Annotated in this window: 37 protein-coding genes (1 of these 37 cut by a window edge); 4 read left to right on the forward strand and 33 right to left on the reverse strand. The window is 53.9% G+C overall.

The window, feature by feature from the left end; all coding sequences use genetic code 11:
• The 32 genes from VFA76_06820 to VFA76_06975 all read right to left on the reverse strand — a co-directional run.
• Nucleotides 1-2,256 carry the 5' portion of a polysaccharide biosynthesis tyrosine autokinase gene (locus tag VFA76_06820; GenBank protein ID HZR31549.1) on the reverse strand. The gene continues 9 nt to the left of window position 1, outside the view, so the window shows 2,256 of its 2,265 coding nt (coding positions 1-2,256); the start codon lies at nucleotides 2,254-2,256; its stop codon lies beyond the left edge, outside the window.
• 24 nt (nucleotides 2,257-2,280) lie between these two features.
• Nucleotides 2,281-3,387: a UDP-N-acetylglucosamine 2-epimerase (non-hydrolyzing) gene (gene wecB / locus VFA76_06825; GenBank protein ID HZR31550.1), complete on the reverse strand. Its 1,107-nt coding sequence runs from the start codon at nucleotides 3,385-3,387 to the stop codon at nucleotides 2,281-2,283.
• An 11-nt stretch (nucleotides 3,388-3,398) separates the two neighbouring features.
• Nucleotides 3,399-4,583: a DUF354 domain-containing protein gene (locus VFA76_06830; protein HZR31551.1), complete on the reverse strand. Its 1,185-nt coding sequence runs from the start codon at nucleotides 4,581-4,583 to the stop codon at nucleotides 3,399-3,401.
• Between the two features lie 7 nt (nucleotides 4,584-4,590).
• Complete coding sequence (locus VFA76_06835) at nucleotides 4,591-6,093, reverse strand: hypothetical protein (protein HZR31552.1); 1,503 nt, start codon at nucleotides 6,091-6,093, stop codon at nucleotides 4,591-4,593.
• A gap of 18 nt (nucleotides 6,094-6,111) precedes the next feature.
• The gene (locus tag VFA76_06840; protein HZR31553.1) at nucleotides 6,112-7,491 is read right to left on the reverse strand and encodes a hypothetical protein; all 1,380 of its coding nucleotides are present in this window, start codon (nucleotides 7,489-7,491) and stop codon (nucleotides 6,112-6,114) included.
• Between the two features lie 95 nt (nucleotides 7,492-7,586).
• The gene (locus VFA76_06845; protein HZR31554.1) at nucleotides 7,587-8,957 is read right to left on the reverse strand and encodes an FAD-dependent oxidoreductase; all 1,371 of its coding nucleotides are present in this window, start codon (nucleotides 8,955-8,957) and stop codon (nucleotides 7,587-7,589) included.
• 41 nt (nucleotides 8,958-8,998) lie between these two features.
• Nucleotides 8,999-10,027, reverse strand: a complete 1,029-nt coding sequence (locus VFA76_06850; protein HZR31555.1) for a polysaccharide deacetylase family protein — start codon at nucleotides 10,025-10,027, stop codon at nucleotides 8,999-9,001.
• A complete protein-coding gene (locus tag VFA76_06855) occupies nucleotides 9,978-11,372 on the reverse strand; it encodes an NAD(P)/FAD-dependent oxidoreductase (GenBank protein HZR31556.1) in 1,395 nt (464 codons plus the stop codon). Before VFA76_06855 ends, VFA76_06850 begins: the two co-directional genes overlap by 50 nt.
• A gap of 5 nt (nucleotides 11,373-11,377) precedes the next feature.
• A complete protein-coding gene (locus VFA76_06860; GenBank protein HZR31557.1) occupies nucleotides 11,378-12,046 on the reverse strand; it encodes an acyltransferase in 669 nt (222 codons plus the stop codon).
• A complete protein-coding gene (locus tag VFA76_06865; protein ID HZR31558.1) occupies nucleotides 12,043-13,107 on the reverse strand; it encodes a Gfo/Idh/MocA family oxidoreductase in 1,065 nt (354 codons plus the stop codon). The genes VFA76_06860 and VFA76_06865 overlap by 4 nt, the downstream gene beginning before the upstream one ends.
• Entirely contained in the window at nucleotides 13,076-14,305 is a 1,230-nt protein-coding gene (locus tag VFA76_06870) for a DegT/DnrJ/EryC1/StrS family aminotransferase (GenBank protein HZR31559.1), read from the reverse strand. The genes VFA76_06865 and VFA76_06870 overlap by 32 nt, the downstream gene beginning before the upstream one ends.
• Nucleotides 14,306-14,324: 19 nt before the next feature.
• Complete coding sequence (locus tag VFA76_06875; GenBank protein HZR31560.1) at nucleotides 14,325-16,067, reverse strand: glycosyltransferase; 1,743 nt, start codon at nucleotides 16,065-16,067, stop codon at nucleotides 14,325-14,327.
• Nucleotides 16,064-17,218, reverse strand: a complete 1,155-nt coding sequence (gene wecB, locus VFA76_06880) for a UDP-N-acetylglucosamine 2-epimerase (non-hydrolyzing) (GenBank protein HZR31561.1) — start codon at nucleotides 17,216-17,218, stop codon at nucleotides 16,064-16,066. Before wecB (VFA76_06880) ends, VFA76_06875 begins: the two co-directional genes overlap by 4 nt.
• Before the next feature lie 102 nt (nucleotides 17,219-17,320).
• Complete coding sequence (locus VFA76_06885; protein HZR31562.1) at nucleotides 17,321-19,534, reverse strand: bi-domain-containing oxidoreductase; 2,214 nt, start codon at nucleotides 19,532-19,534, stop codon at nucleotides 17,321-17,323.
• Between the two features lie 57 nt (nucleotides 19,535-19,591).
• Nucleotides 19,592-21,115, reverse strand: coding sequence for an MBL fold metallo-hydrolase (locus VFA76_06890; protein HZR31563.1), 1,524 nt, complete (start codon nucleotides 21,113-21,115; stop codon nucleotides 19,592-19,594).
• Nucleotides 21,105-23,066 carry an alginate lyase family protein gene (locus tag VFA76_06895; GenBank protein ID HZR31564.1) on the reverse strand — a complete coding sequence of 654 codons (1,962 nt, stop codon included), beginning with the start codon at nucleotides 23,064-23,066 and terminating at the stop codon, nucleotides 21,105-21,107. The genes VFA76_06890 and VFA76_06895 overlap by 11 nt, the downstream gene beginning before the upstream one ends.
• 48 nt (nucleotides 23,067-23,114) lie before the next feature.
• On the reverse strand, nucleotides 23,115-24,098 hold the full coding sequence (locus VFA76_06900; GenBank protein ID HZR31565.1) for a right-handed parallel beta-helix repeat-containing protein: 984 nt from the start codon (nucleotides 24,096-24,098) through the stop codon (nucleotides 23,115-23,117).
• A gap of 213 nt (nucleotides 24,099-24,311) precedes the next feature.
• Nucleotides 24,312-25,892, reverse strand: coding sequence for a hypothetical protein (locus VFA76_06905; GenBank protein ID HZR31566.1), 1,581 nt, complete (start codon nucleotides 25,890-25,892; stop codon nucleotides 24,312-24,314).
• A 169-nt stretch (nucleotides 25,893-26,061) separates the two neighbouring features.
• A complete protein-coding gene (locus tag VFA76_06910) occupies nucleotides 26,062-28,320 on the reverse strand; it encodes a hypothetical protein (protein HZR31567.1) in 2,259 nt (752 codons plus the stop codon).
• A gap of 60 nt (nucleotides 28,321-28,380) precedes the next feature.
• Nucleotides 28,381-29,808 (reverse strand): oligosaccharide flippase family protein, encoded by a 1,428-nt coding sequence (locus VFA76_06915; protein ID HZR31568.1) that lies wholly within the window; start codon nucleotides 29,806-29,808, stop codon nucleotides 28,381-28,383.
• A gap of 18 nt (nucleotides 29,809-29,826) precedes the next feature.
• Nucleotides 29,827-31,488, reverse strand: coding sequence for a glycosyltransferase family 4 protein (locus tag VFA76_06920; protein ID HZR31569.1), 1,662 nt, complete (start codon nucleotides 31,486-31,488; stop codon nucleotides 29,827-29,829).
• Nucleotides 31,489-31,536: 48 nt separating this feature from the next.
• Nucleotides 31,537-32,754: a hypothetical protein gene (locus tag VFA76_06925; protein HZR31570.1), complete on the reverse strand. Its 1,218-nt coding sequence runs from the start codon at nucleotides 32,752-32,754 to the stop codon at nucleotides 31,537-31,539.
• An 18-nt stretch (nucleotides 32,755-32,772) separates the two neighbouring features.
• Complete coding sequence (gene asnB / locus VFA76_06930) at nucleotides 32,773-34,740, reverse strand: asparagine synthase (glutamine-hydrolyzing) (protein HZR31571.1); 1,968 nt, start codon at nucleotides 34,738-34,740, stop codon at nucleotides 32,773-32,775.
• Nucleotides 34,741-34,762: 22 nt separating this feature from the next.
• The gene (locus tag VFA76_06935) at nucleotides 34,763-36,031 is read right to left on the reverse strand and encodes a glycosyltransferase (protein HZR31572.1); all 1,269 of its coding nucleotides are present in this window, start codon (nucleotides 36,029-36,031) and stop codon (nucleotides 34,763-34,765) included.
• 1 nt (nucleotide 36,032) lies between these two features.
• Nucleotides 36,033-37,562 (reverse strand): O-antigen ligase family protein, encoded by a 1,530-nt coding sequence (locus tag VFA76_06940; GenBank protein ID HZR31573.1) that lies wholly within the window; start codon nucleotides 37,560-37,562, stop codon nucleotides 36,033-36,035.
• 10 nt (nucleotides 37,563-37,572) lie between these two features.
• The gene (gene asnB, locus VFA76_06945) at nucleotides 37,573-39,528 is read right to left on the reverse strand and encodes an asparagine synthase (glutamine-hydrolyzing) (protein ID HZR31574.1); all 1,956 of its coding nucleotides are present in this window, start codon (nucleotides 39,526-39,528) and stop codon (nucleotides 37,573-37,575) included.
• On the reverse strand, nucleotides 39,529-40,152 hold the full coding sequence (locus VFA76_06950; protein HZR31575.1) for an acyltransferase: 624 nt from the start codon (nucleotides 40,150-40,152) through the stop codon (nucleotides 39,529-39,531). It abuts the gene before it with no gap.
• A 23-nt stretch (nucleotides 40,153-40,175) separates the two neighbouring features.
• Entirely contained in the window at nucleotides 40,176-41,582 is a 1,407-nt protein-coding gene (locus VFA76_06955) for a sugar transferase (GenBank protein HZR31576.1), read from the reverse strand.
• Nucleotides 41,579-42,736 carry a DegT/DnrJ/EryC1/StrS family aminotransferase gene (locus VFA76_06960; protein ID HZR31577.1) on the reverse strand — a complete coding sequence of 386 codons (1,158 nt, stop codon included), beginning with the start codon at nucleotides 42,734-42,736 and terminating at the stop codon, nucleotides 41,579-41,581. The genes VFA76_06955 and VFA76_06960 overlap by 4 nt, the downstream gene beginning before the upstream one ends.
• A gap of 61 nt (nucleotides 42,737-42,797) precedes the next feature.
• On the reverse strand, nucleotides 42,798-43,835 hold the full coding sequence (locus VFA76_06965) for a Gfo/Idh/MocA family oxidoreductase (GenBank protein ID HZR31578.1): 1,038 nt from the start codon (nucleotides 43,833-43,835) through the stop codon (nucleotides 42,798-42,800).
• 105 nt (nucleotides 43,836-43,940) lie between these two features.
• Nucleotides 43,941-45,305: a nucleotide sugar dehydrogenase gene (locus VFA76_06970; protein HZR31579.1), complete on the reverse strand. Its 1,365-nt coding sequence runs from the start codon at nucleotides 45,303-45,305 to the stop codon at nucleotides 43,941-43,943.
• A 101-nt stretch (nucleotides 45,306-45,406) separates the two neighbouring features.
• A complete protein-coding gene (locus VFA76_06975) occupies nucleotides 45,407-45,979 on the reverse strand; it encodes a UpxY family transcription antiterminator (protein HZR31580.1) in 573 nt (190 codons plus the stop codon).
• 670 nt (nucleotides 45,980-46,649) lie between these two features.
• On the opposite strand from VFA76_06975, the gene VFA76_06980 reads away from it, so the two are divergent.
• Both VFA76_06980 and rfbB read left to right on the forward strand, forming a co-directional pair.
• Nucleotides 46,650-47,441 carry a sugar phosphate nucleotidyltransferase gene (locus VFA76_06980; GenBank protein ID HZR31581.1) on the forward strand — a complete coding sequence of 264 codons (792 nt, stop codon included), beginning with the start codon at nucleotides 46,650-46,652 and terminating at the stop codon, nucleotides 47,439-47,441.
• A 19-nt stretch (nucleotides 47,442-47,460) separates the two neighbouring features.
• Nucleotides 47,461-48,459 (forward strand): dTDP-glucose 4,6-dehydratase, encoded by a 999-nt coding sequence (gene rfbB, locus VFA76_06985; GenBank protein HZR31582.1) that lies wholly within the window; start codon nucleotides 47,461-47,463, stop codon nucleotides 48,457-48,459.
• Nucleotides 48,460-48,468: 9 nt separating this feature from the next.
• Here the strand turns inward: rfbB and VFA76_06990 are convergent, their stop codons facing one another.
• Entirely contained in the window at nucleotides 48,469-48,828 is a 360-nt protein-coding gene (locus VFA76_06990) for a PilZ domain-containing protein (protein HZR31583.1), read from the reverse strand.
• Nucleotides 48,829-49,086: 258 nt separating this feature from the next.
• Here VFA76_06990 and VFA76_06995 point away from each other — a divergent pair, with 258 nt between their 5' ends.
• Together VFA76_06995 and VFA76_07000 are read left to right on the forward strand one after the other, a co-directional pair.
• Nucleotides 49,087-49,983 (forward strand): HAMP domain-containing sensor histidine kinase, encoded by an 897-nt coding sequence (locus VFA76_06995; GenBank protein ID HZR31584.1) that lies wholly within the window; start codon nucleotides 49,087-49,089, stop codon nucleotides 49,981-49,983.
• A gap of 1,029 nt (nucleotides 49,984-51,012) precedes the next feature.
• Nucleotides 51,013-51,210: glutamine--fructose-6-phosphate aminotransferase (locus tag VFA76_07000; protein ID HZR31585.1), on the forward strand; the 198-nt coding region annotated here is incomplete at its 3' end.

A 51,210-nucleotide genomic window follows, 5' to 3' on the forward strand; every position in this document is an offset into this window, starting at 1 on the left:
GGTCGCCCTGGCATCGCCATAGGCGTAGTAACCGTAATAAGTGAAGTCCGGTGAGTTCAGATCCACTCCGTTCACCACGATACCTGCCAGTTTGGCGTTGGCGCTGAGCAGAAGATCGCGCGCTCGGAGCAGCGCCGCCTTAGGCGTTTGGTCCGCCATCATGGTGAGCAGGACCGAATCGGCGTCGGCAGATAACACCAGGCAATCACTCGAAGAAAGCACAGGAGGAGTATCAATGACTATATGGGTGAAGAGCTGGCGCCATTCCGCAATCTTGCGGCGGATGACCATCGAGTCGAGCAATTGTGAAGGCTGAGCAGACAGGGGCCCTGCGGGCAACACAAACAGATTGGGAACGCGAGAAAACTGCACAATTGCGTCGCGATCACTAATCTGATTAGCTTCATTGAGCAGAGTGCTCAGACCATATTCCGAGGACAATCCGAGCACTTTGTGAATACGGGGGGCGCGCAAATCTGCGTCTATCAGCAATACGCGGCCGCCTTTTTGGGCGAGCACGACAGCTGAATTGATGCTTGTGGTTGTCTTTCCTTCGAAGGGGAGGGCGGACGTGACCATGATGACCTTCGGCGGCCCCTGGGGGGACATTAATAAGGATGTCCGCAGGGCGCGATAACTCTCCATCAGTTCGACGTTGGGCTGAGCGTGAGTGATCACAGCCGAGGCGTCCCGGCTCTCGCCCAGCCTGCGTTTCCCGTTACCATTCCCGGCATCCTTGCCGTTGGTGGCTGCCGGAATCTGCGGGACAATTCCGATCAATGGCAACTCGGCGATGGTCTCCACTTGGCGTGGGGAGCGAAGGCGGCTATCCAGCCGCTCCTGGACAAAAACCAGCGTGCCGCCGCCCACAAATCCCAATATAAGGCCAAGCGCCAAGTTGAGGGGAATGTTGGGTACCGAGGGAGAGAACGGCGCCCGCGCATAATCAACTATGCGAATGTTGCCAGACCTGAGCCCTGCCGAAACTCCTGCCTCTTTCAACTTCTGCGAGAGTCCGTCGTACAGCTGTTGAGTGGATTCAACCTCGTGCTTCAAAATCTGATATTGGATGGAACGCTCATTAAGCTGGTTAGCAGCCTGCTTCTGTTGGTTCAATGCCCCAAGCAGCATCTGCTCGCGATGGAGTGCCATCAAGTAATCGTTGTGATGACGCCCCGCGATCTTCTTAAACTCAGCTCCCAAGGCCGAGTCAATCTGATCAAGCTGACTCTTGAGCTCGATTACCTGCGGATGAGCTGGACCCATCTGAGCGGTGGCACGTGCATAACTGCTGGCGATCAGGGCCTGCTGGTCTTTGAGTTGTTTGATCACCGGATTGTCCGCAACTCCGGGTATTAGCTCAGGATCACCAGCAAGTGTCGCCTGGTACATTGCTTCTTTTTGTATCCGGTCTGACTCAGCGCTGGTCAGGTTGCGGTTCAGATCGTCAAGCTTTTGAGTAATGATGTTTTGCTTATCGTCCACTCCCAGGATGCCGTATTGCTTTTGAAAGCTGGCAAGTGCGGCCTGGGAAGTTTCAATCTTGGACTGCAAGCCTTCCAGTTGCTTCGACAACCAGCCGGAAACCAGCTGTGTGGACTCGTACCGGGTCTTGAAGTTTTGCTCGATATAGGTACGCACCAACTCGTTCACAAATTGTTCCGCAAGCTTCGGATCCGGACCAGTGAACTTGATCTCAATAATCGGTGTGTGGGGAACACGCGAAACCTCAAGCCGGTCCTCATAATCTGAAAGCAAGGTCATATCCTCCTTGCTAGGAGGAATGATGGGGGATGACACCAATTCGCCAGTCTCCCGCGGGGCAGGAGCGTTGCCGGGCCCGATTAGGTGTAGCTGTCGCAGGGTCTGAAGGACGATTGTGTCGCTGGTGAGGATTTTCACCTGGGCGTCCAACTGCATGTTGTACTCGACTTCATCAATCGGAGCGGAGCCTTCATCCTTGAACCCGAGCATGCTTTGGTTCTCTTTACCGACTGAAATGCGACTTTCGACCTTGTAACGAGGGGTCATGGTAAATGAAACAAGGGCAGCCAAACCGATCAGACCCAGGGTGCAGGCCATGATGGTGCGGCGACGCCGGTACAGCATCTGCCAATATTCGACAATCGTAGGTTCCGATTGCCGGCCAGAAAAGTCCTCTCGTTCCATCCTGGCGGAAATTTCTACATCCGACGGCGACGGCCGCAGCAACTCGTCGTTCTTACCTTCAATTAACTTGCTAAATGGTTGATACATATACTTTCCTTGGGTGCTTGTCCCTTATTGCATAACACGAATTGACTTCTCTAATTCTACTGCAGGTCGTTGATTTTTAAGAAGGATATCCGCAATCCGTTCGCTGGCCCGGCCATCCCATAGCGGCGGTACGGACCCTTGCTTTGCTCTGCCATCAACAATCTTTGAAAGTTCGGCGCGAAGCTTCGACATATCGTGACCTATAAGCACGTTTGTTCCTAATGTCACCGTAACCGGCCGCTCAGTGTTATTTCGGAGAGTCAGGCAGGGCACCTGCAAATAAGTGGTCTCCTCCTGTATGCCTCCCGAGTCCGTGATCACGACCGACGCATGCTGTTGCAAGGCCAGAAACTGAATATAGGGCAAAGGATCGAGGAGCCGCAGCTGGTCAACATTCAGCCCGAACTCACTTATGCGCTGTCGGGTGCGCGGGTGAACAGGGAAAACAATTGCGAACTCGTCGTTAACCGCCAGCAGCGACTGCAGTATCTGTTTGAGAACATGGGAATCGTCTACATTCGAAGGCCGGTGCAGGGTAACCAATGCATAACGGTCAGGATACCCATTCTTCCCATGCCGAGCTGCTGCCGGCAGGAGATGGATGAGGGAATCGATCATAACGTTTCCCACACGGTAAATTTTGTCCGGAGAGATACCTTCATGGAGCAGATTAGTGTCGGCGTCTTCCGAGGGAGTAAATAAGAGGTCGGCAAGCTGGTCGGTGACCAGACGATTGATTTCCTCCGGCATGGTGCGATCGAAAGAACGCAGGCCAGCCTCTACGTGGCCTAACGGGATGAGCAACTTGGAGCAGACTAACGTGGCTGCCACAGTGGAATTGACGTCCCCATAGACCAACACAATGTCCGGTTTACGTTCCAGAACCACGTCTTCAAAGCGGCTCATGATCTCAGCCGTCTGCCGAGCATGACTGCCCGATCCAACTGCCAGATTCACATCTGGGGCAGGGATATTTAGTTGCTGAAAGAAGACATCCGACATATTGGCATCATAGTGCTGGCCGGTATGCACCAGGGTCTGCTTAACTCCGCTCCGCGCTGCCAATGCGCGAAGAACCGGCGCCGCTTTCATAAAGTTCGGTCTAGCCCCAACAACATGAAGAATATGCATGCGAACCTGTCTTATTCCTCGATCGATAAAGTAGAAGAAACTGTAGGTTGTTCTAGATTCACCCGAGCAGGAATTTCGAGCCCCGAGTATTCACGGATGAAGCGTTCGATCTCAAGCGATACACATTCTCTGGTCAGAGAGGTAGCAGTCGAGGGAGTTTTCCGCTCCGGAGCTTTGCGGAACTGCAACTTCTCAATTTCTTCCTGCTGGTGAATCATTTTTAGCAGGCCCATCCGGGTCAAAGCCTCGTCAGCCGCTCCCAGTTTTCCGGCAAAGATGCTATAGGCGTTAAGTCCTAGCAGAGCGGCTTCACGTACCATGGTGCCGCCGCCACTGAAGATCGCGTCCGAATGCCACATTAAACTCAACCCATCGACCGCTTCGCTCGAAATGCGGAAGCGATCCGAAAGCGGGCCGTATTGTTTGCGCAACGCTATCGCTTGTTCCTCAGTGCGGGTAAGCGTGACAACCTGGATGTCGTTCTGCTGTTGCAATCGCTGCATCAGAGTATGAAGTAACTTCTCCGACTTCGGATCCTGATAATGCGCCCACGTAGAAGGAGGACGGAGGGTCACAATAATTCGTTTTGGATCGAGCTGTAACTGGGTAAGGATGTTAGGGTCTGGCTTGAAGTCGTAAATGTACACTTCCTCTTTAAACCCAGGATAGGTCACCAATTTGTTCAGCTTCAGACCCTGCTTTTGGAGACGCTGCACCGGAATCTGCTGTGGTACCAGGACGCGGGTAGAGACCATGTTAAAGAAGCGGCATGAGACAAACTCATAGTCATAGAGCGTCATGGTGGGAATGCGAAGAAGATATGCAGCCAGCGCCATTGCCCGTGAACCGTGACTAATTGCAACCGTGGGCTTCTGCTTTTGTACATACCTGGCCAACTGCCCCGCCCTTTCCGCGGTTGCGCCCACTCGAGTCACAAAATGACGTGGCGTACGATGCTTGCCGATGGTTACAAAATCGAGCCCATACCAACGGGCCAGCTCTTCTGTCTGTGAGAATGAGCGGACGGTAATAAAGTGCGGTATGCCTTCGCGCTCCAGCTTACGAATGATGGGAGCGAAGAATTGCACGTGCGGCGAATTGTCTAAATCTATCCAAACGTTCATGGTTGTTCCAGGAAATCCCTCGGCGTGAGCGAGTTTGTGAGTGTTGGAATTGGGATACTGGTATGGAACCATTTACTGTTCATTGGTTTCTGTGGTCCGGTGACTGCACTGGTGTTTCTTGTTCTCCGTTCATAGAGCGTTGGCAAACTTCATCAGAGTTGGTGCGGCAGCGAGAGACTTCATAAAGAGGCCTTCCCTGCACTGCCCGAAAATACTGCGACGGCAACGGCTCCTTCTGCTCCCAGGCAACCATGCTGTTCTGCGGTAACGCACGCACTCGAAACTGCTTGGTTGACGGCTCATAGTTGCCAAAACTGAAACAATGTCCGATGCAAGCACGATCCAAGATCATGCTGATATCGGTCCCTTCCACCGCGGGATAGTAGAACTTCCCAATCACTCTTTCTCCCGCCGGCAGTTGGCGGACGGTTGCCTCAACATTGGATTCCAACCGGTTCATTGCGCCCGTGTCTCTATATGCCAGGCCAAAGAAAACCGCGGCGACCGCGATAAGTCCCCCCGCGTGCCAGCGCGCCGGCTTCACTTGAGCTAGCAACGCACAGCCCATAATCGCCGCTATCAGCGAAAACCTTTCAGTGACGTCCCCGTAGTCGGCATTGTATGAAGGGAGCCAGATCTCTCTCGGCAATAGAAAAGCGCCGACTGCGCAGAGAACGTACATTTGAAATGGCAAACCAAGTAAAGATTCGCGATATCCTTGGGCGCGGACAAGCCGAACGAACAATACTCCGGCTATCAGGAGGAAGGCGACAAATACAACGCGATAAGGCTTCCCGAAAAGACGCACCTGATCAATACCGGTTGCAAGCAGAATCTGGCGGACGGTCCAGTGCGACTGGAAGAGACGTACGACGGCCTCTCGTAAGCCTAGAAGAACTGCGATTCCCGCCAAGAACGGGATGGCTCGATGTTTGAGCGCTATGCCCCTATAGATAAGCGTATATAGCCAGGCAGAAAGCGTCCAAATCACAGGCAATGGCTGTGCCAGCCATGCCAAGGCGAGCAATGTTCCGGCCGCGGCGTAGTCCCAAGTCGTAGCCCGCCACAAAATCGCGAGTGCAAAGAATGATAAGCCAAGCGCAAGGTAGTAATTGAACAGCCCTTGGTGGAACACCGCCCCATACGCAAATACTGCAATGGCGGGAGTAATGAACCACGGTACGCGTCGAGTGATGGCGCAAACAGTTGCGAAGGCGCCCCAAAAGAAAATAAGAACGGAAGCTCCCACCGCGATCCGCTGAGCAGCCGAAAAGCCCACCACCGCAGAAAGCCAGGTCAAAACACTGTCGAAAAGTACGTTGGTCCACTGTTGGGTCAGCAAAAGACCAGGCGCGTTGCCTGACTTGATGAGAAGTGCCAGCCAAGCGTTGTAAGCATGGCTGCCCAGATCTCCAGCTTCAATTCTGGGATGCCAAAAGCACGGCACCAGCACGCCGAAGCTGATTGCGGCGATCGCCACGCCATGAGCGCGCACGAATTCCCCTGCGCGGGCGAGGCACGACACTGCGGTGCCTTCTCTGGCCTTTATCTCTCGATCAACGGTGATAATCGCAGTAGACATTAATAGTTGAGGGACTGCTCACCTCATCGTGACTAACGATTCGTGTTTTTGCTGAACCTCTGCCCTAGCATCAGCGTGCTCCGACGCCGAACGCGTGGGCTCGTGGTCTCTTAAACTACGGGGACGAAGACGGGCGAGTGCGCGGACGCTAAAAGCCTGGTCTATGCTAAACACGCCATATAAAGTCGCCATCGACGCCAATCCCAATAGGTATTGCCGTGCGGGTTGCACAACAATCAGTGGTACGGCGGCCACGGACAGCGCACTCCAGAATGCGATCTCGACTGCTCTCCCTTTTGGATAAAGGACAGCAGTCAGCAGTCCGAAATTCGCAAAGCCAAAAATCACCAGGACGACTACCCCGGTCTTCGCCATCAAACTGGCAAGTACCCATCCCGGGTGTTGACGCACAATACGAAATACTTCGGACCGCAGCGCCTGATCGTAGCCGGCACTCAAGTAGGCCGCCTGGGGCGCGATGGACCGTACTTTTGCTTTGCCGACCTCATCGCAAGTACCAGCTGGAAGATATGGACTGCTTACATAGCCGAGACCGATGTAAGCCAGGTGCCAAAACGTGTGCCGGTCAAAGTCGCTTGTCCGCTCTGCTTGAGCAGTCATCAAAAAGGAATCGCGGGATGACTTTAAGGTAAGAAATAGTTCTCGCGGAATTGTCACGGCAACAAGAAAGATTGCCAACACAACTAACCGTCTTGAGATGCGACCCTGAGGCCAAAAAAGAAGTATGCATGAAAGGAACATGACAGTTGGCAACGCCGCATTGCTTCTAATCAGCGAGGCCGTGCCGCAGAGCAGGCCGGCCAAGACAAACCATGTCACGAACCAGGTAACAGAAGACTGCTTTCTGATGAGCAGCAAGGCCCAAGGCACCAACAATAACGGTACAGCACATTCAAAGATGTAGACGTCGCCAACGTGATAAGCGAAAGAAAGTAGGAGCAATAAGGCAAACATCGCAACAAGTTTGCCGCCCCAACTCTGAAGACTTATCAGCAGTCCAACTCCCCCAACCGCTCCGGCAATAATTAAGGTGAACAGAAAAAAAGTTCGAATCGCTTGAGCCAGAGTTATGTGCAGAGAACGCGAGAGCGCAGGAATGAAATAATAAATTCCCAGATCATCGGTAAATCCTGCGGGGGTATACTGCCGTCCGTCGAAAGCAACCAGCGGTGTACCAGTTTTTTTAAACCCTTCGTTGGCCTGCGACAAATCCTCATACCTGCTTGGCATGATACCAACGCCAGCCGGAACAGAGGACGTGCCCAACGATGCACTTCGTTCAAGAATAACCGAGCAAGGCTGATCTACATGAGACACCGGAATCGTAGTTCCAGCTTCAGCTTGCAACGCTGGGGCTGCTAACAACGCGATCAGCAATGTGCAGACTCGCGGCAGAGTGATGTGACATGAGACGCTCTCTGCTGCGTACTGTTTTAGACTACGCGTCGAGTTGGACACAGGAAACATGGCTCTTAGCTTGCTGCTACCGACGACTGGTCCACCCTTGCGTCTACTGGTCTATTTCGTAAGTCAGTCATAATCTGGGGTAACTTACGCAGGGTGCGCCAGTAGACATCTTCGGTCAACAGGTGTTCGAACTCACCATTGCGACCGATGCTGTATAGAAATTCGATTCCCGTACATTGCTGAAACTGTTTGCGAGCTTCTTCGTACTCGCTCAAGAAAACAGGGTATGCAATCGGTGTTCTCAGGGTCCGACAACCCAAGTAACGTTGGCGCGCGTCCTTGATTATGGGTGTAAGGGACTCCAGGCAGAATTCGCCGGCCTGGTCCTCGGTCATTGACCAGATCTGATCGCCAACTTCGCAACCAAGATCTACAGTGACCAGAGTCTTTCCCGCGGGCGCTAGCCAGGGCATGGAGATAGGGGTCTCCGTAAGCCGAAAGAACGGGAATTGCTGCTCGGGAGTCCACAGCACAGCATCCTTCAGAAGATTTCGTCCGAGAAATCTCATCATCACAAAGACCATGGGACGAAACTTAAATTGAGATAGATAGTCGAGTGCGCGAGTGCCCTGCAAAAGTTTGGGGAGCGCACTGCACGGGATAGTACTAATGACCGCTGAAACTTCCTGTTCCCGCCCTTTAACGCGAACGGCAACGGTTCGATTCTCCTTCACCACAATGGCTTCTACTGGGGTGTTCAGATGAATGTGAGATGACAGCTCCGATGCCATCCGCTCAGAGATCATCTTGAGGCCAAGTTCGGGATACACATGCCATACACGGATGCTTTCCGGTAGCTCTCGCCCGTATCCGATGGCCACGGCTTTATTCATGATCCTGCTCGCCGCCCTTAGCAAAAGAACGCGTAGGATCCCGACCGGAATCTTGTCTCCGACGGACGCGGCCAAATCCGAGGCTGGAGCACCTGACCATTCTTCCAGTAAAGGGATAGCGATTTCATCCGCCAATGCCTTGCCGTACATTCTCCGAAACCAATCAGCGGCGGTGTTCGACTTTCGTGGACCTGGGGAAATATGACTGATAAGAGCGCTAGTCAGGTAGCGCGGCGCCGTCATCAACCCCAACGGATAAGTGTAAGTACGACCCTTTATCAATACGCTCTCACCGTAGTAGCGCACATCACGGCAGTGCTCAGCGATGCCGACTTCCTTAGCCAGACGGTTAGTTATAAAATGCGCGCCCAAATCGTAAGTAAATCCTTCATCATCAGTGAAGCTGGTCGCCAATCCGCCTACATGGGGCCCGGCTTCATACAACTCAACCGGAATGCCTGACCGGCGCAGCTCGCGGGCGGCCGTCAGCCCTCCGATGCCCGTGCCGAGAATTGCTACCGGTGGTTGCTGTCTGAAATTCATTGGCAGTGTGACTGACCCATATCTATTGTCGTAAACGGCGATTACCGGTCCGCTTCTTGTGCCGCCATGGCAACCGATGTTGAATGAGGCGGTTCCTGAATCTTTTCTGGCGCTGGGCTGACCAAAAACGCCCCCGTCTGTCTGGCAACCAGATATGCGTGCTCCTGAAGACTGACTACCGAAAACATTTGGCAGTACAGGTCGAGAATTTTCTCGAGCATCTCCATCTTTCGGCCGCTCTCAATCTGCATACCGGGAAAATAGGACAATCCGATTGCATCATCGCTGCCCAGGAAGTCCAGCGGATGCAGTAGCAGCGAAGGCGACGTGCCCGTCAATCTGCACAGTTCCAAGGCAGCACGGAAGTAGCCGAAAGCCAGCGTCTTTGATAACTGACTCAAATACAAAATATAGCTGGCATGAATTGGCGTCCTCAGCAGCGGCATTGTGGTGACCGGAATCTCCACAATGTTCTTTTCCTTGCCCCAGCAATGCGCTTTTATAGGCCGGAAAACATCGCTAAAGGACCCAAACAGTTCCTTTCGTTCCTGTGCCGCTTTCTTATTAAGCGTGGTCGTCTTGAAGTAATAGGCACGCGCCAGAGGTCCTAAGAACGTGGGTAGAGTAGAGGCATCGTAGAGATACCCTCGACTCGCGAGTACCTGCATCATGGCGGGCGAATTACTGAAACCCGGGCCGCGAAACCCAATTGGTCTTTTTCCAGTTATCCACTCCACGCTGTCTGCGGTCCGGGAAATTTCCTCGTCAATCGAGGCTTCGGGGAAGTGATGCATCCACGGTTCGTGCGAAAAAGAATGATTCCCGATCTCGTGGCCGGCGGCAGCAATGGATTTCAGCGCCTCATGATTACGCTCTAAGGCCGCATCTTGGCCCACAACGAAGACGGTGATCTTCAACTGCCGGCTCGCGAGGAAATTCAGCACCCGCGGGCTCAATTTATCCAGATACGAGGGAAAGCCCTCCCAGCCAGGGTCTCCATGGGTCTTCATGTAAGACCACTTATTGTCTAGATCCAGCGAGAGGCTGGCTAAGGGCTTGTACTGCTTCATAATTGACACCATTCTTTGTGTGAGTTCGGCTTGAAGAAAGCGAGAGCAAGCATTCAGAGGCTTTCTCCGCCAACTGCAAGGTTTCGTTTACGTTCAAGGTACCGTTCAAAATGTGAGACGAATTAATCGCATGCAGGCCTGGAACCGATGTAGCAGTGGGAGGTAGACGCTCCGAATAGTTAATGGTCGGAATAGCGAGCACGTGGCGCACTCGCGAGACCCGGAAGCAAAGCAGATCACGCCGGTCGAAGTCAGGATACATGCGTTCCAGGGCCTGCAGAAATCTGGTTTGCAAAGCGTCATCCGTAAGGTCGAAATCCGGACTGTCAGAAGGTACGTATTTGGGAAGATATACAAGCGCATTGCCGGCGAAATGTTTGCGATCAACCAGCGCTGACATCTCAATGACGGCGGTAAAGGGGACCCAAGGTTCGACGATATTGGTCACATAGAAGTTAGCGAGTGGCTTCTTCAAGAGAAGTGAAGCGCAGATTACGCCCTGATATTTGATCCCGCGAAGAAGGTCCTTCTCGTGTTGAGTAAGATCGGGACAAAGCCTCGCGATGATGGGACCTGGGGTCGTAATGACAACCTGGTCAAAGAACTCCTCTTCCCCGCCCGATCGCTCGACTCTTAGCTGGCCTCCGGGGATCGCCTCAATTTGCCGAACCGACTGGCTCAACTGGATATGTACTCCGGCGTGCAACAGGGCTTCGGCAAAGCGATCCAGGATCCGCGCATATCCTCCCGGCACATAGCCGAACATTTCCTTCTTCATGCCCGATTGCCGAGCGGCATACATGCGAGCGATTGTGGCCCAGATAAATGCCGCAGACGCTTCCTTGTAGTTCTCCCCCAATTTCGCGCGAAGCAAGGGGGCCCAGATGGCCTCGACGGTCTTACGGCCGGACCAACGCTGCAGCCACTCAATAGCAGAAATCTTCTCCAACTTTTTCCAATTCTTTACTTTGGAAGCATAGAGAATGTTCGCGCCAAGCCGGAGCTTGTCAATGAACCTGAGCGGAGGGAACTGCAAAAACTCCAGCGTGTTCGACATGGAATACAGGTTGGAATCGACATAGAAGCCGGTGCGAGTCTGCTTCCATTGCATTTCATGTTCGAGTCCGAGCTCGCGGAGTAAGGACCGGGTGTAGCTGTCCGAGCCGAGCGTAACGTGGTAGTGCCGATCCCAAGTTACATCTCCTAAGTTCCACGCACTGGCTAATCCACCCAGGCTGGGGGCGGATTCCATCAACGTCACCGATTTGCCCTGCTGCGCGAGGCGAAGGGCCAGAGTCATGCCCAGGATCCCGCCGCCCACTACGCACCAGCGATGTGTCTTCATGGCTTTTAGAGTCGAGCGTAATCAGTCGGTGGAGTCCGCTCAATCACCACACCATCCACCAAGGCATATTCCAAACTGCATTCGGAACAGCGCATCTCTGCAATATCGGTAGGCAAGGTATTTCCAAACCGAACCAGAGGATTGCCGCACCTGCAGACCAACCCAACCGGTCTTGCCGGGTGTCCCACCACTAAATAGAAATCGCGGACTGACTTAGTGACCAGCGAGCCCATTCCTACCATGGCAAAACGGCCAATTGAGAGATCATTCCCAATAACGCAGCCTGCACCGATGGTTGCACCTTCCCGGACCAGAGTCGGCCGGGTGTGCTCATCAGGTTCGGAAGGTCGCAGCCTGGATAAGTCAGATGTAGTCGCACGAGGGAAACGATCATTGGTGAATACGGTCCGGGCGCTGATCATGACGCCGTCTTCTATCGTCACCCCGGCACACACGTACACAAAAGCATTAATTTTGACGCGATTACCAATGCGTGTGTACCCGGCAATGTAGGTTTTTTCACCGACAATGCACTGCTCGCCAATATGAGCCGGGGGGCGAATGTGGACGTTATCCCACACTCGAGTTCCCGCACCAATCTCCACGCCTTCTTCAACGATTGCGGTGGGATGGAGAAATACCTTCTCACCAGCGGCTACTACAGAAGGATTCACAGCGCAGCTCCCTTAACTCCCACCAACTCCTCAGCGAAATCATCCGTCAAGACCGGGGTCCACTGGCGACGATGCAGAGCGGTGTAGGCAGCGGCAATAACCTGCACTGACGCCAAGCTATCCTGGACGGTGATGGCGGAAGGGACCTCGCCTCGAAGGGTCAGGACAAAGTTATCCACCTGATTGCGGAACGCCTGTGATTTGCTGTAACCAGAACCGAACTTAAGCCAATTGGGAGAGGCAAAGTGACGGTATTTTGACTCTCGCCATCCCACCGAGACCATGCCCTGGGAGCCGTAAATGTCGATGTAGCTCTCCCGCTCCTTATTAATGGTCCAAGAGAGGTCACTAGTAGCGACTACTCCGCTTACACTCCGTGCCAGGATGTGGACCGTGTCCTCAACCGGAAGACCCTGAGTCCTCTTCCCTTCCAAGGCATGCACCTCGGCGAGAGGTCCTAAAAAGTACCGCATCATGTCCACGGAGTGCGTGCCGTTATCAATCAGCACTCCCCCGCCGCTGATCTGCGGCATGGAATTCCAGCGAGATGACATGTCCACTTGCGAGGTAAAGCTATTTTCGAATAACACCACATCGCCGATAATTCCGGAGGTGACCAAACTTTTCGCGCGGACTACGTCATCCACATGACGAAATTTGGAGGCCATAATCAGTTGTGTGCCCGCCGACCGCGCGGTTTCCATCATGCTTCTGGCGCTTTCGACGTCAATGCTCAGGGGCTTTTCACAAAGAACATGAACGCCGCGCGTAAGGAAGTAGGTGGATATCTCGGGATGGGTGACCGGTGGAGTGCAGACGATCACGGCGTCCAGGTCAACCGCTTCCGCCATGCTTTCGTAGGAGTCGAAGCTGGCGCATTTCAGTCCTTCCGCCATGTCGCGCGCGGCCTCGGGCCGCAGGTCGGCAACGGCGACGAGGGACGCTCTGCTGTAACCGGCAAAAGCTTGAGCGTAGGCTTGCCCAACGTAGCCCGAGCCCACCAGCCCGATCTTTAGTTTTTCCGAGCCGTTACCGGCCGCGTAATTCTGCAACTGAGTCATGAATGCTCCCTGCAATGTAGTCAACGTGTTCGTCTGTGTAGTTTTCGTTCCAGGGTAAAACCAACAGGCTGCGCAAAGCTTCAAAGGTTTGAGGAAAGTGCGCAGGGTCGTAATCCACGGCCTCGGGGCGGGCGAGCGAAAACGGGAACTGGCTGACCCCAAAGGTTCGCCGTTGTTGAAATACCTCGCACATGAATGCCGGCTTTTGAATGTAACGCGGGCTGGAAGAAATTCCTTTTGCCTTGAGACTCTTTCCTAACCCTACCGCACCGTCAGGTATTACACGGTCGTCCACTCGCAAGCAGTACTTCCAATAGGTGTGAACACTCGCCGGGTGGACCCAAGGTACCTCGATTCCAGACAGGCCCCGCAGTTTGTCGCTTAGTTTGGAAGCAGCTGCCATCCGCTTATTGGCCACTCCCACAAGTTTGGGCAACTGCGCCACAGCGACCGCGCCTTGCAGTTCGCTCATGCGATAGTTCAATGCCAGGAAGTAGTGGTCGGGCTGAGGATCACCGTAGCCCCACGCCTTATTAATAAAAAGGAACATGCGCCGAGCCAAAGCGTCATTATTGGTACATACCAGGCCGCCCTCGCCGGTCGTGATGTGCTTGCCTTGCTGCAGGCTAAAACAACCAACAGCACCGAACGAGCCCACAGCACGACCGTTGTGCTGCGCCTGGAAAGCTTGCGCGCAGTCCTCGATCACTGGCAGCTTGTGGCGCTCCGCCAACTCCATGATCTCGCCCATTTCACAAGGGTTCCCAAACAGGTGGGTGACCACAATCGCGCGTGTGCGATTACTTATGCAGCGGCTAATACTCGCAGCCGTAACGTTGCAAGTACGAGGATCAACTTCCGCAAAGACCGGGATGCCTCCCTGGTAAAGAATGGGGGAGAGCGCACCCATGTCGGTGATCGGACTGGTAATGACCTCGTCGCCGGGGTTGGGGTCTAGCGCCGCAATCGCGGTATGGACCGCGGCGGTGCCGGAGGCGCATGCGTAGACGTGCTTAACTCCCAGAAGTGCGGCAAAGCGCTCCTCCAAAGTTCTGACCCAAGTGCCCTTGGTGCTGGTCAAGGTCCCACTACGGATCACCTCGACTAGGGCTTCGATTTCTTCCTGACCTAGCGTTCGGCCTGAGGCATCCTGGTCAGACGGCAGGACGACGCGTTCCAATGCATGTGCTAATCCCATCCTGGTTGTTCCTTCCTACCTAGAGATTTGGATCGGGAGCTTTTGAAGTGCTGGTTACTATGGCTTTTTCCCAGTTGGAGGGCCTGGAGCGAGGGGAGGACAATCTGGCCCACATGAGACGTCCAAGTACCCTAAGATGTCCCATAACCGTGATTGCCACTTTCATCTTGGAATGACCGAGCAATCGCACCTCCAAAGTAGTCGGACATTCCACGATTTTGGAGCCTCGAAGATCAAGCACTCCAAGCATTTCCGCCACCCCAAGGAAACCGGTTTCCCTCAGTTTCAGGTTGGCAACTGCACTTTTTCGGTACACCCGGAAAGAACTGGTGTAGGTGGCAATATTCTGGCGCAGCACCAGCCGGTAAAGATGAGACGCGGTTTTGGAGAGCAGTAGACGCCATCCTGGCACATTTAAGACGTGGCCGCGGCTGTGATATGGAGACCCGGTAACCAGGTCCACTTCGTCCGTTAGTAAAGGGATGAGGTGGCGTAAATCGTGAGGATCGTAGGTGCAATCACAGTCAATTGAGCACACGATTTCAGTTTTGGCGTGACGAATACCATTGAGAATTGCACCGGCCACGCCAAGATTGCGCTCTTGTCGAACGAGTGTGCAGTCAGTCCAGCCACCAAAGATCCGCTGCATCACGGTCCAGGTCTCGTCGGTGCTTCCATCGTCAACCAGAATAAAGTTCAGCTGGTATTCCTGCCCGAGACTCTTACGTACACTGCCAAGGGTGTTAGCAAGATAAGGAAGCGTGGGCTTTTCGTTGAAACAGGGCACCACGATCGTGACTGGCTTCTTCGGCGCCGCTGTTGATTGCAGATCTGGCACATGGACTTGACGATCGCTTGATGACCCGGGTACTGAGTTTTCTACACACGCGATTCCCTGGCCATCCTGCGGATTAATTCCCAAATGCTCAGCGATACTTCCAAATCTGTAGGTGGAGAGATATTCTTCCAGGATGCTGCGCATCTTGCCGAGATTTCGGTACGCGCGAATTTTTGCCAGAGTGGGCGCCGAATGTATTTTAGGCTGATCAGGATCGAGGTCCCACACATGAAAATAGAGCACGAAAGGTGAGCTGTAACTGCGATCCCAATACTCTACCTTGCTTTTAACCCAGCTATGCGGCAGTTGCCGAAAGTAGTTTCCACCAGCAATCGGCACCATGTAACCCATGTAGTTCCAGGTGGAGAACGGAAACTCCCATATCTGGTTTGTACCCGCCTGATGGCGATGCGCGAAGCGACGCCATGGCTGGTCTTTGAAAGACCGAAACATGGGCATGATGCTCGAGTCATAGACATAACCACGCTGAGCGAGCACATCCAGTACCCACAGGTCGCTTGGTTTGAACAGAGGGCGTGCCAGGCGATATCCGAGGACTGAGCTGCCAGTGGCACGAATTAAAGCTTCTTCTGAGCGCGACAGATCATCCTCAAACTCCTGCCGTGTCATCTCATGGATGGTTCGATGGTAGTAGCCAAGATTGGCAACCTCGTGCCCACGGTTCACCACTTCCTTAACCAGGTCTGGTTGGGTATCGGCGATCCATCCCATCACAAAGAAGGTAGCTTTGGCCCCCACCTGGTCGAGCAAGGAGAGGGTGTTCAGTGTATTTTGCTCGATGCGGGTCTCGAAACGATACCAGCGCTCTTGCTGCACCACGCCCTTTAATGCCCCGGAATGAAAGTAGTCATCCAGGCCAATTGTGAGGAGATGCCGTCTCTGCTGAGAACTGCTATTGGTCATTCAGATTTACCTGCAGCAACCGTATTTTTAAGGGCGACACCAAGTGACTTCGCGATCGCCCTGACGATCCTCACCCCACTGTCTCCATTTCCGAATGGATTCTCTACCTGACGGCCTCGGTTTCCGTTGGCTCCGTTTCGGTAGGTCTCTTCCAGGGCCGCGCTCAGCCTCTCAGCCCCACCTGGTACCAGGCGAGCCAGGCCAGTGCGCAATACTTCAGTGCGTTCTGTGTTGTCACGCACGATCAACAAAGGTATGCCCAAGCTGGGTGCTTCTTCTTGAATTCCCCCGGAGTCAGAAACGATGAGCCAGCTATTCGACATCACGGAGATAAAGTCCTGGTAGTTGAGCGGTGCTACCAGGAAAACTCGGTTGCAGTCCCGTAATACCTCATCCGCTACAGTGCGCACTTCGGGGTTGGGATGGACGGGGAAGATTACGGCAATATCCTCATGAGCTTCGGCAAATCGGCGAAGAGACCGCAGGTTGTCGGCAATGCGCTCGCCAAAAGACTCACGGCGGTGGAGCGTGACTACCAGCCGTTTCTTGCCGGCGGTTGTATTCAGCAACTGCTCGGCATGTGCACTCAGCCCCCGTTTGAGAATTGTGTGGAGCGCATCCACCACCGGATTGCCGGTTACAACAATTGAATCCGCGGGCACTCCTTCGCCCAGAAGAGTCGCTTGATTTCCCTGCGTCGCTGCAAAATGCAACGTTGCGACCTGGCTGACCAATCGGCGATTCATTTCTTCCGGATAAGGGTTGTTAATGTCTCCCGAGCGCAGGCCTGCCTCCACATGACCCACGGGAATCCCCCGGTAAAAGCCGGCTAGCGCGCCACCCAGCGTAGTGCTGGTGTCACCTTGCACCAGGATCATGTCCGGTTGGTGTTGCTCCAGGAGCGCATCCACCAGCATCAGGACGCGCGCGCAAACCTGAGAAGGGGTCTGCGCCGACTGCATGATTCGCAGATCATCATCCACTCGGATGCCAAACATCTCGACGAACGGATACAACAAGTCCGAATGCTGCCCTGATGCAACATTTATCACCTGGAACGAGTCGGGCCATTTCTGCAATTCATGAATGACCGGGGCCAGCTTGATGACCTCCGGCCGCGTACCAAAAAGCACCAGAATTTTCTTCTTCACTGCGCGGTTTGGTGTTGCGGCGCCCGGAAATATGCGGCGCCCAGCTTGTGTAAGGTTTTGAACAGCTGTCATGGCGAATGAAAGGACTACGTTATGGACTTCTCAGACCGAGGCGGCACACTCGGGAACCAGCGGAGTTGAGCTCTCAGATTGCAGGGACCGAGTTCGTCTGGTTTCAACCTGTTGCCCTGTACTAATGGCTTCGACAATCGCAAACGTGGCGTCGGTGACTTCGAGCAATTCTGTAAACCCAATCGGCGACTCCGTTCCGTCACGCATGGCCGCGATCGTGAGGTCGAGCTCCTGATCATGACCTTTGTCGCGCTTTGCTTTCCGAACGGATGTCTTGCCATTGCGGGCCAATTCCAAGGTTTCAAAATCGTTCAGCCGAGCGATGCGGCCTTCGCAGAACACTTCGAAGTGCTCCTTGGCAACCGAACTGTCGCCGTTGGCCAGATAAAGAAGATTAGCGATCGACCCATCCGCAAAGGTGAGCGTGGCTGCAACATTATCGCGGTTATAGCGGTGGCTGTCCGGTATTGCCTGGGCGCTGACCTTTTCGATAGGAGAACCGATTACGGAACGGGCCCAGTCCACGAAGTGGCACATCTCTCCGATGATGCGGCCACCTTGATCTGCATGCTGGATCCAGCTTTGAGGAGCAATATACCCAGCGTTGATTCTGGCATGGACGACCATGGGCTCGCGTCGTCCTGCGAAGAAGTCACGCAATTGCTTCGTCAAAGGCGCGAAGCGCCGATTAAAGCCAACCATAACAAACGGAGAACGGCCTTGTTGCCGTTGAGCTTCGTACGTGTTCTGGATGGCGTCGAGCTCCTCGCGATTAATTGCCAACGGCTTTTCCACGAACACCTGTTTGTTATTGGCGAGTGAGTCCACAACATAGCCGGCATGGCTCGAGTGATGGGACGCAATGAACACCGCATCGAGATCCGGGGCCTGCAACAGCTGTGCGGGTGTCTGGGCATTCGCAAATCCGAATGATTTGCGTGCCGATTCCGCAGCCACACCGGAAGCGGTCGCAACCGAGCCCAGCGTCACACCTTGATTCTTTTGCAGTCGTGGAAAAATGATGTTCCGGGCAAAACTGCCCGCACCAATACATCCCACTCTGAGCTGGCCCTCGATCCTGGATCTGGTCTGGTGGACTGGAATTTCGGTCCGCGCAACGCTCTCACTCGAGGCGGGGTATTGAATCAGGACTGTGTAGGCACCGCCGCGCCGCAACTCGGCATAAGCATCGCCACCCTGCTCCACTGGAAATCGCCGCGCGACCAAGGCATCAAGTTTGAGTTTGCCGGCGGCGAGCAACTGTAAGAATGCTTCCATGTTGCGCCGCTCCGTCCAACGTACATAGCCGATAGGATAATCAATGCCATCCTCTTCGTAAGAAGGGTCATAGCGGCCCGGACCATAGGAGCGCGACAGGGTAATGGAGAGTTCCTTGTTGTAAACGTTCTCGCGAGACACGCCCAGACCGACCGCGCCAACCACTACAATCCGTCCGCGGTCGCGGCACACACGTGCGGCCAATTCGGTGGGGTCTGCGGAAGGCGCGGCAGCGGTGATAATCGCGGCATCAGCGCCATATTTGGTAAATTGTTTTACCAGTTCGCCCGCATCTTTATCGGCGGCTGACAGGGCCAGATCCGCGCCCATCTCGCGAGCGTGCTGTATCCGCTTTTCGTCCAGATCGAACGCAATCACCCGGCATCCCGCGGCCTTAACCAGCTGCATGGTAAGGACACCTACCAGCCCGGCTCCTATGACGGCGACGGTCTCGCCAAATGTCAGCTGGCTCTGGCGCACTCCCTGCATCGCGATCGCGCCAATCGTAGTAAGGGACGCAGCATCCAGCGAGACTGTGTCCGGGATGCGCACCGCAAGGTTGCGAGGAACAAAGTTAATTTCGCTATGGTTGGCATAGCCGCCGCCCCCGCAAGCGACACGATCACCGACACGGAACTCTTTTTCGTCTGCATTTACCGCGATCACCGTGCCGGCGCAGCTGTAACCCAGAGGAGACAAGGTGTCGAGACGGTTTTGGACCCTCTGATAAGCAGCGCGAATGCCTTCTTTCAAGGCATAATCAATTACCTGCTTGGTGAGGTCGGGGCGTGCCAACGCCTTACCTAGCAAGGATTTCTCACCGCTTTCGATCTTCGCCCGCTCGGTTCCGGCACTGATGGCGGAAAAGGCTGTACGAATCAAAATTCCGCCTGGTCGAAGTTCTGGTTCAGGAATGTTGTGGCTGCTAACCTGGCCGGACCGCAAATCTTCTAAGAGAGCTTTCATCTTTTCGACTCGTCCTTTTCCCGGGATATCTTCTCTTCGTTTATACGCGTGTTCGTATTACAGGGCCGCAGCAAATTTGTCATCCAGTAGAGGCAGGTCGCAGGCGCGACAAACTTCACATTTGCTGCGGAACATCCACTCTCGCATCAGGTCATTGGTCTTCTTGTCACTATAATCGCCAGAAGGATTTAGAACGGCTTTGGTGACCCAGGCTCGAGTGGTTTGGCTGGAGATTAAGTGCCTGGCCATACGCAAGGGCTCTTGTTTCCAATAATGGCTTGCCGATGGTTGCCGGGTCAGAAGACGCACGCAGGCAACGTCTAAACTTGATTGAATTGTCGCTGGATCAAATACGTCAACGTCCAAACCGTAGCCGATGGTGATCGCATCCCCACCCCAGTCGCTGGCAAAGGAATGCCGCAGAATACGACTCGATGTTCTTACCACCAACAGTGAATCCGGCGTTGGATGCTCGCTTCTTGTCACTTGGGGACGGGCATCTTCAAAACTGACATTGAAGCACGGGCTAATCGGGCAGTCCTGTACCTTGATGCTGAATTTAATACTACCCAGTTGGTCGGCGTACAGATCCTTGCGCCGATTGACATTGGCGATGATTTCACCCTCTAACCGACGCGCATCTTCTTCACCGATTTGCGGGGCTGAAGTTAGGGCTTTGATCTCGTCGCGGTACTGTTCCTCGAGCAGGTGTTTGAGCCCACCCTCCACGAACTGGCTACGATACGGCGAATTGGGCACCAGTTGATTGTTGGCCAGTACATCACCTGGATACATAGCGACAATGCGAACCGACTCTGCAGCCTCGGGATACAACTGACGAAAATACTCTGCCAGGCGAGCGCGAGGAAAACGCACATCGTTGATCCACCGCTGCTCGGGTTGGAGCAAGGCGAAGTCCGCTGCGAAGGGTACCGCCACCTCCGGGGCCAAGCCATGGACTATGCGGCAGAAGCTGTGTGCAAACAGCTGCTCACGAGCTTCTCCAATCTCGACATCATCCTTGCCCGGACAATGGATCGCATTGGGAAAGTAACTGGCGCCACCGAAGCCACAGAATACGGTGTCAATCTTCGGCCAGCGCTCTTTAATAGCAGTAATAAATAGGTCTTGAATCTTAGGGGGGAAAGAGTGCAGCGCATCATTGACGTTTACAAGTACTTTCCCCTCGGCTTCGATGACGACGATGCTGTCCAAGCTGTTGACTACATACGTGAGCGAAGTATCAGGTGAGAGCTTATAAGTTTTTTGCGCGGCGGCCTCTACCACGTCTTTGAACCCGAGTTCCTGCAGGAACTCGGTTGTGCCCCCATACCAGCTATAGGGATAGAACACTTTCGCTGCCCTGGGAAGTTCCCGCAAACTCGGCTCGTGGAAGTGGTCCTCATGCCCATGAGATAAGGCTATTACTTGTGCCTTGTCCAGAATCTCAGTATTGACGGGCTTGGGAAAGATGTTCCACTGGCCGCAATACGCCGACCCTTTAAACCATGGGTCAGTGACTATCTGTACATCACCGCTATCAACAAAAAGACACGCGTGACAAATATATTCAATTCTCATTTAGTTTGTGTATCTGAGGACGGACTGCTTTCGTCTGAATACGGGTTACGAGGGAAACGGGTAATGGTGCTTTCGAGCTGCGCAACCGAAGCTTGGTGGAGGGTATAGTGCTACCAAAAGTGCGCGAAATGAGAGTGTCTTCCGGCTGCACATCTAATTCCACGTTCGACTCGAAACTAACCGTGACAACACGCCGTTCCGCCAATTCGCACCGGAAATGTTGTTTGTCCGCGGCTAGTACCTTCCAACTGGGAGCAAAGTGAAAATTGGCTTCGAACTGGTGCAGGCCTTCTCCCGTAAGCTCGTCATGTACCACGATTTGTTGCCCATCCTTAGACAAACAGACAGTACGCGAGTGGATGACGTTTAATCTGCTATATCCCAGATGAGAAGCATGCATTTTGGACAAGTGGGATAAATGCTCAACTTCAATGGGGCTGACCGCGGCATTATCTCCGATGCAGAACAAAAGATTGCTCTGCGGAGCAATGCAATTTTGCTCTTCACCATCAACCATGAGAGTGTTGTGCGCCGCGGTAGAACGAAAATAATTACGCTTGACCGCGTCGCGCGTATAGCAGCCGGTACCGGAGTCAACAAGGAATTCGTCCGTCTCAAAACGGACAACCACACTTAGTTTGTCGTTATGCGTGTGGCTGCCGCGCCCGCCGATTCCGTTAGGAATCGCTAACAGCATCACCTCGGTGCCCGCGCATGAGGCGATGCCGATCCCCGAGTTTTGAAACTTTCTGGTCTGTAAGGTCGAGCTTGGGCGGTAAGATACAACGTCCTTCCGCAGACCATACCAGTTCGCGTCTGCCGGGTCCGTCATCGGTTTGCCGAACAGAGCTGCGCCGATTCCCAGTAAGTTTGAAACCCGCAGCGAATTTCGTTCTGGCAAGGGAGTATTCATCTGCTTAAGATCGTCGAGGAGCAGTTCGACCCGACCGTCGTCGCAATCTCCCACCGCGGGAAGCTGGCCGCTTTCATCCGCCAGGCCGAACATGAACTCATACATGCGTTCAAGCCGTTCCCGGAATTGGGGACTGGGCGCAACACGCTCCGCACGCATGAGCAACAATGCAGTGGTGAACATCTGGCAAACCAAAACATGGTAACCAGTTGATGCCTCGTGATCGCCACCATCGTCGTAAACCTGTTTGAGAATTTCTTGTTCCACCAGGCGGCGGTAGTAGTTGCGCTTTTTTGCAGCCGACTCTCCGGTCAGAAACACCGACAGGCAATATAACCCAACGATATTGCTCAGATAGTGGTTACTACGGACAATGTGCGAGAACTCCGACTGCGCCTCAATAAACACCAGGTGTTCCCACAACGAGCGGGTCACCTTGTCGCCCCAAGCTCTCTCGTCTGCCTGCAAAGGCGACAGAATGCTGAGGGTGAAGCACATGCTCATCGCACGCAGCGCCGCCTCCATGGCAATGGTCCAATTAACCCCCATTCCCACTGGGTTTTCGTCAATCCAGTTCGCCATTAAGTCTTTGGCAACCTGTCGATATCGGGTCTCAGCGGTCAGCAGATACGCTTTCGCCAACACAGGAAGAAATTGCAATCTCGACAGTTCCCACGGCACCTTTACGTCTGACCCATCATGCCGCACGGTCGTCAGGTCTGCGCTCGGACTCTTCGCCCAGGTCTTTCCCGAAACAAAATCCACGTCCCAGCGCGGAGGCATGCCAAGTTCGACCGGCGCATAGCTCAACAGCGGATACCGACCCTGACAAACGGCTTCCGCACAGCCAACGATGTACTCCCGCGCAACAGGGCTTATGTCCTGAGCTGTAGCTTGATAATAAGGAACATTACGAAACTGGTAGGGACAAACTTTGCGACCCAGTTCCGCAAGGATCCGAGCCTTCCGCCAGCGGCGTTGCCCTCGCCACATCAGTTCGCGCGCAAGGACGACGGGCGATTGCCTCTGGACCAGCATGGACAAGCTCTTCATAAAGTGAATACAGGTTAGAAGTAGTGCCAGACCTTAGTTATTGCCAATCAATATCTGATTGCCGCTCGGAGGGGCCACGATAGTGCTTGGAACCACGGAATAAAACGGTCCTACCTTATTTCCGGCAAGACTATTGTTGAGTATTAAATTGTTGATGGAATTGCTGTCTCCAATTTTAATGCCATACTGCTGCTGGCCCGCACTGGTAATGTTGCCGACGGTGTTCGCTTGCAGAATTCCGTTTGTCACCTTCCCGCTGAAATTAATACCGCCACTCCAACTGAAGTGATTGAAGTTATTATCCTGGACGGTATTGTTGGAAATAATCGGAAGGTCAGTATAGTTCAGGTTAATTCCGACATTCACGTTGCGCAATACTGTGTTATTTAGAATCGTAATGTGGTGGATGGGAAAGGTGGCAAGTCCGCCTATCTGGATACCGTTTGCCAAATTGTCCGTTGTCGTATTGTTAGTTATGACTACGTGGTGGACGCTACCCGTTGTGGGATCGCTTTGTATGTTGATTCCGTTGCGACCATTCGATTGGGTGACGTTGCTCGAGACTACTGCATTGTTCCCTGGAGCGTACACTTCGATTCCCATGTAGCCGTTACTGTTTGAGGTGTTGTTGTAGACCACACAATTAATGGCATCGCATTCGATTCCGTTGGCCCCGCTCCCGGTCACGACATTGTCGTGAACGTAAACGTTAGATGTGGGCTTTAAGCCGCTGAGATACATACCGTCAAAAGCCGCACCTGAGATCTGGTTGTGGTCAATCGTAAGAGTATCCCCACCTACAAAGAACAAGACGGGTTGTGAGCCGCTCACATAGTGCGCTCCCGGTCCTACCAGGTTACAGCCCGTAATAACGGTATTCTTGAAGCCTGTGCCTTTGAATATGGGGAAGTTGCTGCCGGGCGGTACCGATATGGCAACTCCACTTAGGCATCGAACAGTGATATTTTGTAAGTTCGTAATGAATATGGTCTGCGCGATCTGAACGCTGCTGCTCACAGTGACTACGCCGCCGTCAGGCTGTGGCAGTGCGTTTATTGCTTCTTGAATTCCGCCTGTGAGGCTTTGCGCGAGTGCTGGAGCGCAGCTCAAAATCAACACAAGCAGTAGCTCTCTGCTTAACATCTTAGTGGCCTCCGAGTATCTACCTGGGACTTTGACTAACGAATGCACTTATTGGCTTCAAGGCAGCGTCTTGGTTGCTGCCGGAAGTTAAAACATGTACCTGCCGATGGTGTTTAGCGTTAACCCGGATGGGCTCGAGGCTATTGACCAGCCCTTATTAAGGCGGGTGTCGCTCGAATAAAGAGTTCCGTTCCTGGGCATTATCGTCAACGGTCCTAACCTCGGATCAATAATGCTGACGCTGTCGGCCGTCTGCGAAAAGCCGAAAACATAGAACCCGTAGGTCCCCACATCCGTCATAGGATGGTTGACCATAAAAAATGTAGGCGAATTTGCAAGCGGCACACCGAGCACGTTCGTGGCCGGCGGTAGCGGGTTCAGATACAGAAGGCTGGGATCCATGTAGTAGGAATTAGCTACTTGCGTCCCGTAGACTGTCACTTGAGTAAGTGGGATGCCAGGCCAATTCTGCGCCGCAACCGCGGCCGCCATATCGTCAATGGAGAAGTATTGCCCAGCCGTAGTACTGAACAATACCAGGCCAAACGTGGGATCCAAGACGACCCACTTGCTCAAAAAGGGGTCGTAATATTCCGCCATCGTATGGCTTTCGACACCGTTGAAAACACTGATTCGGAGCCGGACAGAAATGCGCTGGCCCATTAACAACTGTACCAGCGTCTTCGCATATTCGGTACAAAAGGCCACTGTGCGACCATCATCTGCGACGATCTGTGCCAGCAGGGTGCCGGGAATAGGTATGTTGGTCATCCCCAGCGTCATCATCCGAACAGCTTGAGTCTGATTTTGCGCCGTAGTATGCAGAACATCTGGATCGGGTAGCGGCTGCGGTGCGGTTTGAAAAGTACTGCTGACCGGATAGAACACTCCGTTAATTTTCGTGGACAAGGTTGCGTAATAAGTCTGGCTACCTATTAGTCCAGGAACGAGACGTGAGGTCTTATCTGCCGGCAACACGGAGCTATTGTGAACATCGAACACACCCGATTTTGTGCCGACTTTTAGATAGTATGCTTGCGCATCGGGCACGCTGTTCCAGGAAAAACTGGCGAAGGGGTCAACATTCGTGGCGCCCTCCCCAGGTGTGATCAAATGCGCGACCTGTGGCCCAGTGCTGAAAATACTGTCAGCAAATGTGCTTCCTGCCGGAGTTTGGGTCCACAATCGCACGTAGTAGGACGAAAAACCAAGCAGACCGGTTACCAATACGCTCGTGGTACCGAGTGTCCCACTACTGAAAACGTCCGAACCGCCTGGGGATGACCCTATGTTGAGAACATATGTAGCCCCTTTTACGGTGTTCCACGTCGCGGTGAGATAGGGATCAATCTTACGGGCACCATCCAACGGGTAGGTCATAAAGGCAGTAACGATTACCGATGTGAACGTACTGTCAACGTAGTTGCTTGCCCAGTGTCCATTAATGAATGTCCATATCCGCACATAATAGGTTGTGCCGCTGGCAAGAGCAGCAGGTATCTTGACGCTGGTTATTGTGGCGGGTTTCGATCCACTGTTGAACACGTCTTTCAATCCGGGGGCGGAGCCTACATACAGATAGTACGCTTGCGCCGTCGAGACTGGATTCCAACTGAATGTGTTTCCACTGAGTGGAATATTGATATCGCCAGGAGCCGGGTAAATCATGGTTGCCAAACTCTGAGCCGACGAAAGCGAGTTGGCAGCAACTAATAACAGCAGCAGGGCGCCTAGCCGAAGACTCGGGTTACAACGCGACAGATAACGCAACCAGCCGCCTCTCCAACCCCTTATTTTGCTCTCCGTGAGCTTCCGCATATAAGACACAAAGCTTCCATCAAAACAGGAATCGACGAGGGCTATATATCGTTAGATTGGCCGGCTGTGAGGTAAGCGACCAACCCGAGTTTAAAATCAGATCGTGAGTCCAAGAAGTACCGTTCTCCGGGCCCAGATTGAGGACCCCCAAGTTCGGGTCAGATATGGTCGCAACATCGCCTTGGCTGGCGAAATTCAGTATGTACGAGCCTTTGACACCGATCACCTCCGGCCCATTTAGCGTAAGGTATGGAACGGGAGAATTGGCCAGCGGAACTTTGATCTGACCGCTTGCAGTTGGCAGAGGATTGAGGTAAAGCAAAATCGGGTCTAAATAGTATCTGCTGAGCCAAAAGCTTCCTGAGCTAGTAACGTAGGTGACCGGGATGGAAGTGAAAGCCATGTTCACCACAGCCGAGCTGATGTCTTGCACACCGAAGCCAGTCTGACTGGCCGCACTGAAATAAACAATCCCGAACATTGCGTCCGCGTCTACCCACTTGGCCAGGACAGGATCATAGTACTCAGTCATGGCATGCGTATCGAAAGTTGCGCCGGTGAATACCACGTTTCGCTGGCGGGCTGAGATCCGTTGCCCCATAAACTGTTGAACCAAGACAATGGCAAAGTCGGTACAAAATGCATAGGACGCACCTCGCGACTGAACTTCATCGGCCAAAACGGTTCCAGAAAAGGGCACATTATTATTGGGAGCGGCCATACCTCTCACCGAGGCAACAATGTTTTGAACGTTCTGTCTCCACGCATTAATATCGCTAGGCAATGGTTGTGGCGCCGTCTGGAAAGTTAATACGGCGGCCGAATACCAGATTCCCGCCTTCTTCGTCCACATGGTTGCGTAGTAGGTCTGGGCACCGATCATTCCTGCCACAATCTGGGTTGACTGAGTTGCCGGCAAAGGACCGAGATTAGCGACGTCCTTCAACCCGGGTTGAGTGCCGACATATAGTGTGTAGGCCTGTGCGTCTGACACCAGATTCCAGGTGAATGCCGCAAATGGATCAATGCTGGAAGAATTCGGAGCTGGATTGATCAGGTGAGCGATTCCGGTGCCGGTAGTGAAGGAACTATCTGTAAAGCTGCTTCCGCCCGCACTTTGGGTAAACAGCCGCACGTAATAGCTGGTGTTTGCTAGAAGTCCGGGGATAAATAAAGACGTGGAGGTAACGGGACCACTACTGTAAACGTTCGACCCACCGAGACTGGTGCCGACATTCAGGGAGTACGATTGCGCACCCGAAATGCTATTCCAGGTCGCCGTAACGTAAGGGTCCACATTGGTCGCGCCGTTGCGAGGAAAGGTCAGGTTTGCCCCATTTATGGTCGCGAATGTCGTATCAACATAAAACTTGCCCCAATTGCCGTTAATCTTGGTCCACAAACGGGCAAAGTAATTAGCTCCCGGAGCCAGATTGCGTACAGTCATACTGGTGCCCAGAGTCGAACCACTATTGAACACATCGCTGAGTCCGACGGCGCTTCCCACGTACAGGTAGTAGGCATCGGCATCGGAGACACTCGTCCAGGTGAAAACCGGGTTTAGGGCGGAGACGTTTCCCGTACCGTTAGTGGGAAATGTGAGCTGCGACAACTCAGCGACAGTGGTAAAGCTGCTGTCGGATGAAGTCGTTCCGGCGGCACTCTGGGTAAATAGTCGCACGTAAAAAGTAGTCAGCCCCCGCAAACCCGGTACTTGAACACTGGTGGTGGAGATAGTTCCGCTGTTGAAAATATCGGAGCCTCCCAGCGTCGAGCCAATATTCACGACATAGGTGGAATTCGGAATACTCGTCCAGGTCAGGGTCGGGCTAGTTGTGATTCCACTGGCCCCGTTTGCGGGAAAAGTTAAAACTGAAGTTCCAGCGATAGTAGAAAAGGTGCTGTCCACATAGTTGCTGGCCCAGTGGCCATTCAGCATCGTCCACAACCGGATGTAATACGTTGTAGCCGGAGCAAAGTTCGGCACCTTGTAGCTGGTAACAGTTATAGAACCGCTGTTCACCACGTCCTTGAGTCCGGGAGCCGTGCCTACATAAAGATAGTAGGCTTGTGCGCCCGAACCAGTGGTCCAGGTAAATGTATTACCGGTTAAGGGAACATTGGTAGCACCGGGCGCTGGGTAGGTCATCGTGGCGAAGGTCTGACTCTTCGATGTGGATTGCAAGAGGAATACAACCAAACCGACACTCATCAGCCGAAACAACAATTGCCACGAAAAAAGCTGACAACGATGCCGCAATGGTGCCGTGTCGTACATTTGGTTTGCTCCCCTGGAGGTGGCGGTAGATTTCGGTGAGTCGGACGACATATGTACCACTTATTCCGCCATTACTGCGGTGGTCGGTTTACTGCGATATTGTTTCCAAATAACTGCCAAGACTGCAAAAAGAGTCAGCGAGTACGAAATGGAGGACATTGCCGAGGCGCCCTTGATGCCAAACGTTGGAATGGCCCAAAAATTTAAACCGATGTTCAGGATCACGGAGGTGAGCCAGATCCACACCACGATCACTGGATAGCCCATACTGTTCAGAAACTGCACAATCGTTGTCTCAATGCCTAAAGCGAAAATGCCCGGAACCAACCAGATAAAGGCATCCGACGCGGGGAGGAATAATTTGCCAAACAATAAACGGATGGTAATGGGCGCCAGCACAACCGCAAGGGCCAAGACCGGAAGCAGGGCGAGCCCGGTGCCCACGGCAGCTCTCTTGGCCTGCCGGAGCTTCTCTGCGGTATCGCGCATTGCTGATAGACGGGGAAAGAGGATCAATCCAATAACAGAAGGCAGCAACAAAATATAATCTGCCATGCTGGCGGCTACCGAATAGTAGCCCGTCTGTTCCGAACCGAGCATGTACTTAACCATCAGCAGATCAATGCGTAGGAGAAGAAAGCTGCAGAACACAATGATGTAAGCTTTGAGCCCGAGACCAAAATGCTGCCGCAGTAACTTTAAGGAAGGCCGCGGCACATCAGGAAGCAGCCGCCACAAAGCCTTCAGAGCCCAAATCAAACTTAGGGTTAGTCCACATATGTTAGCCGCGAATACATATTCGGGATTGACCCGGCGAACAAAGATAACCATCCCGATGAAGATCAGGCTGAAAGCCTTACTCATGAATTCAATTTTGTTGAAGACCCGTACCTGCTGCAGGCCGAGAAGTAAGTTCTCGGTAAGGAGAAATGCCAACCCAATCGGGATCCAAGCTAGTCCCAGTACCAGTAAAGGACCATGCAAGGGGGCGTGTTGAGGCTCGAAATAGAAGAATAGACCCGCAGCGAGAGCGCCTACCCCCCCGATTACAGTGCTGACCAGCAAGGAATTTGCCAGAAGCGTGGGCAATAAAGTCTGATCGTGAGCAACATAGAACGTGTTCGAACTGTTCAGCCCGAAATTTCCAAACTGTACGCCGAGAACGCCAATCGCCATTGCCACCGCATACAACCCGCGACCCTCGGGACCAAGTACGCGCGTGACAGCTACGGTGGTGATCAGCCCAACTGCCATCAAACTGATCTGGGTCGAGTAGGTTTCAATGACCTTGCGGAAAAAATCCGACGACTTCCATAAATCCTGGCAGCGTTGGATGGGCCCTGGCACTGCATGGTTCAGCGGTAAGCTAAGCGCAGGAAGCGACAAGGGCTTAGAGGCCGAGCTGAGCTCGTGATCAAATCCATTATTTTCGGACGACTGCAACGGCACCGTGGTGCCCAGCGTTCCGGAATTCTGCGACTGAGTCATAGGGATAATCGGTACAACTTATCTGCCTGGCGCCACGAGTTCGGGTTCCGGTTGGGCGACTTCTTTTGCTGCGTGCGAGGTTCTGGCGAGCATCCGTGCCGCGTTTTGCCGCCAGGTGTGACGTGCGATGGCCGCTTCTCTCGCGTCGTTTCCCAGTCGCCGGCGAAGCGCTGGGTCTCGCGCCAGCAACTGAATGGCGGCGACTAGTTCCTTAACATCGGCCGGCGGGACCAGCCATGCAGTCTCATCGTGCGTGAGAACGGTCGCCAACTGGTCCAGTCGGCTGGCAGCAATGGCTTTTCCCATTGCCATGTACTCGAAAAGTTTGGTCGGAGAGCCGAAGAACGGGGTGCCGTCCGTCATCGGCACATGGGGGGAGACCAGAATGTCGGCAGCATCCAGATAGGCTCGAACCCGGTCGTGTGTCACGATCCCTGTAAATATGACCTGGCCGGATTGTTCCCATTTTGCAAGAGCCGCGCGGATGTCCTGCAGCAGTCCACCGGAGCCAATCAGCAAAAAACGCAGAGGCACTGCCGTCCCATCTTGCAGAAGTTCCTTGATTGCCTCTTGTAGAACAGCAATGCCGTGCCACGGACCGAAGGTGCCGACGAAGGCACCTACCACTTCCTCCGGGGAGATCCCCAGTTCCTGGCGCAACTCCTTACCCCCACAATTGGGATGGAAAAAGTCCGGATCTACGGCATTAGGATTTACCAGAATGCGGTCCGCAGGAATGCCACGCTTTATCAGGCCGTCGCGTAACGGTTCCGAGACCACCACAATCAGGGCGGAGCAGGCGAGGGTTACCTCCTCACACAATCGCAACCAAGTGCGGAAACGCGTCGGATCCCAGTGCTTCGCCATTTCCAATTCGGAGGCATTGTATTCAAGCACCAGAGGCACTCCGATCAACCACGACAGGGCCGCTCCACCAATCATGAACCTGCCATGACGCTGGTACAGCAGCCGCGGCTTCACTCCAGATAAGTGGCGCCGCACTTCGCGTGCGAAGCGCAAGCCGTATGTCAGCATCAAGGCTTCCCATACCACAAAGAACTTTCGCTTGCTTGGGACACGCACCTGGGAAAACTGCTCTGCGGGGAGAGATACTGCGGAGAAGATATCACAAGTGGCGTCGTTCGCAGCCAGCCCTCGCAAGACCCCCCGAATGTGACTCATCGCGCCCCCGGCGAAGGAATTCTCCCGCGGATAAGGAAACAAGTAGGCGACATCCAGTGAAACTTCACGCGACGAGAACTGCTGCGGCCTGGCGAGAACTCGCCATAGGTTCAGTCCAAACCAAAAGGACAGAAAAACAAACAAGTCGGCCATGGCGCTGATCGCGGCTTTAGGAAACATCCACAGCCAATCGCGGCGCCGATAGACGCTCAGGTGTCCACGTTCGTCAACCGTGACCGTTTCTTTACAGTGGTGAAGCAAGCCCGACCACTGCACCAGCTGTAATTGCATGCAGTCGTCAATGGAGTCGAAAAACACCACCAGAGCACGTCCGCGAAGAGAACGAAGGGCGCGCACCTGCCCCTTCCAGCCGCCATCTCTGAGTTCGCGGTGCGACAACTCCATCACCGTTGCCCCCGGATAACGCTGTTCAACGAAGGCGCGACCCTTGCCTGGATCACCTGTCCAGACGTGCAAGTAGACGGTTTCGGCGCTCATGTCCTGACTTGTAATGGCGGTTCTACTTTCTTTTTAAAATCGGCTCGATTAACTCAAGTATTGCCGCTTGACCCGGGCAAGGGCGCGGAGCATCCACGACTGTCCCCAACGAATGTAGGGTGTGCGATCAGTCCAAAATCGGTGGATCTGGTAACAAAACGTTCCATTCGGGTTGCGCATGTGATCAAGGGTCCAGCTGGCAATTCGGAGTGCGCGTTCCCGTGCATCGCGATCGAGGCCGGCGAAATCACAGAACGTCAGCATGGCCTGCGAACAGCAATGCACATCAATGGGATACAGCGCATTATGAAAGTATTTCGGTGCGCCGTCGGCGGTAAAGAACGTGTTCACGTAGTAGCGATAGCCTCGCCTGAGCGACGCCTCGAAACTGCAATCACCGGTGCTGTTCTGGTAGGAAAGCAACGCTCCCAGGTTGTAACCCGTATGGAAGCTATCTATCCAACCCTGGGCACGGCCGGCGCCATACGCCCACGAACCATCGGCGCGCTGTTGATCTGCAAGGTAGTGCATGATGCGACGAGCCACTCCCAGGTATTCAGGATCACGTTTAGAGATTGCGACCCTGGCCAGGAGCGACCCAACCAAGGCGCTGCTGTTGTAGATAACAGTGCGATCTGCGGGAGTGTAACTAAGGCACAGGTTTGTGGGTGTGTCCACAGAACGGTTCAGCTTGGTGACCAACAAGTGCGTGGCCGAGAGAGCCATCTCTCTGGCTTCGAGGTCATGGAACTGTTCGGCCATATCAAGCAGCGCGGTGGCGCAAAAATAGGTGGCAATGGAGTTCGGGCTAAAAGCCGGTAAGCGTGTTCCCCGCAGCGAAACGTAATCCCAGTCATAACCCCAGCAAAATTCGCTCTCCCCAGGGCTACGCAGGGCCTGCAGCGCCCTTTTCATTGACTGTGCTTCGCTCGTGGTGGATTGCCCACATGCCGCAAGATCGCAGTAGGCGGAGAGAATCAGTCCTAGTGCCTTTGGGTTCCGGCTGGGAGGAACTCGTAGCAAATGACGCAGACGGAGCCCCCCGAATCGCTTTGCCGACTGAATCAATAATGTTGCAAACGGCTGCCGGCGTGCCCAATCGCCTGACAACAGCGGCGAATTCAAAATGTCATAAGGTTCATAGCCTGCATAATTACAGGCCTTCAACCAGGCAACCAGTTCACCGATACTTCTAGTGATTTCACTGGCAGTGCCGGTTTCTACCTTTGGCTCGATCTCTAGCAGCAATGTGGAAGACAAACTCATGGTGTAATCAGTTCTGGCCTATACGAACATGCTTTCCATCGGCTTGGAGGATGTCTGATCAACAAATGTCTCTTGCCATAGCTCGAGGCTGAGCAATGCCCAGAGCTGCATGGTGTAATCACGCTTTCCGGAATTGTTCATCTCGATAAAGTTGGAGATCACTGCCGGATTAAACAGGCCTCTACGGCGTACGCGCTCCGGGGACAGCAGGTCGCCGACCATCTCCCGCAATTCATTTCGCAGCCAAGAACGCGCCGGCAATCCAAATCCAGCCTTGCGGCGGCGGAGCACGGCTTTGGGAAGGCGTCCTTTCATTGCTTTCCGCAGAATATGTTTTTGCGTGAGACCCTTGATCTTCATCGTCGGAGGAACACGACCCATGAAATCTACGATCTCATTGTCGAGAAAAGGCACTCTCACTTCCAAAGAACAGGCCATGCTGAGGCGATCGGAGTAGCAAAGATTGAACTCCGCCAGGAAAGTCTTGGCATCCACATAGAGCATTTGGTTGAGGAAGTCCTGGCCAGCAGCGGCGTCAAAATAATCGGAGAAGGTGCTGCCGAGTCGCAGGCCGGCACTATCAGCTCGGAGTTCCGGCGTGACCAGAGCGTGCATTTCCTGCTCTGTAAAGTAAGAGCGCAGAGCGGTATATTGCTCTCTGGGCTGTAACTCCGAGGTACGCAGGAGCCGGTCGGCGTAGCGAGAAGCCGCGAGCACAAATCCCGGTTGTACTCCAGGGATTGAGGCTTTCTTCGACCCTAAGCTCGCCAGACTGGATCTTAGACCGCGACGGGCAAACGCGGGAATAAGCCTGAGCCATTTGCTTAAGCGGTCTCCCAGGTGGACGCGGTACCCGCCGAAGATTTCATCCGCTCCCTGGCCGCTCAGCAAAACGGTGACATCGGGTCTTGCTTCGCGGCAAATCAGATAAGTGGCAATGGCGGCGTGGTCCGCGATTAAATCATCGAGATGCCAGATGACGCGCGGCAACAGATTAATGACATCCGGCTGGACCACAAGCTCATGAAACTCGGCGTCAAAGTGGTTGGCTACCAGTCGAGCGTAGCGGGCATCCTCTGTGCACTGCTCCAGTTGGGCGTGCTGTTCCTGAAAGCCGATGCTGTAGCAGCGTAGACGAGCGCCGTGGAATTGAGCGGCGGCAGCCACCAAGGTGCTGGAATCGAGCCCACCACTTAAGAAAAACCCTACCGGAACGTCACTTATCAGCTGGCGCTTTGTGGCAGACCCGATAATTTCGGCAAGACGTTCAGCAAGCTCAGACTCTGATTCTTTGTAATAGTCTCCCGCTGCCAGGTCCCAGTAAGGTTCTAGAGTGATTTCTCCCTTCCGCCACGTCAAAATGTGCGCGGGAGGCAGTTTGGACACGCCCTCGAAAAGAGTGTTCGGGCTGGGAACATAGGAAAACGTCAGATATTGCTGCAGTGACCAGAGATCCAAACCAGGCTTTATCTCAGGGCACGCCAGCAGTGCCTTAATCTCCGAACCAAAATAGAGCCGCTCACCGCGCTGAACATAATAGAGCGGCTTTATTCCCATCCGGTCGCGGAAAATGAACAGGGTCTTTGTCTTGGTATCCCAAATGGCAAAGGCAAACATGCCATTCAGATGTTTCACCATTTCCTTGCCGTACTTTTCGTAAAGGTGAACCAGAACTTCGGTATCGCTGTGCGAGCGGAAGTGGTGGCCGTCAGAAATCAGCTCTGCGCGTAATTCCTGAAAGTTATAGATTTCCCCGTTGTAGGCCACCCATACGGAGCGATCCTCATTGCACATCGGCTGATGGCCGGACGCGCTGAGGTCAATGATGCTAAGGCGATTGTTGCCCAAAGCAACGCGATCTCCTGCCGAGAGACCGTCCGACGTGTAGGTCCCGGAATCGTTCGGTCCACGATAGCGGATCCGGTCGAGCATCTCTCTTAGGAGAGGTTCATCGGCAACACCCGCCATTCCTGCAATGCCACACATTCTTGTTTGAGGCTCCTAGCTTTTATCGGACTTGTTCTTGCGCTGAAACCATCCTCGAGGAGGGAGCTGCAGCGGTTACGGCGGCCACGTGGTTGACAGATTGTTCTGACCAATCGGTTCGAGGCGACTGCAAGAGCGAGCGAACCATTTCTCCAACCTGCCTTGAGCGCACGTCCCAGGTGCAATCGCGGACCGTGGACTGCCGCAGTTGGCGGTCACTTTGCGAGTCGTTGCCAAGAGCGTCCTCGACCGCGGCTATAAATTCCTGGGTAGTGCGATAAATACGCACGCCTGGGGTGTTCAGATATTCGTACAGCGGTGAGATGACCACTGGCTTTCCGGTTGCCAGGTATTCCCGAACCTTAATAGCGCTTCCGTAATTGGTAAATTGGTTGTCTTGCCTCCACGGCAGGACAAATACGTCAACCGGACGGATATACTTCGGCAACTCGGAATAGGATTTCTTCCCAAGAAAATGAACGTTGGGATGAGAGATGTTGACCAGATTTGATTTACTCCCGATCAACGCCCAGTGCCATTCAGGCCGAAGCCGCGCCAGTTCCTCGATGAGTTCGGTATCCATAACAAAATCCATGTATCCGAAATACCCGAGGAGCGGATGCGACAAGTTGGCAATGTCTTCAGCGGCTTCCGCGGGGGGTTCCGCGAAACGGTCGAAATCCACCGCCTGCTCCAGAAAATACCGATGAGGCACCTCCGCTTCTTGAAAGAGCTTCCGTCCTGAATACATCACCACGGCGGCCTTTTCTTTCAATCGGCGGTCCATCTCGCGGACAATGCTGGGCGCTAGGGCGCTGTCTTCGGCGGCATCGTATTTATCTGAAACCTGATACAAAACCAATTTCGCTCCCAAGTGATCAACAACATCCGCCGCGGCCGGGATGGCCACCCAGACCACCGGCCGATGTATTCCACACAGCAGCATCACCAGCCGCAGTTGCAGTATCAGAAGCCAACGATTGAGGGCCCGTAAGGGTCGCCACCCATAAAGCGGAATAGAAATCGGACTAAATACGTACAGTCCCTCAGGCGCCTTCCGAAGCCAACGGAGATAGCTCTTAAGCTTGCGACGGACCTTAAGAAAAAAATCCGGATTCGAAATAGCCGGCGGCCCCATGGTAATGGAATTCACAAACAGGACTTTGTTCTGCCTGGCCAGACGCTTGCAGATGTGGTTCTTCGAATGGGGATGGTGATACCACCAGTCTTCCCCGGCGAAACAGATGACGGACTCTCCGGCAATCCCGTATTCCGGCTCAGCTTTAATCACTTCAGTAATTCTCCGTAACCAGCGGTTGTTTCCTGCGGAATGCGGGTGCGTTTTGCAGTGAATTGCGCCTCAGTTGCCCCTCGGTACGGAACCTGGGCTCATAGTGAGCAATCGGCAAGGGTTCAGTAATGGCATGCTTGTATATCAAAGCGACACAGAACATGAACCACATATTCAGGTCCGAATAATAGCCCGCGGTCAAAGTGAGACCGCTGATCCAGTAACACAGAAATATGTACAGCAAGTATCGCCAAGCTTGGAGAGATGCGGGCGTCCTGCGCTGGCGGAGCTGATAAAAAGCCCGCAAGAAAAGCACTTGCGCCACCAGGTAGGGGATAAAGCCAAACAGTCCAGTTTCCGCCAGGACCGAGGCCAGGTTATTGTGTGCTGAATTGACAGAATCGGTTTGCCTGAATGAGGCGCGCGGAACCTCGACAACCGCGGTGAGGAAGTTGCCCAAACCGACCCCATTGATCGGATGGCGCATAAAAAGGTCGAGGGTCTGCTTCTGTTGCGCCAGTCGCGCGTAGAGGTTATCGGGTCCTTTAACGCGAGACTCGTACCATTGCGGATCAAACTCCTTAATTGCCAGCACGCCTAGAAACAGAGAGAACAAGGCTGCCGCAGTGGCAAGGCGACGTCCAAAACCGCGGCGGAAATAGAGTTCGAGCAGGAGCAGAACGATCACTGTAATGACCATGGAGCGGAACATCGGCATGACGGCGGAAGCGAATGCACAAGCTACGCCAGCGACGTGCAAAAACCGTTGCATTCTCGACAAGGGCTTATCCATTGCCGATCTTATGAAAAACAGAAGGCACAATGTAATCAGCCCAATCAAACCCATGGCATCATTGGTCTGAAATGGACCATTCACACGGGCAAACCCGCCGGTCTGTTCGGGCGAGAAGAAGACGGCAGCAGGTAGCTCCAGAAAGTCCTGTCCGGTGATCAGCTCTGCCGCGCCGATCGCCGCAACATAAATCGCCATCACGCAGACAACCGCATGCAGAACCGGCAACCAGCGCCGCACATCGAAATTTTTAATCACATACCAGGCCAGCAGACCGGGAAAAATGAAACTATCAAAGACCATCTTCGAGGCACCCAGAGGGTTGGCCATCAGGCGAAGAGAGCACACCGCGGCTAGCAAAAAGAAGAACCAGGCAGTTCCTGCGCGGCGCAGACTGAGTGGCAAGGTGGTGGACGACTTAACACCCATGACCGTGCCCACAATCAGTAGCCCTACTATGAAACGATCGAAGCTGAAAATTGTCTTCTCTTCCCTGGGGAAAGAAAGAAAGTAATAGCCCAGCGGAAAAACCAGCACCCACAACGGCAAAAGCCAGTCCAACCTTCCGAAGACGGCGCTGGCGGCAAAGAACAACACGACCCCGCAAGCGAGCGCCACGGCGACGGCCGTGGCAACCGCCATCTTACCCACTAGCAGGACAGCGATCAGCCCCAACAACCCCAGGGCAATCGCAATCTTTAAGTAAGTTCTTTCGGACTGATCAACGAGGGTATGCACAATTCTTTACTTAGCGAGGCAATACGGCTGTCTGGGGAAACTGCGGGGCAATTCCGGTAGGAACTTCCTCAATGTACTGCTTCCACCACAAGGCGAAATTCAGCAGGTACCAGGCGTGCGGACCACCGTGATTAGTGTCTAAGATCCGGCGCACTGCCTGAGGATCCAGAAAATCCGTGTGCTTGCAAAAATCGGCGAGTTCGCGACGCATGTAGTTGCCCAGTTTGTCTTCGAACCATTCGTAGACAGGGACTCCAAAGCCCTGCTTCTTACGATCGATCAATTCGTCGGGGATCACCCCGCGCACAGCTTTCTTAAGAATGTGCTTTAGTTCGCCGTTGCGAGTCTTCACTGCTTCGGGAATGCTCATCGCCAGCTCAACAAACTTATGATCCAGGAAAGGAACTCGGCCTTCCAGGCTCACGCCCATACTCATCTTGTCCACGCGCATCAAGAGGAGTTCAGGGAGGCGGAGGTTCAGGTCCATGTAACTCATCCAGTTCAGATGAGAGGGCTCCCAGGCTTTCTCTTCAAACCGGGCTCTGAGTGGCCGCAAGGGCTCCCATGAGGTTAGGCCGGAGAGGTTTTTGCGCAGCCTCGGCGAGAGTAGCTGTTGCTTGCGACTCTCAGTAAAGGCCTCGGCGCCACCCCAGAATATCGGCGTGCCGGTTGCGCCGCGACGGAGCAATTCGTACGCATAAGTGTCTTTACGACCGGAAACGGCAGCGGCGAGCAGGGCTGCCTTTTTGAATGCGCGCGGTACGGGCCAGTCATTATATTGCTGGAGCTTGAGAAAACTCTTCCAACGCGGGTAGCCCCAGAACAGCTCATCCGAACCTTCGCCAACTTGGCAGACGATAACTCCATGCTCGCGGGCAAGTTTGGAAACGTAGTAAACCGGGACGCACACCGGATCAGCAATCGGCTCATCCTGCAGATGAACCATCAAAGGAAGGAAATCCAGCAAGTCATCCTGAGTGAGTACGCGCTCATAGTGTTCGGTGTGAGCCGTATCAGCCATCTTGCGGGCAAAGTGCAGTTCGTTCTGATAGCTGTCATATTCTCCGTCGTAGCCGATGGAGAAGGTCCTAACCGGACCGCCCTCACCCTCAGAGAAAAGAGCCACGTTAGTGCTGGAGTCGATTCCGCCAGAGAGAAAAACTCCCACTGGAACGTCGCTGATTTTGCGCAGCTGAACGGCGGTGCGCAACTCTGCCAGCAGACGCTCGGCAATCTCTTCCTCTGACACATTGGTCAGAGGTTCTGTGTGGTCCAACACGTCCCAGTAACGACGTTCTTCCATCGTGCCGTTCTGGTCAATCCGTAACCAACTGCCGCTGGGCAGCTTGCGAATTCCGCTAAACAGAGTCTGGGGGGCCGGGGTAGTTAGAAAAGAGAGGTAGTGGTAGAACGCTTCTTCGTCCACGGACCGCTGCTGGTCAGGGTCCTGCAACAAGGCTTTGATTTCCGAGGCGAAGGTGATGCGGCCGTGATGGACGCTGTAGCAAAGGGGCTTGATTCCTATGCGGTCGCGGATGAGCCAGAGCTGCCGTTTGCGTTCATCCCAGAGCGCGATTGCGAACATGCCGCGGAAGCGATGAATGCAATCTATTCCCCACTGTTCGAAGGCGTGCAGAATGACTTCGGTATCGGAGTGGTCCGTCTTCCAGGAATGACCTCCGATGCTTTCCAGTTCTCGGCGAATCTCGGCGTGGTTGTAGATTTCGCCGTTGAAGATCACCCACAAAGAGCGGTCTTCGTTGCACATGGGCTGCGCGGCAGTATTGGAAAGGTCAATAATTGACAGACGACGATGACCGAGGCCCATCTGGCGATCGGGGGAAATATACAATCCGGCACCGTCTGGCCCGCGGTGCGACATGACGTCGCGCATGCGCTCCAGGTACTGCTCCGAAACCCGGAACGCACTATTTTTAAACGACAGTGCTCCTACGATTCCGCACATTTAGTCCGCACTCCTTGTGGTCGCAGTTCTCTTGCTTCGGCCCACCTGATGCCCATTCGTTGGAGCCGCGAGCAACTGGCCATTTTTGCGGATGAACTTTCTGCCGCACCCGCAAGCCAGGCGAGTCCGCAGTATCTCCCCGCATTCGCACATGTATCCAACCTTACGAGCCGGCACGCCCACAACCATGGCGTAGTCTTCCACGTCGCGAGTGACAACCGCCCCCGCCGCGACGAATGCGTGACGTCCAATCGTATTGCCACAAACAATGGTCGCGTTGGCCCCGATCGAAGCACCTTCGCGCACTCGCGTGGGCAAGAATTCTTCCCTACCCTTGCGGACGGTGGCGCGCGGGTTCTTATCGTTAGTGAAAACTGCATTCGGGCCGACAAATACTCCGTTCTCCAGCACGACCCCATCCCACAGCGCAACCCCATTCTTTATGGTGACGTGATCGCCCACTTCAACATTGGATTCAACGAAGACGTGGTCGCAAAGGTTGCATTCCTTGCCGACACGCGCCCCTTCCAGCACATGGGCGAAGGCCCAAATGCGCGTGCCTTCCCCGATCTCCACGGACTCGACCAGGGCTTGCGGGTGTTTGAAATATTTTGCGTTGGACATCTGCAGGTTTGACTCCCCAGGGTCTAGTAGCCGGTACCGCGCAGCACCGCTGGAATGGTACGCGCGAGCAAGCGGAAATCCTCGACTGGCGACCAATTGCGTATGTACTGAATATCAAGTTTTACCATCTCGTTGAATGACAGCCGATTGCGACCGGCAACTTGCCAAGCTCCAGTAAGGCCCGGGGGCGCTCCGAATCGCTCCTTGTGCCAATCCTGATAGCGTTCCACTTCGTAGGGCATCGCCGGGCGCGGGCCAACCAGGCTCATCTCAAGTTTGAGCACATTAAAAATCTGTGGTAGTTCGTCCAAACTGTAACGTCGCAGAACGCGTCCCACGCGCGTAATGCGTTTGTCGTCCGTGATCTTAAAGACTTTGGGTCGTGACTCTGCGGTAGCGTAGGACTGGTCCTGCATCCATTTTTGGACGTAGTCACGATGGCTAGTGTCCTTCGCGTCAACGTACATGGTCCGAAACTTGTAAAAGTTAAATACTTTTCCTTTATAGCCAACCCGCCGCTGCACCAGGATCGCCCCGCCCTTGGAATCCAACCGAATCGCGAGCCAGATGACCAGCATTGCTGGAGCAGCACACATGAGCAGAATGCAGCCCAGTAGAAAATCCATACAATGCTTGATAAAGAGATTGAAACCTGAGAACGCGGACGGCTTCATTCCGACCAGTGGCAGGTCGCCGACGACTTGAGTGCACACACCGATGTCATCGAGGTTCTCCAAATGAGGCACGAACTGCCAAGGCAGCTGTCTTTGTTGGCAAACTTCACGCATGGCGGCGAGGTGTTCCGTTGATCTGCCATCCATGGCCACAACCACCTCGTGAGGATCACAGTTATCCAAATGGGTGATGAATTGAGAGATGTCTACACCGCTGCAACATCCGGCATCGGCTGGCTGGAGTTCGAAACGATACAGCCGGTAACCGTTGCGCGCCGCAAAACTCTGCTCCAGGCGAGACGCTGCATTCCCCTGCCCAACAATCAACACTCGAAGATGAGGCATGGAACCAGCCAAGCGCAGAACTAAGGGCGTGATGACGCGACGGAAGATCAGCGCCACTGTTACGGTAATGGGAACGAAAGCTACAACTAGCGCCTTGGACAGGGTCGTCTCGTGAATCGCCAAAATCGGCCAGGCTATCAGTGTGAACAGCATGCCGGCGCGAACCACCTTGTATAGCTGTGAAGGCCGTGCCAGGGAAAATTCATAAGCTCGCGCCAAAGTCAGAGTGCCCGACCACAGCACGAGAAAGCTGATGAGCAATGCCGCGCCCGACCACGTGTGCAAAAATGCTGGGCCTGAGGGTAACGGCAACACCCCTAGCCTCAAGCACAGCACAACTGAAACCATAAAAGCCAACAGGTCGCTGACTCGTAAAGCCCTCTGATGATCGCGCTCGGCTGTGTAGATCATTGGGTTTCCAAACACACTTCCTGCAGCTTCTCTGCCACGTAGCTCACTTCCTCATCTTCGAGTTCCGGGAACATCGGCAAAGAAAGGATGGTTGATGCGCAGCTCTCGGTTTGTTCAAAATCACCCGCGTGGTATCCAAGATATGCCAGCGCCGGTTGAAGGTGGAGAGGCACTGGGTAATGAATCCCGCAACCGATACCCATGTCGCTCAGCATCGTGCGCACCCGCTCGCGGTTGGAGATACGGACAACGTAGAGGTGATATGCATGTCCGCGGCCCGGCAGCTCGAGAGGTAAGGTCAACTGAGGCGTGTCCTTCAGAGCTGCCCCATAGAGTTGAGCAATCTCGCGACGGCGCTCGACCCAAGCATCGAGATAGCGGAGTTTCACGCTCAGGACAGCCGCCTGCAGAGCTGCCAGACGATGGTTGTGACCAACAATTTCATGGACATATTTGGTGCGGCTGCCATGCTCACGCAGCAGGCGAATCTTATCCATCAACTTGTCATCATTTGTGGTGACCGCCCCACCCTCTCCATAAGCCCCGAGGTTCTTAGCGGGATAGAAGCTGAAGCAGGTGGGATGGCCCAGGCCACCGATCTTGCGCCCGTCGAGCGTAGCCCCATGCGCCTGACAGGCATCTTCGACAAGGTGAAGGTTATGCTCGCGCGCAATGGAGGCAATCTCCGTCAACTCTGCGGGTTGGCCGTAGAGATCTACAGCGATCACCGCACGCGTGCGACTGGTGATGTATTTCGGAATTTCGTTGGGATTGAGATTGAACGAAATTGGGTCAATGTCGGCAAATACCGGCCGCGCGCCCGCGAAGATAACGGCTTCCGCGGTAGCAATAAATGTGTTTGCCGGCAGAATGACCTCATCCCCCTGGCCCACTCCTAAAGCCCGCAAGGTGAGTTCCAATGCAGAGGTGCCCGAGCTCACCCCAATGCAGTGCTTTGCTCCAACGTAGCCAGCAAAGCTCTCTTCGAATACACCCACGTAGGGGTCGCCCACGAAGGCGCCGCGCTCAATTACCTCACCGACAACTTCGTCAATTTCTGGCTTGATTGACTGGTACTGGCGGCGCAAGTCTACAAAAGGAATACTTTCGTATGTGCGAGGCTCTATCTGATGAGTAGCTCTGGAGGTTGCCAAGGATAGTTCTCCTGAAATTGATCAGTTAATTTGCCGGGGGAGGCTACAAGCCGAGGACTGCTTAAGCGGAAATACCCACTGCAGCGGGTGGTGTTTGGGCCTGGTCATCGTCGGCCTCGGGTATATCAACAAACTTGCCATTGTTATGCATGGACTCGGATGCCGCTTCCAGAGCTTGCACTACCGCGTGCCCCATGTCGGCGCCGGTTTCGGGCGCAATTCCTTTTTCCAGACAATCCAGGAAGTGGTTTGCCTCGATGAGCAGCGGCTCAGTGGTATCCACCTTCGGACAAATTACTTCGCCGGTGCGGTAGGTCAACTGGTATTCCCCGAAAGTCTCGGGATCCTTCAAGTGAACGCCCTTATCGTACAACTTCACCTTTTCATCAAAGTTCGTGTCGTCATAGACAACCATGCTCTTGCTGCCAACCAGCACAGTCCGCCGCAACTTGCGCGGCGCGAGCCAGCTGATCTCGATGTTGGCGAGAAACCCGGAGGGGAAGCGATAGTGAATGCTAGCTACGTCGTGCATAGGTCCGACGCATGCACGACCCACCGCTGAGACACGGCACGGCCGTTCTTCGAGCCAATACAGCAATATCGAAAGATCATGGGGTCCGAGGTCCCAAAGAACATCCACATCTTTCTGGTGAATGCCAAGGTTCACGCGGGAGGAGCTGAGAAAATACAGCCGGCCCATGTGTCCCGACTTGATGTACTCCCTGACCTTGCGCACCGGTGGGCTGTAGACAAAAGTATGGCCCACCATCAGCGTCAAGCCTTTGGCAGCAGCAATTTCGCCCAATTCCTTGGACTCACTGGAACGCATTGCCAACGGCTTTTCCACCATAACCGACTTGCCGGCGAGCAACGCTTTCTTGGCAATGTGATAATGCGTGCTCACCGGAGTTGCGATTACCAGCGCATCACTGGCTTCCATAAGCTCATCCATCGAGTCAAATGGAGTCACGGAGGGAAAACGGCAGGCCAATTTGGCCAGTGCTTGACGGCTTTTGTCAAAGCACATTATCCGATCGCAACGATTGGTTTCTACGAATGCACGGACTAGATTCGGACCCCAGTACCCACACCCTACCACGCCGATATTCAAGAGACACCTCGGTTAGCCGGCAATTGTCGGCGATTTACAGGTAAAAAGAATTAACGACGGAGCTTCACCAAGTGAAAACATTGTTAACGAAGGTCAGCAGCGTACGATTTTTGAAGACGTGAGACCACGAGTCGCATTTCTGGTATCCACCACCAGCTGGGACTCGCGCACAATTTCGGCGAAATCGTAATCGGAATGGTCGGTAACGATCAGCACGCAATCAAACTGCCCCAGGTTCTCGAGTTCCGTTCGCTTCAGCTGTAGATCGTACTTGCGCCCACGGCCCACAAATGGGAAATACGGGTCGTTGTAACTGACCTGGGCGCCGGCCTTCTGCAGGAGTTCGATGATGGTCAAAGAAGGTGATTCCCGTAAGTCGTCGATGTCCTTTTTGTAAGCGACTCCAAGCACCAGGACCTTGGAGCCGTTCACTGACTTCTTTTGCGCATTAAGCGCCTCAGAGACCGAACGCAAAACGTGGTACGGCATGGCAGTATTGATTTCCCCTGCCAGCTCAATGAAGCGCGTCTGAAAGTCAAATTCCTTCGCCTTCCACGACAAGTAGAAGGGATCGACGGGAATGCAGTGTCCGCCCAATCCGGGCCCCGGATAGAACGGCTGGAATCCGAATGGTTTGGTTGACGCTGCTTCGATTACTTCCCAGATGTCTACTCCCATGCGCAAGCACAGCAATTTCAGTTCGTTCACCAATGCGATGTTGACGCAACGATAGATGTTCTCCAGCAACTTGGTCATTTCGGCCGCTGCCGGAGTGGAAACCCGCACTACACGGTTAAAAATCGACTTGTAGAGCGCGAGGGCAGCGGCTGATGCCTGCTCATCAAGTCCTCCCACAACCTTGGGGATGTCGCGGCGGGCAACGCTATCGTTGCCTGGATCCTCGCGTTCAGGCGAAAACGCAAGATAGAACTCGTCTGCTGTTTCCGGAGACGACGCTTTGCGGGCGGCTGTCAATCCGCTTCGGTTCTTGCCTTCCAATATGGGGAGGACGATTTCCTCAGTGGTGCCGGGATACGTGGTGCTCTCCAGCACAATCAACTGACCGGCACGCAAGTTAGGCGCGATCGCTTCAACTGTGGTGGTGATGTAGCTGAGATCGGGTTCGCGGTATTCGTTCAGAGGAGTGGGAACGCAGATAATAACTGCGTCCATTTCTCCCAGCCGAGTGAAATCGGAGGTAGCGGAAAACCCGTGGCCCTGCGCTTGTTGAATCTGGGTGCCGGGGACTCTGCAGATATAAGAACCGCCCTGGTTCAGCGTATCCACTTTCTTGATGTCAATGTCGAATCCAGTGACCCGAAATCTCTCTTCGCTGAATAAAAGCGCCAGCGGAAGTCCCACATATCCCAGACCAATTATGCCTACTCGTGCGGTGCGGGATTCAATTTTGAGCTTGAGTTGATCAACTGACGAAACCTGCAAAAGCTGGGTAGCCATGATTTTCCTCTGAATGGGTTAAAGGTCGTTGCGAATGGATCGAGCACAGATACGAAAAGCGAAAGCGCTATTCAAAACCGCGTCTGGCGAGAGCAGCGATGTCAAACGGGCCGTACATCGTATCCTTCGATGGTTAAAGCCAGGGAACGTTGAATCGCGTCAATGGAGATCACCAGCCGACGGGAACCATGTAGTGCAGTCAAAATTCCTTCAATTCCGTCCATCGGCCCCCCGTGGACGCGTACGCGTTGGCCAACTTTCAAAAACGGGATGGCTGTGAATTCAGCCTTGCCGGCCAAAATCGTACGAACCTCTTCGATTTGTCGCTCGGGGATGGGCGCCCCTTTGCCATGATCTCCCACTAATCCGATCACGCCGGGCGTCTGGAACAACATCAGGCGAATGTCGGAAGCCGAGCTGAGTTGCACAAAAAGATATCCCGGGAACAATGGGACTTCAACTTTCTTGCGGCGGTCACTCCATTGATGCACCTGTTCCACCAGAGGCAAGAAAGCTGAAAATCCTTTCTCCTGTAAGGCGGATGCGATTTTCTTTTCATGCCGGGACCGGGAGTGGATGGCGAACCAGCGCATGGGGGCCGGAGAGGTCGTGCTTGCAGTCGTTGAGGAACTCGCTGCCTGATTGATGATCGCGAGTTGAACACAGCTACTCATAGCTTCGCCCTCTGAGTCCCATTGGGACCCTTAAATTGACTCGAACTCGTAAACACCGTGCTCAATGGCAGTGCTTAACAGAGGGGAAGGAACACTAGATCGTTCGGCCAGTTCACTGGATCCTGTGCGGCGAGACAACGAAGGGACGCCGAGGCTCCTCGTATGCTTATGGACTGTTCTTGGGACGGCAAAACGACGCTGGACTCCACCCTCGGCACGGGATACTGCAAGCTAGCTGCCAGCAGCTCGGATGGGGGAAACCACTGAGGGAGAAATACTCCTGCTCTAACCCTATGAAAACAAGTTAAATAAGTAAACTTGAGGAAAACTCCGACTGTGACTCTGGTTTGGTAAATTCAAATCCCAAGGAGAGTTGCAACTTTTTGCACAGCATAAGCATTTTTTTTGGAGACTGGGGCCCTAGTTTTAACAATTAAGTAACCCTGAATCAGGCGTTTATAAAGCGCCTTCAACTCGGGGGAAGGGGAGATCATGCAGCTGGACTTGTGCAAGAGGAGAGGTGACGTACGTAGGAATGACCTGGATTTTTGTCTCCCTAAATCAGGCACGCGGGATTGAGTTGCGGCTCACAACAAACGAATTTAGACTTGGTGAACACCGCACCGCGATATAGGCAGCCCGCAGTCAACGGATCTCGGAGACGCATTGCATGAAGGGTGTAGTTCTGGCAGGCGGTATAGGGTCGCGTCTTTTCCCCCTTACAAGGGTAACCAACAAGCATCTTCTGCCGGTTTATAACCAGCCAATGGTCTTCTACCCAATCCAGGCTCTGGTGAATATCGGCGTAAGCGACATTCTTATCGTCACTGGTGGACACAGCGCAGGAGACTTCCTTCGCCTGCTGGCAAACGGCAAGGATTTCGGCCTCAAGCGCTTTAACTATGCCTATCAGGAAGGTGAAGGCGGTATTGCGGATGCCCTGCGACTTGCGGAACATTTTGCCGAAGGAGAGCAGGTTTGCGTAATTCTTGGCGACAACATTATCGAGAACAACGCTTGCGAGGCGGCGGAGCGATTTAGGAAACAAGAGACGGGCGCACACATTCTGCTGAAGGAAGTGCACGATCCCGAGCGCTTCGGCTGTCCGGAGATCGTCGGCGATCGCATCGTGCGCATCGAAGAGAAACCGAGGCGACCGCGATCGCGGTATGCGGTCACTGGAATTTATTTTTACGACAATTCAGTGTTTAAGAAAATACAGCGGTTGAAACCTTCGGGACGCGGCGAGTTGGAGATCACCGACATCAACAACATGTACCTGGAAGAGGGAACTCTGACGTACAGTATTCTCGAGGGCTGGTGGACGGACGCGGGGACGTTTGAGTCGCTTCGCCGAGCGAGCAATCTGGTCGCCGAGACGTCAGCCAACAAGATGTTTACGCCGGATCCTCCTAAAACTCGTCTGCGGTCACGCGGACGAAAGGTTGCGGTAGCCACCTAAACATCGGAGCTCGAGTCGCTTGAAAATCTTTGTCACTGGAGGAGCTGGCTTCATCGGCTCCAATTTTATTCGCCACGTTTTGTCCTCGGAATGTGGTCACTCAGTCATCAACTACGACAAGTTAACTTATGCCGGAAATTTGGCGAATCTGCACGGAGTAGACACGAACCGGAGTTACGCCTTCATCCAGGGTGATATTTGCGACATCAAAGCAGTCGCCGAAAGTATGAAGGGATGCGAAGCGGTCGTCCACTTCGCGGCGGAATCGCACGTTGATCGCAGTATCCATGAACCGGCACCGGTAATCCAGACCAACCTAACCGGCACGTTTGTTTTGCTGGAGGTTGCGCGCGAACTCAAGGTCAAAAGGTTTGTTCACGTCTCTACTGACGAGGTGTATGGCGATGTTCCGGCAGGCGTCACCACGGATGAAGAGTATCCGCTGCAGCCCAATAGCCCATATTCAGCCAGCAAGGCGGGATCCGACATGTTGGTGCGTTCGTATGTGCGCACGTACGGCTTCCCTGCCCTGATCACTCGATCGTGCAACAACTACGGACCATACCAGTTCCCCGAGAAATTTCTTCCGCTGATGATCTCCAATGCGCTGGAGAACAGGCCGATTCCTGTGTACGGCGACGGCGCACAAGAACGAGAGTGGTTGCACGTAGAGGACAATTGCCGCGCCATCTACGCCGTATTGGAGCGCGGACGGGTAGGCCAGATCTATAACATCGGGACACGCGACTCGGAGCGCAATATTGACCTGACCAAGAGACTCCTTAGAATTATTGGCAAACCGGAGACGCTCATCAGTTATGTTACCGACCGGCCGGGACACGATCGTCGCTACGCCATCGACTCGCAAAAGATACAGAGGGAACTGAATTGGCAGCCCCAAATTCCGCTCGATGAGGGATTAAGAAGCACGGTGGAGTGGTATCGCAACAACAACCCGTGGTTAACAGCCGTCTTGAAGAAGGGCACGGCAGTTGCAACTTATGCCCCCCGCACTTAGTTGGCTTGCTTAACTCGTCTCGTCGGCACCACTCGCCAGCGGGGCATCGAACCGTATGCCGACCAGGTAGTAGCCCTCTACAGAAACCACCCGCACAGATTTCGCAGAGAAGATCCGCTCGCTGCTAGCCAGGCCTGTACTTGATGGAAATGGGGCGGGAGGTACTTCGACTGAAAGCGGCACTCCGGAAGCCAAGTAGCGTCGGGTTGCAATCAGGAAACCGCCTGCACTGATGTTTACCGCTGTGGTCAGTTCAGAAACTGCCTGATCACCCTCGGTTTGCGCGCGAATATACACCGGAATAGGTAGCGAAATGCGTGGCCATTCCCTTCGCTCAGAGAAATCGCCCTTGGGTGTGGAGCTTTGCACGTCATTTTTCCAATGCGGGTAAGAGAGTGGAGTTCAAACAAACTGAGAGTTGTCAGAGACTGAAGGCTCAGCTTCAACCCCCGCGAAATATTACACTTTCCACAGGAAATCGCAATCCAGGATATGACACAATGATTGCTGTTTTTGATTCACCGGACGGTTGTTCTCTGCAGTTGACAGGTTGGACTCCTGGGCTGTAGAGTGCGCCTCAAGCCGCACGCACGCTCAATTACGCCAGTCTTCATTCGCGGAGTCTAGATGTCAGCCCTGCCAGCTAAAGTCCTGCCACAAACCGCTTCATTTCGCGACTCGAAGCCGTCGCGTAGCGAAGGTTATGAGCCCCACAGTTACAGCGAACTCCTGCAAGCGTTTGAGGACTTGCAATCACAGTACCAGCGTTGCGCTGGAGCATTAGCCGCCGCCGCGCACGATTTGCGCACTCCTCTGGCGATCGTCAGTGGATATATCGAATTGCTGTTGAGTGGCAAAGTGGGTCCGCTTAGCGAACAGCAGCGAACCATTACCGAAGATATCCGCTCCAATACCGCCAGGCTAGCGGACCTGATTTCTAATTTTCTGACCTTCAGCGCGCTGGAGACCGGAAAATTGGGCATGCGGTTCGAGTTGGGCGACCTGAATGCTTCTCTTTCTGAATTATGTAACTTGTGGCTACCGCGGTTTCAGCAAAAAAAGATCGCGTTTTATTTTTTGCTGAGCGACCAAATCACTTCTTTGGTATTCGACCAGTTGCGGGTGCAACGCGTAGTTACTAACCTCCTGGAAAATGCCTTTAAGTACACGCCCGCTGGAGGAACAGTTTGGTTGGCGTCAGAACCCTACTTGCTGGATCGCCGCAGCAGCCGCAAGGAAGTCACCGACGATCGGCGGCGAACCTTTGCTTCCACGGCAAATGGGGTGCGAGTAGTAGTTGCCGACACCGGTCCCGGAATAGCCGCCGAGTTTCATCAAGAAATTTTCAATGATTTTTTTCATATGGCAAGCTCCCAGGATGGTCCGGAAGGTATGGGGCTAGGTCTGGCAATCTGCCGCCGATTAATTCACGCGCACGGCGGAAAAATATGGGTGGAAAGCGAGCGCGGCGCCGGCAGCAAGTTCTGCTTCTTCCTGCCGCTAACGCCCGAGGATGGCGATTAGCTGGATTTGAGAGACGAATTCGACCTCGCGGCCTGCGAGTGAGCTACCCGGTCAGCTAATCTGGAAGATGATGTCGAACTGAAGAGAATACCTTTCATCCACGCCTCATCAACCCGCTTGAAGTGCCATTCGCAAGGATGATCTCTTACAAATGCTAGTAGCTGCTTCTCAGAAACACGGCCTTGTCTGTCAGTGTGCAGCCAGCTGTTTTTGAACCATTTGGAAACGGTAAAGTGGGTGGTTCCGAACAACTCTATCAAGTCATTCAGTGTGTACCCTTCCAGCAGCCGGAGGCTCCTTCCCAATTCCTCTGCCTTGCATTTCACCGCATTGTAGCTGCGGCCGATGCCGGTCCTCTTGCGCATAGTGCGCGCAATCCAGCTCACAGTGCGAACGCCAGCGTATTCTTCCAGTAAGGAAATTTCATCGGGAGTCCACCGGATGTGGCTCCACATCGTGATGCCGAGCTGCTCGGCTCGGCGTCGCAGTGCTGATTTGGGATAGCCAAGCTCATTAGACAAACGAGAAAGAGAGTGGGAAAGCTCCCGGCGATCTGAACACTGATAACAACGTTTCAGTTTTAAGTCCTTTTCCGAATCCCACCGGTAGCTTGATCCCTGTCGCCGCAAGAAGTTTTTCTTGGCGCTTAGGAATCCGCGACACGGACGGCAGAGGCGGTCGCGCCCCGAGGCTTGGTCGTCACACAGACGACAAATCCCGAAGTTCCTTTCCGCAATCAAGCGTGCTGTCGCTTGACCAGGGTCATTCATAGCGTGTCTAAGTTAGAGTTGCAATCAGATGACCAGAATTACTCGATCCCTTCGCAGATAATCACTTTAATAGCAGCACTTTGGAGGATGGTTTTCTCGGAATAACCTGGAATGTCAAGGTACTGTGCAGTTATTTTCACAGGTATGTGACGCCAGAACTGTAAGCTCTTGCACGCCGCGGACTTAAAAAGGAATGGCACGTGCTATTCAAGTGCTGCGCCTCAGCTGTAACAGCCCAGGGCGGGAGACCTATTCAGCCATGTGCGGGATCGTAGGATACGTTGGGAAGAAGCGGGTGGTGCCGGTGATCCTGGACGGATTGAAGCGGCTGGAGTATCGCGGCTACGATTCGGCGGGGATTGCGGTGGCGGGCAATGGCGCGGGTCTGGAGATCCGGCGGGCGGAGGGCAAGCTCCGAAACCTGGAAGAAGTGATCCGGCTGAAGCCGCTGAATGGC

It is taken from the genome of Terriglobales bacterium (genome assembly GCA_035651655.1).
Lineage (GTDB): Bacteria > Acidobacteriota > Terriglobia > Terriglobales > Acidobacteriaceae > DASRFG01.

Excerpts from the sequence above, each read along its gene's own strand:
- VFA76_06895 (HZR31564.1), bottom strand. The coding sequence starts at position 23,066 with ATGCTGGTCCAGAGGCAATCGCCCGTCGTCCTTGCGCGCGAACTGATG.
- VFA76_06865 (HZR31558.1), bottom strand. The coding sequence starts at position 13,107 with ATGACTCAGTTGCAGAATTACGCGGCCGGTAACGGCTCGGAAAAACTA.
- VFA76_06955 (HZR31576.1), bottom strand. The coding sequence starts at position 41,582 with ATGATCTACACAGCCGAGCGCGATCATCAGAGGGCTTTACGAGTCAGC.
- wecB (HZR31550.1), bottom strand. The coding sequence starts at position 3,387 with ATGCATATTCTTCATGTTGTTGGGGCTAGACCGAACTTTATGAAAGCG.
- VFA76_06980 (HZR31581.1), top strand. The coding sequence starts at position 46,650 with ATGAAGGGTGTAGTTCTGGCAGGCGGTATAGGGTCGCGTCTTTTCCCC.
- VFA76_06995 (HZR31584.1), top strand. The coding sequence starts at position 49,087 with ATGTCAGCCCTGCCAGCTAAAGTCCTGCCACAAACCGCTTCATTTCGC.
- VFA76_06910 (HZR31567.1), bottom strand. The coding sequence starts at position 28,320 with ATGTACGACACGGCACCATTGCGGCATCGTTGTCAGCTTTTTTCGTGG.
- VFA76_06835 (HZR31552.1), bottom strand. The coding sequence starts at position 6,093 with ATGTCTACTGCGATTATCACCGTTGATCGAGAGATAAAGGCCAGAGAA.
- VFA76_06915 (HZR31568.1), bottom strand. The coding sequence starts at position 29,808 with ATGACTCAGTCGCAGAATTCCGGAACGCTGGGCACCACGGTGCCGTTG.
- VFA76_06970 (HZR31579.1), bottom strand. The coding sequence starts at position 45,305 with ATGGCTACCCAGCTTTTGCAGGTTTCGTCAGTTGATCAACTCAAGCTC.
- VFA76_06975 (HZR31580.1), bottom strand. The coding sequence starts at position 45,979 with ATGAGTAGCTGTGTTCAACTCGCGATCATCAATCAGGCAGCGAGTTCC.
- VFA76_06890 (HZR31563.1), bottom strand. The coding sequence starts at position 21,115 with ATGAGAATTGAATATATTTGTCACGCGTGTCTTTTTGTTGATAGCGGT.
- VFA76_06870 (HZR31559.1), bottom strand. The coding sequence starts at position 14,305 with ATGGGATTAGCACATGCATTGGAACGCGTCGTCCTGCCGTCTGACCAG.
- VFA76_06905 (HZR31566.1), bottom strand. The coding sequence starts at position 25,892 with ATGATTTACCCGGCTCCTGGCGATATCAATATTCCACTCAGTGGAAAC.
- VFA76_06845 (HZR31554.1), bottom strand. The coding sequence starts at position 8,957 with ATGAATTTCAGACAGCAACCACCGGTAGCAATTCTCGGCACGGGCATC.
- VFA76_06885 (HZR31562.1), bottom strand. The coding sequence starts at position 19,534 with ATGAAAGCTCTCTTAGAAGATTTGCGGTCCGGCCAGGTTAGCAGCCAC.
- VFA76_06920 (HZR31569.1), bottom strand. The coding sequence starts at position 31,488 with ATGAGCGCCGAAACCGTCTACTTGCACGTCTGGACAGGTGATCCAGGC.
- VFA76_06855 (HZR31556.1), bottom strand. The coding sequence starts at position 11,372 with ATGAAGACACATCGCTGGTGCGTAGTGGGCGGCGGGATCCTGGGCATG.
- VFA76_06850 (HZR31555.1), bottom strand. The coding sequence starts at position 10,027 with ATGAAGCAGTACAAGCCCTTAGCCAGCCTCTCGCTGGATCTAGACAAT.
- VFA76_06875 (HZR31560.1), bottom strand. The coding sequence starts at position 16,067 with ATGACCAATAGCAGTTCTCAGCAGAGACGGCATCTCCTCACAATTGGC.
- VFA76_06830 (HZR31551.1), bottom strand. The coding sequence starts at position 4,583 with ATGGTTCCATACCAGTATCCCAATTCCAACACTCACAAACTCGCTCAC.
- asnB (HZR31571.1), bottom strand. The coding sequence starts at position 34,740 with ATGTGTGGCATTGCAGGAATGGCGGGTGTTGCCGATGAACCTCTCCTA.
- asnB (HZR31574.1), bottom strand. The coding sequence starts at position 39,528 with ATGTGCGGAATCGTAGGAGCACTGTCGTTTAAAAATAGTGCGTTCCGG.
- VFA76_06925 (HZR31570.1), bottom strand. The coding sequence starts at position 32,754 with ATGAGTTTGTCTTCCACATTGCTGCTAGAGATCGAGCCAAAGGTAGAA.
- VFA76_06950 (HZR31575.1), bottom strand. The coding sequence starts at position 40,152 with ATGTCCAACGCAAAATATTTCAAACACCCGCAAGCCCTGGTCGAGTCC.